We start from the raw sequence: 57671 nt of genomic DNA on the forward strand, positions 1-57671 counted from the left end.
GAACGGTGGTGAGTCTGGCAGTGGGTGATGATTTCTTTGTCGCGGGTCAGCCCGAGGTCTTCGAGGATCTGCGGCATGTCGCGGCGGATGCGCAGCTGGCGCGCCTTGTCCATGCCGGCGGTCCATTCGAAGTTCACCGCGCCCGGGATGTGTCCACCCTTGGCCGCGAGGACTTTCTCCCCGGAGTATTCCAGCGGGCCACGGGCGTCCCAGATGCCCAGGTCGGCAGCGCCGAGGCGGCTTTGCAGGTACTCGCGGGTGGCGGTGGGTTCTTCATGCAACGTCAGGCTGACCGGCCCGCCGGCGCTGGCCGGTACCTCGGTGGACACTGGGTGTTTTTCTTCCAGCCACGCCAGCAGGCCGCCATCGAGGTAGTGGTATTTCTTGTGGCCGATGACGTCGAGCATCCAGATGAATCGCCCGGCCCAGCCACCGCCTTCGTCGTCATACACCACGTAGGTGGCATCAGGGGTGTGGCCCAGTTCGCCGAACAGCTTTTCCAGATCGGCCTTGCCCGGCAGCAGGCCCGGCGCTGGTGGCTGGCCCAGTTGAGTGCGTTTTGGATCAACGAAACGTGCGCCGGGGATATGCCCTTCGGCGTAACGCGCAGCGCTGGTGAGGTCCACCAGGATCAGGTGTTCGGCATCGAGGCGACCGAGCAGGTCACTGGCCTCGATGACCAGCGGCAAGCCAGAGAAGTCAGGCATGTGAGGTCTCCTGGGCATAAAAATTGGGCGCTAAGGGAGGGCGATTGTAGCGCAAGCGTCAGGCACTGCGGTTGGTAAAGCTGTGCAGGGCCTTTTCGATGCATTGGGCGGTTTTGCCGAAGGCCTGCACGGTGGTTTCCGAGAACGGCCCGCCGCCCTGGTCGGCCACCATCAGCATCACCACCCGGCCATTGCAGCTCAGGGAGCGCAGCAGCAGGTGTTCGCCTTTGAACAGGCGGCGCAGTTCCGGCGGCAGCAGTGCCGAGAACTGGGCGTGGTTGTCGGGGTTGAGGCGCACCTGGGCGGACTTGGCCAGCAGGCGTTGCAGCAGGGTGCTTTGCGCCACGTCGAGGCTCATGTGGTCGGCGTCCTTCGGCAGGCCGTCGACTTGATGCACACGTAGCGTGCTCAAGGTTTTGTCCGCCATCAGCAGCATCACCCGTTGCATGCCGCAGGCCACGAGGGCTTCCTTGGCGCAGGTGGTCAGGTGCATGGCGTTGGCAAAGCGGCTCGGCTCTACGAGCAATTCGGTGCAGCGCTTGCGCCAGATCGCCAGGGACTCGGCGGTGGGTGGCGGTGCCGGCAGCAAGCCGTGGTGAACGCGCTGCACATCCCATGGCCAGATCAACGACAGCGCCGGGTGCCACAGGTCGCGCATCAGGGTGCTGCGGGCGCTGATCGCCGCGTGTTGGTGGGACTGTTGCTGCACTTCGGCCAACGGTTGCTGCAGGTAAAGCGCAGTGAGGTATTGCCAGCGCTGGGTGTGCGGGCAGGTCCAGGACTCCTGCGCCGCCAGCGCCAGGCCGTTGGCCAACAGCACAGTGTTGGCCGGCTGGTTCAGCCAGCGGCGCAGGTTCGGGTCGGCATCCAGCAACTGCTGTTGGCGCAACGGCTCGTCTTCACGGGCAATGCTCAGCGCCTTGACCAGCAAGCGTTGTTCCGTCAGCAGTAACGTATAACCCTGGGATACCCAGATCGGCAGGCGCCAGGTGTTGGTCAACCCGAGGCACAGGTCCAGCAGGCGTACGCCGAACAGCTCCTGTTCGACTGTGCGTGCCGATTCGCCCTTGTGAATCACCCGCAGCTCCCATTCTTCCAGCAGCTTGGGATAGGCAATCGCCATCGGCCACAGCGGCGAAAGGAACAGCAGGCTGCCCCAGTGAATGTCTTGCCACAACCGCGCCAGGCGGCTGGCGAACAGGCCGCTGGCTTGTTGCGAAGCGTGCTGGCTGATCATCTGCAGCTGGCGCAGGGCCACGGGGATTTCATTCAGCGGCACGGAAGGCAGGCGCCGCAGCAGCTCCTCGGTGCGCTTGAGGCCGAGGCGATTGATCGCCACTTCGAGATTTTCTGCCGGCTCCGCGAGGCTGCCGTGGGCCTGGTTGTTGGCCTCGCGCATCACGCTCAGCACCAGCGCCGGGCTGTTCTGCATCAGCTCTGCAATATCCCGCAACGAACTGCGGTTGTCGCCGATGGCCTTGCAAACCCGGTCGTGGCTCGCCTGTGGAACAGGCAACAGCACATCGTCCAGGCGCTTTACCCAAGCGGCGAGGGTGGCGGGTTTTTGAGTTGGGACTGTCGTTTCATTTGCCATGATTGGGGCGCGATCATCACTTGCGGTCAACACGCCCGGGACGGGCCGAACTGGTTTTTCGCCATAACGGGCTATAGTCTGGCGCAGATTTGCCGATAAGTAGAACAAGAGTTTTCAACTCTTGCGAATATGACCCTGAACCCGACGGCGCAAGTACTCATCCCCTATGGCTAAAATTATCGGCATCATCGTCGTCATCGCGAGCGTGCTCGGCGGATACGTCCTTTCCCACGGCAAGATTGCGGCGCTGATCCAGCCTTTCGAAGTGCTGATTATCGGCGGTGCGGCGTTCGGCGCATTCCTGCAGGCCAACCCCGGCTACATGACGATGCACGTGATCAAGAAGTCGCTGGGCATGTTCAGCTCGCGCTTCTCCCACACCTTCTACCTGGAAGTGCTGGGGCTGATCTACGAGATCCTCAACAAGAGCCGCCGCGAAGGCATGATGGCCATCGAAGGCGACATCGAGGACGCCGCGGCGAGCCCGATTTTCGCCAAGTACCCGGCCGTGCTCAAAGACGAGCGCATGACCGCCTACATCTGTGATTACCTGCGCATCATGTCGTCCGGCAACATGGCGCCCCATGAGCTGGAAGGCCTGTTCGACATGGAACTGTTCAGCCTCAAGGAAGAGCTGGAGCACCCATCCCACGCCGTGACCGGCATCGCCGACGGCATGCCCGGTTTCGGTATTGTTGCCGCGGTGCTCGGGATCGTGGTGACCATGGCCTCCCTGGGTGAAGGCGACCAGAAAGCCATCGGCATGCACGTAGGTGCGGCACTGGTAGGTACCTTCTTCGGTATTCTCGCGGCCTACGGTTTCTTCGGCCCGCTGGCCACGTCCCTGGCCCACGATGCCAAGGAAGAAGTGAATCTGTACGAAGCCATCAAGGCCTGCCTGGTGGCTTCGGCTTCCGGCATGCCGCCATCGCTGGCAGTGGAGTTCGGGCGCAAGGTTCTGTATCCGAAGCACCGTCCAAGCTTCGCTGAGCTGGAACAAGCGGTTCGCGGTCGCTAAGCCATGGAAAACAACCAGCCGATCATCATCAAGCGCGTCAAGCGCTTCGCTGCGGGGCACCATGGCGGCGCCTGGAAAATCGCCTTCGCCGACTTTGCGACGGCGATGATGGCGTTCTTCCTGGTGCTGTGGCTGATGTCCACCGCCACGCCGGAACAGAAGATCGCCATCGCCGGTTACTTCAAGGACCCCATCGGTTTCTCCGAGAGCGGCACGCCTTTTGTGATCGACCTCGGTGGTTCGCCGCAACTGGCGCCCGAGCGCACCATCAACCCGGAAATCAAGACCGACTCGCCCCAGGAAAAGATCCCGATCGAGCGCGACACCGTCGAGAGCATGGCCGAACAGGTCGAGCAGGAACGCCTGGAATTGCTGCTGCAGGAACTGCAAACCAAGGTTGAGGAAAACCCGCAACTGCTGAAGTTCAAGGACCAGATTTCCTTCGAGATCACCCCGGATGGCTTGCGCATCCAGATCACGGACGCCGCCAACCGGCCGATGTTCGATTCCGGCAGTGCACGCTTGAAGCCGTACTTTGAAGACATCCTGCTGGCCATGGCCGACACCATCAAGGCGGTGCCGAACAAGATCAGCATCAGCGGCCACACCGACGCCAAGCCGTATGCAGGCCAGGGCGACTTCGGCAACTGGGAGCTCTCGGCCAACCGGGCCAATGCCGCGCGTCGTGCACTGGTGGCCGGCAGCTATCCGGACCCGCAAGTGGCACGGGTGGTGGGGTTTGCTTCCTCGCAGCTGTTTGATCCCAAGGATCCGTTCAATCCGATCAACCGACGCATCGATATCGTCGTGCTGACCAAAAAGGCCCAGCGTGCGATTGAAGGTGACCCGCCTGCGACGCCACCGGTACCGACCCAGGGTGAAGGCGCGCCGGGCGAGGTGCCGGCAGACCCGAACGCACTGCCGCCCGAGCAGGAGCCGCTGCCAGCCCATGAGCTGCGGCAGAAGCTGAACCTGTTTGACGATGGCGGTGTGAAGGATCCGACTCAGCCAGCCACTGGCTCGTAAGCAGGTACAAAAAGGCCGCGATGATCGCGGCCTTTTTGTATCTGCTACATCCTGTAGGAGCGAGCTTGCTCGCGATGGACGTTAACGATGACGCGTGCTCTCTGAATGCACGCGGCGCCCTCAAGCTTTTCGCGAGCAAGCTCGCTCCTACATGTTAATAGCTGGTCTCGGGCAAGCTGGCGATGATCGAGCGATAGCTGTTCATTCGCTGCTGCTGCACGCGGCCGTCTTCCAGTGCCTTGAGCAGGGCGCAACCCGGCTCGCGGTCATGTTTGCAGTCACGGAAACGGCAGGTGCCGATCAAGTCGTTGAACTCGATAAAGCCCGCTTCAACATCGGCACGGCTCACATGGCCCAGGCCGAATTCACGGATGCCGGGGGAGTCGATCAACTCGCCGCCGCCCGGAAAGTGGAACAATCGCGCGGTGGTGGTGGTGTGGGTGCCCTGGCCGGACAGCTCCGACAGCGGGCCAACACGGGTTTCGACTTCCGGCAACAGGCTGTTGACCAGGGACGACTTGCCCACGCCCGACTGGCCGACGAACACGCTGATGCGCCCGTCCAGTTCAGTCTGTAACTGTTCCATGCCATTGCCGTGATGCGCCGAGACTTCCAGCACCGGGTAGCCGAGGGTGCGGTACACCGCCAGCAACGCGTTGAGCGCCGGGGCGTTCTGTTGGTCGATCAGGTCGAATTTGTTCAGCAGCAACAGCGGGCGAATGCCGGCGTGTTCGGCCGCTACCAGGTAGCGGTCGATCAGGTTGGCATGGGGTTCGGGCAGTGGCGCGAAGACAATGACGATCATGTCGACGTTGGCCGCTACCGGCTTGAGCTGGCCACGGCTGTCGGGGCGACGCAGTTCGGTGGTGCGCGGCAACTGGGCGACGATCACGCCGATGCCCTGGTTGCCGGCACGCCATACCACCTTGTCGCCGGTCACCAGCGCAGGCAGGTTGGCGCGCAGGTGGCAACGGAACACCTGGCCGGCGTGATCGCCTTCGGTGGCCTCGACTTCGACCTGCACACCGAAGTGCGCGATCACCAGGCCCGTTTGCTCGGGGCCCAGGTCGCCGCCCTCAAGCGCTTCCACGGCGGAGGATTCACGTTTGGCGGCGCGGGCAGCGCGTTCGCCCTGAATCTTTTCGATGCGCCAGTTTTGGCGACGGTTGAGCTGGCGTTTGGCCATTGGTGTTCCGTGTCGATAATGCAAAGGTTAGGTGAAACGGTCGCGAGTCTAGCACGCCCTGCCTGCTAAACTGCGCAGCTACGCCAAGGTGCCAAGGAACCACGACATGCAAAACCCACAGAACCTGATTTGGATCGATCTGGAAATGACCGGTCTGAACCCTGACACCGACGTCATCATCGAGATGGCGACCATTGTCACCGACAGCAACCTCAACACCTTGGCCGAAGGTCCGGTGATCGCCATTCACCACAGCGACGCGGTGCTGGCCACCATGGACGAGTGGAACACCCGCACCCACGGCAACTCGGGCCTGACCCAGCGTGTGCGCGACAGCCGCGTGAGCATGGCTGAGGCTGAAGCCGAAACCATCGCCTTCCTGGAAAAGTGGGTACCCAAGGGCAAGTCGCCAATCTGCGGCAACAGCATTTGCCAGGACCGCCGCTTTCTCTATACCCACATGAAGGCGCTGGAAAGCTACTTCCACTACCGCAACCTGGACGTGTCGACCTTGAAGGAGCTGGCCGCGCGCTGGGCGCCGGAAGTCAAAGACAGCTTCCACAAGGGCAGCACCCACCTGGCACTGGACGATATCCGCGAGTCGATTGCCGAGCTGCAGCATTACCGCAAGCATTTCATCAAGTTCTGACTTGAGTCGTGGTGAGGCGTTTTTGTGGCGAGGGAGCTTGCTCCCGCTGGGCTGCGAAGCGGCCCTGAAAAATGGGACTGCTGCGCAGTCCAACGGGAGCAAGCTCTCTCGCCACATCAGCAAGAGCTTTAAGCTCTTCAGCGCTCGCCCCCTTTTGGTGCCATCACCAAATGATTAGACTGCGCGCCTCTTTGCAAGGATCGCCATCATGCTGCTGATGCTCTACCTCATCGCCATCACCGCCGAAGCCATGACGGGTGCCTTGTCCGCCGGGCGGCGCGGGATGGACTGGTTCGGTGTGGTGCTGATCGCCTGCGTGACGGCGCTGGGCGGCGGTTCGGTGCGTGACGTGTTGCTCGGCCACTACCCGCTGACCTGGGTCAAACACCCGGAGTACCTGGTGCTGACCTCCGTCGCGGCCCTGGTGACCATCTTCATCGCTCCATTGATGCGCCACCTGCGCTCGCTGTTCCTCGCGCTGGACGCCGTGGGCCTGGTGGCCTTCACCCTGATCGGCAGCATGACCGCCCTGGAAATGGGCCACGGCATGCTGGTGGCGTCAGTCAGCGGTGTGATCACCGGGGTATTCGGCGGCATCCTGCGGGATATCTTCTGCAACGACATTCCGTTGATCTTCCGCCGCGAGCTGTACGCCAGCGTGTCGTTCCTGGCCGCCTGGTTCTACATGCTGTGCATCTACCTTGAGCTGCCAAGTGAGCAATCGATCCTGCTGACGCTGTTCAGCGGCTTTCTATTGCGCCTGCTGGCGATCCGTTTTCACTGGGAAATGCCCAAGTTCGTCTACAACGACGACGTGCACTGACGTTCGGCGTGCTGGTTCAGCGCCCATTCCACATGTTCGCGCACCAGTTCCGAGGGGTATTCCCGACGCGCCTTCAGCGCTTCCAGCACCGGAATGCTTGATGGCGCATTGCCCAGGCCCACCGCCAGGTTGCGCAGCCAGCGCTCATAGCCGGCGCGGCGCAGGGGAGAACCTTCGGTGCTGCTGAGGAATTTGTCCTCGTCCCACATAAACAACTCGGCGAGCTCTGCGTTATCCAGGTTGTGCCGTGGCTTGAAATCGCCTTCGTCGGTAGGCCGCGCGAAACGATTCCACGGGCAAACGATCTGACAGTCATCGCAGCCGAATACCCGATTGCCGATCAGTGGGCGCAGTTCTTCGGGGATCGCGCTTTTCAGCTCGATGGTCAGGTAGGAAATGCAGCGCCGGGCGTCCAGCACGTAGGGCCCGACGAAGGCGTTGGTAGGGCAGATATCCAGGCAGGCGGTGCAGCGGCCACAATGTTCGGTGGCGTGGGGTGGGTCGACCGGCAACGGCAGGTCGACAAACAGCTCGCTCAGGAAGAAGTAACTGCCCGCCTTGCGATTGAGTACCAGGGTGTTCTTGCCGATCCAGCCGAGCCCGGCCTGCTCGGCGATGGCTTTTTCCAGCACGGGGGCGCTGTCGACAAAGGCGCGGAAGCCGAACGGGCCGATTTGCGCCTGGATGCGGTCGGCCAGTTGCTGCACGCGCTTGCGGATCAGCTTGTGGTAGTCGCGGCCCAGGGCGTAGCGGGAGATGTAGGCTTTTTCGGGTTTGGCCAGCAGTTGGGCCATTTGGGTGTCGCCCGGCAAGTAGTCCATGCGCAGTGAGACCACGCGCAAGGTGCCGGGTACCAGCTCCTCCGGGTGTGAGCGCTTGCTGCCGTGGGCGCCCATGTAGTCCATTTCGCCGTGGTAGCCGGCGTCGAGCCAGCGTTGCAGGTGCTGTTCATGCTCGGCGAGGTCGAGGCCGCTGATGCCCACTTGTTGAAAGCCCAGCTCGCGGCCCCAGTCTTTGATCGATTGGGCGAGGGCGGGCAGGTCGTAGGTAATAGCAGGCATGAACAAGAGAAACCGCAGGTTAGATGCGTATAATTCTGCCAGACATCGGAGCTTGAAGACGCATGCCGCAGACAAAACACGAAATACCCGACGTTCAGCACCTGTTGCCCGGCCAATTGCCGCAACTCGCTGCGCGTTCCCCGGACGCCCATAAAGGCCAGTTCGGCCATGTATTGCTGATCGGCGGCGACCGCGGTTTTGGCGGCGCCGCCTTGCTCAGTGCTGAAAGTGCCCTGCGCAGTGGTGCCGGCATGGTTTCCCTGGCGACCCGTAGCGAACACGTCGGTGCGGCGCTGGCGCGGTTGCCGGAAGTGATGACGGTGGGCGTGCACTCGGCCAATCAATTGATGGGCCTGCTGGAAAAGATTTCCGTGATCGTCATCGGCCCGGGCCTGGGCGAGGTCTCCTGGGGCAAAAGCCTGCTGTCGGTAGCGGCCAATGCCAGGCAGCCGCAAGTCTGGGACGCCGATGCCTTGAACCTGCTGGCGGCGGGCAGCGTCAGCTTGCCGGCCAATTGCGTGATCACTCCGCATCCTGGCGAAGCGGCCCGCTTGATGGGTATTTCGACAGCCGAGGTTCAGGCCGACCGCCTTAACGTGGCGCGCGCCTTGAGTCAGAAATTCAATGCGGTGGCGATCCTCAAGGGCGCCGGCAGCTTGATCGCCAGCCCGGACGGTCGGGTTGCCCGCTGCGATCAGGGCCATCCTGCAATGGCAACCGCTGGCCTTGGCGATGTGTTGGCCGGCCTGGTCGGTGCTTTGCTGGCGCAAGGCATGCCGGCATTTGATGCCGCCTGCCTGGCGGTCTGGCTGCATGCCACTGCCGGAGATCGCCAGGGTACCTACGGTCGCGGGCTGGCCGCCAGTGACCTGATTCCTGCCATTCGTCAGTTGCTGGAGGAGCAATCGCCGTGTCTGAAGTAGTTCTTTTCCTGCCTGATGAAGACGCTATGGTCGCCTTGGGCAACCGTATTGCCCGGGTCACTCAAGGCTCAGGGCTGATCTTTCTGGAAGGCGATCTCGGCGCCGGAAAAACCACATTGTCCCGGGGCATCATTCGCGGGTTGGGGCACGCGGGTGCTGTGAAAAGCCCTACGTTCACCTTGGTAGAACCCTACGAAATCGGTGACGTACGAGCGTTCCACTTCGACCTGTATCGCCTGGTGGACCCGGAAGAACTGGAATACATGGGCATTCGTGATTACTTCGATGAGGACGCCTTGTGCCTGATCGAGTGGCCAGATAAAGGCACAGGCTTTTTGCCAAAGCCGGACCTGACCATTACCATTACCCCGCATAAGCAAGGACGTCAGCTGAAGTTGTTGTCCCAGAGCGCGCGCGGCGAGTCGTGGTGCGCCGCCTTGGCATTGGAATTCAAATAATTGATGGGGTTAGGTATGCGCTTTCGCGCGTTGGTTACTGTCGTAGGGGTGTTGCTTGCGGCAATGACTTTCAATGCACTGGCGGCCTCACAGGTGAAAAGTGTTCGCCTGTGGCGGGCACCGGATAACACGCGACTGGTATTCGACCTGTCTGGCCCGGTTCAGCACAGCGTCTTCACCCTCACGGCGCCCGATCGCCTGGTGATTGATATCAACGGTGCGACCCTGGCCGCGCCGTTGAAAGTCGCCATGGCCAATACCCCGATTACCGCGATGCGCTCGGCCCAACGTACGCCGACCGACCTGCGGGTGGTCATCGACCTGAAAAAGGCCGTGACCCCGAAAAGCTTCGTACTGGCGCCCAACGCGCAGTATGGCAACCGGCTGGTGGTCGACCTGTTCGACAACGCCGCCGATGCCGCGCCGCCGCCTGCGCCAACTCCAAGCGTCGCGACGATACCTGCGGTGCCGGTCAACCAGTCGCAACCCCAGGTCAAATTGCCGCCGCTGCCACCGGCTCCGGCGGGCAAACGTGACATTATCGTGGTCATCGATGCCGGTCACGGCGGCGAAGACCCGGGTGCCTCGGGCTCGCGCGGCCAGCATGAAAAAGACGTAGTACTGGCCATCGCCCGCGAACTGCAGCGCCAGATCAATGGCATGAAAGGCTACCGCGCCGAGCTGACCCGGACCGGCGACTACTTTATTCCGCTGCGTGGCCGTACCGAAATCGCCCGCAAGAAGGGCGCCGACCTGTTCGTCTCGATCCACGCCGACGCCGCACCTTCGGCCGCGGCGTTTGGTGCCTCGGTGTTTGCCCTGTCTGATCGCGGCGCTACGTCCGAGACCGCCCGCTGGCTGGCGGACAGTGAAAACCGTTCCGACTTGATCGGCGGGGCTGGCAACGTATCCCTCGACGACAAGGACAAGATGCTCGCTGGCGTATTGCTCGATCTGTCGATGACTGCCTCGCTGACCTCCAGCCTGAACGTGGGGCAGAAAGTCCTGAGCAACATTGGTCGCGTCACCTCGCTGCACAAACAGCGCGTGGAACAGGCCGGGTTCATGGTGCTCAAGTCGCCGGATATTCCGTCGATCCTGGTGGAAACCGGGTTTATCTCCAACTCAAACGAAGCCTCGAAACTGGCCTCGGCCAGCCACCAGCAGGCGTTGGCGCGCTCCATCAGCGCCGGTGTTCGCCAGTTCTTCCAGCAGAACCCGCCGCCGGGCACTTATATAGCCTGGCTGCGTGACTCCGGGAAAATCGCCCAGGGCCCGCGTGACCATCGCGTGCAGCCGGGCGACACCCTGGCGATGCTGGCGGTGCGCTTCCAGGTGTCAGCGGCAACCTTGCGCAGTGCCAACAACCTCAAGACCGATGAATTGAAGGTAGGCCAGGTGTTGACCATCCCGGGCACTGAACTGGCGGCGCAATAATGAGCGAAACAGTCTTGAGCAATACCTCGCGCATCGAGCTGCTAAGCCCGCGTCTCGCCAACCAGATCGCGGCGGGTGAGGTGGTCGAGCGGCCAGCGTCGGTGATCAAGGAGTTGCTGGAAAACAGTATCGACTCCGGCGCCAGGCGCATTGATGTCGATGTTGAGCAAGGCGGCGTCAAGCTGCTGCGAGTGCGCGACGACGGCAGCGGGATTTCCTCCGATGACCTGCCGCTGGCCCTGGCCCGTCACGCCACCAGCAAGATTCGTGACCTGGAAGACCTGGAGCGGGTGATGAGCCTCGGGTTTCGTGGTGAGGCCCTGGCCTCCATCAGCTCCGTGGCTCGCCTGACCCTGACTTCCCGCACCCGCGACGCCGACCAGGCCTGGCAGGTTGAAACCGAAGGCCGCGACATGGCGCCCCGGGTCCAGCCGGCGGCACATCCGGTGGGCACCTCGGTGGAAGTACGCGACCTGTTCTTCAATACCCCGGCCCGGCGTAAATTCCTCAAGGCCGAAAAAACCGAATTCGATCACCTGCAGGAAGTCATCAAGCGCCTGGCCCTGGCGCGGTTTGATGTGGCTTTCCACCTGCGCCACAACGGCAAGACCATCCTCAGCCTGCACGAGGCCCATGATGATGCGGCCCGTGCGCGGCGTGTCTCGGCCATCTGCGGCGCGGGGTTCCTGGAGCAGGCGCTGCCGATCGAGATCGAGCGCAATGGCCTGCGGCTGTGGGGCTGGGTGGGTTTGCCGACTTTCTCCCGTAGCCAGGCGGACATGCAGTATTTCTTCGTGAATGGCCGGGCGGTGCGCGACAAGCTGGTGGCCCACGCGGTGCGCCAGGCGTATCGCGACGTGCTGTTCAACGGGCGGCATCCGACGTTTGTGCTGTTTTTCGAGGTCGACCCGTCGGTGGTCGACGTCAACGTGCACCCGACCAAGCACGAAGTGCGCTTCCGTGACGGTCGCATGGTCCACGACTTTCTTTACGGCACCCTGCACCGCGCCTTGGGCGATGTGCGGCCGGATGATCACCTGGCGGCGCCGATTGTCACGGCTGTTGTCCGTCCTTCAGGGCCGGAAGCCGGCGAGTTCGGGCCCCAGGGCGAAATGAGCCTGGCGGCCAACCTGCTGCAATCGCCGCAAGCCCAGCCGAGCTATACCGCACCAGGCTCAGGCGCCGGCGCCGGTTATCAATACCAGTACACCCCGCGTCCGCAATCGGCGGTGCCGGTGGCCGAGGCCCAGGCGGCCTATCGCGAGTTTTTCGCGCCGCTGCCCGGCGCCGAGCCAGGTGCTGCCGCGTTGCCGGAAGGCCAGGGCGACGTGCCGCCGTTGGGTTACGCGCTGGCACAGCTCAAGGGTATCTATATTCTTGCGGAAAACGCCCATGGCCTGGTGCTGGTGGACATGCACGCCGCCCACGAGCGGATCATGTACGAGCGCCTGAAGATCGCCATGGCCAGCGAAGGCCTGAGCGGCCAGCCGCTGCTGGTGCCGGAATCCCTGGCGGTCAGCCAGCGGGAAGCGGATTGCGCCGAAGAGCACATCAGCGTGTTCCAGAAGCTGGGCTTTGAGCTGCAACGCCTGGGGCCGGAAACCCTGGCTATCCGCCAGATTCCGGCTTTGCTCAAGCAGGCAGAGGCCAACCGGCTGGTGGCCGACGTACTGGCAGACCTGATGGAATACGGCACCAGTGACCGGATCCAGGCCCACATCAATGAACTGCTCGGCACCATGGCCTGTCACGGCGCCATCCGCGCCAACCGCCGGCTGGCCTTGCCGGAAATGAACGGCCTGCTGCGGGACATGGAAAACACCGAGCGCAGCGGCCAGTGCAACCATGGCCGCCCGACCTGGACCCAGATGGGCCTGGACGACCTGGACAAACTGTTCTTGCGCGGCCGTTGATGAGTGCCTTGCCCCCCGCAATCTTCCTGATGGGCCCGACGGCCGCCGGCAAGACCGACCTGGCCATCGAGCTGACCAAGGTCTTGCCGTGCGAGTTGATCAGTGTCGACTCTGCACTGGTTTACCGGGACATGGACATCGGCACTGCCAAACCTTCAAAAGAGCTGCTGGCCCAGTATCCGCACCGGTTGATCGACATTATTGATCCCAGCGAGAGCTATTCGGCGGCGGATTTTCGCATCGATGCGCTGGCCGCCATGGCCGATATCACCGCGCGGGGCAAGATTCCGCTGTTGGTTGGCGGCACGATGCTCTACTACAAGGCCTTGCAGGAAGGTCTGGCTGATATGCCGCCAGCTGATCCACAGGTGCGCGCCGAACTTGAAGAAGAGGCTGCGCGCCTTGGCTGGCAGGCCTTGCACGATCAGTTGGCCATTGTGGATCCGGTTTCCGCCGCGCGAATTCATCCCAATGACCCCCAGCGCCTGACGCGAGCGTTGGAAGTCTGGCGGGTCAGTGGCCAGACCATGACTGAACACAGGCTGAAACAAACTGCGCAAAGTGCTGAAGCAGGCGCCTCGGGACACTCACAATTGCCCTATACTGTGGCGAATCTGGCCATCGCTCCGACGGATCGCCAGGTGCTGCATGAACGAATTGCACAAAGATTCACAATTATGTTGGAACAGGGGTTTGTGGAGGAGGTCGTAGCACTGCGTTCAAGAGGTGACCTGCATCCAGGGCTGCCTTCGATACGTGCTGTAGGCTACCGCCAAGTCTGGGATCATCTGGATGGCAAGCTGACGTCAGCCGAAATGCAGGAGCGCGGCATCATTGCCACGCGCCAATTGGCGAAGCGTCAGTTCACCTGGTTGCGCAGTTGGAGCGATTTGCACTGGCTGGACAGCCTGGACAGCGACAATCTGTCACGCGCCTTGAAATACTTGGGAACGGTCTCCATATTGAGCTGAGTCCTTGCAATTGCCGTCTATCCTTGGGGGTGTGACGGCCATGAGCTATCTATTTTCCGATTTTTATTATTGATCCTTAAAGGAGTGCGGCACATGTCAAAAGGGCATTCGCTACAAGACCCTTACTTGAATACTTTACGTAAAGAGAAAGTTGGGGTTTCCATCTATCTGGTCAACGGTATCAAGCTGCAAGGTACGATCGAGTCGTTCGACCAGTTCGTGATCCTGCTGAAAAACACCGTAAGCCAAATGGTTTACAAGCACGCTATCTCGACCGTAGTGCCGGTTCGTCCAATTCGTCTGCCTAGCGCAACCGAAGAACAGGGTGACGCCGAGCCTGCACCAGGTAACGCCTGATAGGAGTCTCCTTTGTTCTTTGAGCGCCACGGTGGTGGTGAGCGAGTAATCCTCGTTCACTTGGATGGACAGGACCCTGAGGCGCGCGAAGATCCGCAGGAGTTTCAGGAGTTGGCAAATTCGGCCGGCGCCGAGACCGTCGCGTTTTTTAACGTGCCGCGTCATCGGCCAACCGCCAAATTCCTGATCGGCAGCGGCAAGGTCGAGGAACTGCGCGACCTGGTCCACGCCGAAAAGGCCGATCTGGTGATTTTCAATCACATCCTCACGCCCAGTCAGGAACGTAACCTCGAACGAGTTTTCGAGTGTCGCGTGATCGACCGCACGGGTCTGATTCTCGATATTTTCGCTCAACGCGCCCGTACCCATGAAGGCAAGCTCCAGGTAGAACTGGCCCAGCTTGACCACATGAGCACCCGGCTGGTGCGTGGCTGGACTCACCTTGAGCGCCAGGGTGGCGGCATCGGCATGCGCGGCCCGGGTGAAACCCAGCTGGAAACCGACCGGCGTCTGCTGCGGGTCCGCCTGCGACAGATCAAGGGCCGCCTGGAGAAGGTGCGCAGCCAGCGCGAACAATCGCGACGTGGCCGTATGCGTGCGGATATCCCGACCGTTTCCCTGGTGGGCTATACCAACGCCGGCAAATCCACACTCTTCAACAACGTGACGAAATCGGACGTGTACGCGGCCGACCAACTGTTCGCGACCCTCGACCCGACCTTGCGCCGTCTGGAACTGGACGACCTGGGGCCGATTGTCCTGGCCGATACCGTGGGTTTCATTCGTCACTTGCCCCACAAGCTGGTCGAGGCATTTCGGTCTACGCTCGAAGAGTCGAGCAATTCCGACCTGCTGTTGCACGTGATCGATGCGGCCGAACCGGATCGCATGTTGCAGATTGAACAGGTCATGGTGGTGCTGGGCGAGATTGGTGCCCAGGACTTGCCGATCCTCGAGGTCTATAACAAACTCGATTTGCTTGAAGGCGTTGAGCCACAAATCCAGCGCGACGAAAACGGCAAGCCCCAGCGGGTCTGGCTGTCGGCGCGTGATGGCAGTGGCCTGGAATTGCTTGAACAAGCCATTGCCGAGCTGTTGGGCAGCGATTTGTTCGTCGGCACCTTGCGCTTGCCGCAGCGTTTTGCTCGACTGCGTGCACAGTTTTTCGAGCTGGGCGCGGTACAGAAAGAAGAACACGACGAAGAAGGTGTCAGCTTGCTGGCCGTTCGATTGCCGCGCTCGGAGCTGAATCGGCTGGTCAGCCGTGAAGGCGTTGTGCCGACAGAGTTCATCGAACAACACACTTTGCAATAAAAGCCTGAGAAAGCGGTTGTGCCGCTGTGACAGGCATTCTGTAGCATTGGTCGGCGCGCCGTGGGTGCGTCTTTGCTTTATCAGATGGAGAGCGCTATGGCTTGGAATGAGCCGGGTGGCAACTCGAATAATCAGGATCCTTGGGGTGGTAAACGCCGCAATAATGGCGACCGCAAGGGGCCACCAGATCTCGACGAGGCCTTCCGAAAGCTGCAGGAAAGCCTGAATGGGTTGTTCGGTGGTGGAAAAAAACGTGGTGGTGACGAAGGCGGTCGTACGAGCAAGGGCGGTGGTTACGGCCTGCTCGGCATCGGCCTCGTCGTGCTGGCGGCCGTCTGGCTGTACAGCGCCGTCTATGTGGTGGACGAGCAGGAGCAAGCCGTGGTGCTGCGCTTCGGCAAGTACTACGAGACTGTCGGCCCTGGCCTGAACATCTACTTCCCGCCGATCGACAAGAAGTACATGGAAAACGTCACGCGTGAGCGTGCCTACACCAAGCAGGGCCAGATGCTGACCGAAGACGAGAACATCGTCGAAGTGCCGCTGACCGTGCAGTACAAGATCAGCAACCTGCAGGACTTCGTGCTGAACGTCGACCAGCCGGAGATCAGCCTGCAACATGCGACCGAAAGCGCCCTGCGCCACGTGGTGGGTTCCACCGCAATGGACCAGGTGCTGACTGAAGGCCGTGAATTGATGGCCAGCGAAATCAAGGAGCGCCTACAACGGTTCCTCGACACGTACCGCACCGGTATCACCGTGACCCAGGTCAACGTACAGAGCGCAGCGGCACCGCGTGAAGTGCAGGAAGCCTTCGATGACGTGATCCGTGCCCGTGAAGACGAGCAGCGTTCGCGCAACCAGGCTGAAACCTACGCCAACGGCGTGGTGCCGGAAGCCCGTGGCCAGGCCCAGCGCATCCTTGAGGATGCCAACGGTTACCGCGACGAAGTGGTCTCCCGCGCCAAGGGTGAGGCAGATCGTTTCACCAAGCTGGTGGCCGAGTACCGCAAGGCACCGGAAGTCACCCGTGAGCGTCTGTACCTGGACACCATGCAGGAAGTCTTCAGCAACACCAGCAAGGTTCTCGTGACCGGCAGCAAGGGCGGGCAGAACAATCTGCTGTACCTGCCGCTGGACAAGATGATCGAAGGTGGTCGTAGCAGCACCAGCGCACCGGCTACCGGTTCCAATGCTGCTGCCAACGAAGCGAGCGCCCGTGCGGCCGCTGACCTGCTGCAACAGCAAACACGTACCAGGGAGAGTCGTTGATGAGCAATAAATCGCTGACCGCCCTGATTGTGGGCGTCGTCGTGGTCATCGCTGCCTGGAACTGCTTCTATATCGTGTCTCAGACCGAGCGCGCGGTGTTGCTGCAATTCGGTCGCGTGGTCCAGGCGGATGTCCAGCCGGGCCTGCATGTGAAAGTCCCCTACGTCAACCAGGTGCGCAAGTTCGACGGCCGCCTGATGACCCTGGATGCACCGACACAACGCTTCCTGACCCTGGAAAAGAAAGCTGTGATGGTTGACGCCTACGCCAAGTGGCGCGTCAAGGATGCCGAGCGCTTCTACACCGCGACCTCCGGCCTCAAGCAGATTGCCGACGAGCGTTTGTCACGCCGTCTGGAATCGGGCCTGCGTGACCAGTTTGGTAAGCGCACCCTGCACGAGGTGGTATCCGGTGAACGTGACGCGCTGATGGCGGACATCACGCGTTCGTTGAATGCGATGGCGGAAAAAGAGCTGGGCATCGAGGTGATCGATGTTCGGGTCAAGGCCATCGACCTTCCGAAGGAAGTGAACCGCAGCGTGTTCGAGCGTATGAGCACCGAGCGTGAGCGCGAGGCTCGTGAGCACCGCGCCAAGGGTAACGAACTGGCAGAAGGGATCCGCGCGGATGCCGACCGTCAGCGTCGCGTACTGTTGGCTGAAGCCTATCGCGAGTCTGAAGAGGCCCGTGGTGATGGTGATGCTCAAGCCGCTTCGATCTACGCCAAGGCCTATGGCCAGGACCAGGAGTTCTACGCGTTCTACCGTAGCCTGCGCGCCTACCGTGAAAGCTTTGCGAACAAAACCGACGTCATGGTGCTGGACCCAAGTAGCGATTTCTTTCGCTATCTGGAAAAGTCCAAGTAACCCGCATGTAGTCTGAGAATCGCTCCGTCGGGCGGCTAAAATGCCGGGCGGGGTGATCCTTTCAGAAAACGGGTGTATGATGCGGCAGCCGGGAAATTCCCGGCTTTTTTGCGTCTGCATGTTTGATTGTGGTTTTGCTCCGCAGGCGCCACAGGTTTTTCGAGGAAAGTGCCCGACGAGGCCGATTGTTGGTCGTTCGTCCCGTCGCTCTTGCGCGTGGTTTATGCAGGGGCCGGGTATTTTCTGCTTCACTCAAGGCTCGCCCGAGGGCTGGCCGCCCGGATCATAGGGGAATGGCGTAATGGCAACGGTAGACCGCTGGCTGCTGCCAGATGGCATCGAAGAAGTACTGCCACCAGAAGCTGCGCGCATTGAAATCGCGCGCCGCCAGGTGTTGGATCTGTTCCAGAGCTGGGGTTACGAGTTTGTCGTGACTCCGCATATCGAGTACCTGGAATCCCTGCTGACCGGCGCGGGCCAGGACCTGGATCTGCGCACCTTCAAGGTCATCGACCCGCAATCGGGCCGGCAAATGGGCTTTCGTGCCGACATCACGCCGCAAGTCGCGCGCATTGATGCGCACACCCTGCGTCGCGAAGGGCCAAGCCGCCTGTGCTACGCCGGCAGCGTGCTGCATGCGCAACCGCGTGCGTTGTCGTCGTCCCGCAGCCCGATCCAGTTGGGCGCCGAGTTGTACGGTGATGCCAGCCCGAGCAGCGACGTGGAAGTCATCAGCCTGATGCTGGCCATGTTGCAGCTGGCCGATGTGCCGGATGTGCACATGGACCTCGGGCATGTCGGCATCTACCGCGGCCTGGCCCGTGCGGCCGGTCTGTCGGGTGAAGTGGAACAACAGTTGTTCGATGCCCTGCAACGCAAGGCCATCGATGAAGTGATTGCCCTGACGGCGGGCGTGCCTGCCGACCTGGCCGGCATGCTGCGTGCGCTGGTGGATCTGTGTGGCGGCCGTGAAGTACTGACCGCCGCCCGTGATCGCCTGGCGAATGCGCCGGCTGATGTATTGGCGGCCCTGGACGATGTGCTGGCGATTGCCGAGCAGTTGTCTGCGCGCTTCCCGCAGTTGCCGCTGTACTTTGATTTGGGTGAGTTGCGCGGCTACCACTACCACACCGGTGTGGTGTTTGCGGTGTTTGTCCCGGGTGTTGGCCAGGCCATCGCCCAGGGCGGTCGTTACGACGATATCGGCGCCGACTTCGGTCGCGCTCGTCCGGCGACCGGTTTTTCCACCGATTTGAAAACCCTGGTGACCCTGGGGCGTGCTGAGGTCGAACTGCCGTCTGGCGGTATCTGGATGCCCGACAGTACGGACGCAGCACTCTGGCAGCAGGTTTGCCAGTTGCGCAGTGAGGGTCAGCGTGTGGTCCAGGCCTTGCCTGGGCAGCCATTGGCCGCCGCCCGTGAAGCGGACTGCGACCGGCAATTGATTCAGCAGAACGGGCTTTGGCAAGTATCGCCACTGGCTTCTTGAGTTTTCCTGCCGGCCACTGCCGGCACCAAGTTTGCGCGAATGAGGACAAGTGTTATGGGTAAGAATGTCGTAGTCCTGGGCACCCAATGGGGTGATGAGGGCAAAGGCAAGATCGTTGATCTGCTGACCGAACATGCTGCCGCCGTAGTGCGCTACCAAGGTGGCCACAACGCTGGCCACACCCTGGTCATCGATGGCGAAAAAACCGTCTTGCACCTGATCCCGTCGGGTGTACTGCGCGAAGGCGTGCAGTGCCTGATCGGCAACGGCGTGGTGGTTGCACCTGACGCCCTGTTGCGCGAGATCACCAAGCTGGAAGAGAAAGGCGTGCCAGTGCGCGAGCGCCTGCGTATCAGCCCTTCCTGCCCGCTGATCCTGTCCTTCCACGTTGCGCTGGACCAGGCCCGTGAAAAGGCCCGTGGCGAGCTGAAGATCGGCACGACCGGTCGCGGCATCGGCCCGGCCTACGAAGACAAGGTTGCACGTCGTGGCCTGCGTGTGGGCGACCTGCTCAACATGCCGCGCTTTGAAGACAAGCTGCGTGAACTGGTGGATTACCACAACTTCATGCTGGTGGGTTACTACAAAGAGCCGGCCATCGAGTTTGAAAAGACCCTGGCCGAGTGCAAGGAATACGCCGAGCTGCTCAAGCCGCTGATGCTGGACGTGACTGCCGAGCTGCACGACCTGCGTCGCGCCGGCAAAGACATCATGTTCGAAGGCGCCCAGGGCTCGTTGCTGGACATCGACCACGGCACCTACCCGTACGTCACCAGTTCCAACACCACCGCTGGCGGCGTTGCGACGGGTTCGGGCGTTGGCCCGATGTTCCTGGACTACATCCTCGGCATCACCAAGGCATACACCACGCGTGTAGGTTCGGGTCCATTCCCGACTGAACTGTTCGACGACGTCGGCGCGCACCTGGCCAAACAAGGCCACGAGTTCGGCGCGACGACCGGCCGTGCCCGCCGTTGTGGCTGGTTCGACGCCGTTATCCTGCGTCGCGCTATCGATGTGAACAGCATCTCGGGCATCTGCCTGACCAAGCTGGACGTACTCGACGGCCTGGAAACCATCAACATCTGCATCGGCTACAAGGATGCGGAAGGCAAGGACGTTGCCCCGACTGACGCGGACAGCTACGTAGGCCTGCAGCCTGTGTACGAAGAAGTGCCAGGCTGGACCGAATCGACCGTGGGCGCCAAGACCCTGGAAGAACTGCCAGCCAACGCCCGCGCTTACATCAAGCGCGTCGAAGAGCTGATCGGTGCGCCGATCGACATTATTTCGACGGGCCCGGACCGCAACGAGACCATCGTTCTGCGTCACCCGTTCGCTTAATAAGCTGTTGATGTAAAAAGCAAAGGGCTCCTTCGGGAGCCCTTTGTCGTTTCCGCCTGGTAAACGGCACGACCCTTGCTATGGTTCTTTCTTTCGCGGTGCTATCAAATTAATGGCACCCGTGGTGGAGGGATTCCCAGTGTCTGCCGTTCTCTCATTGTTACAAAGCCGGCTGTTGCGGCCGGTGTTCGTTACCCTAGGTATCGCTCTTTTGGTGCAAGTACTGGTGGCCGTCGCCCTGACGCGAAGCACCGTCACTGCATTGGAAGCTGATTTGGGCAATCGCCTGGGCGTCGACAGCCAGAAACTGTCCGGCGAGTTGGCGCAAGCCGGCAAGGAAGTGACATCCAGCCTGGACAGTCTGTCTTCCAGCACGCGCCAGCGTCTGACGGCGGGGCTTTCCACGCGCCTGCAGGAAGAGCAGAAGCAACTGCGTGCGACCCTGGAAAAAGACCTGCAGGACTCTGCCAATGACATGGCGCAACTGCTCGCCTCGGTGGCGCCGCGCGCCATGTGGGACAGCGACGTGCCGACGCTGTCTGAGTTTGCCCGCAGGGCCCAGCGCAATCCCAACGTGTTGTTTGTGGTGTATGACGACGCGGCTGGTGAGCACCTGACCCGTTACCTCAATCGTGAAAACCCGATCAACCAGGCGCTGCTGGAAAAGGGCAAGGGCGAACGTGCCCTGGATAAAGTGCTGGATGCGGCGAAGAATGATCCCTCGGTGTTCTACGTCGAAGCGTCCATCAGCCCCAATGGCGTAGAGATCGGCAAGGTCCGCATGGGGGTTTCGACTGCCTCGGTCGAGGCTGACCTGGCCGCGCTGGACAAGCGTTTTGCTGCACTGATTGCCAGCGGTGACCAGTTGGTGGGCGACAGCCTCAAGGGTGCCGCGGCTGACAGCGCGGCGGCCATGGGCGCGCGTTTGCAGTCGGCGCAAGCCACCGCCACCCAGATGACCGCCAATACCACCAGCGCCGTGCAAGAGGCGGCGGGCACCTTGCGCTGGCGCATCGGCATGGGCCTGGCGGTGGTAGGTTTTGGTGTATTGCTATTGATTGCTGTAGTGCTCGGCCGTCGGGTGGTCAATCGCCTGAAGCTGCTGATTGCAGCGATGGACGACCTGGCGGCAGGCGAGGGCGACCTGACCAAGCGTGTGCAGATCAACAGCCGGGACGAAATCGGCGACATGGCCTCGGCGGTCAATCGCTTTGTGGATAAGTTGCAGCCGATCGTGCGTGAAGCCGGTGATGTGGCCCAGCGTACCGGTGTGGAAATCGGCGCGATGACCCTGCGCAATGCGGGTGCCGATGCGGCCGCCGGCTTGCAGCGTGATGAGGTTGCCGAAAGCCTGCGGGCGCTGTCGCAAATGGCGGATGAGGCCCAGGCGGAAAGCCATGCGATGCAGGCGGCCTTGCAGCAGGTGGTGGATATTCGCCAGGCGACTGATGAAAATTCCCGCACTTCAGCCGAAGTCGGCAGCTTGATCGAGGCGTTGGCGGGGCAGGTGCAGGCCGGTTCCAAGGTGATCGAGCGGCTGGCGCAGCAGAGCGAGCAGATCGAGGTGGTGTTGACGGTGATCCACGGGATTGCCGAGCAAACCAACCTGCTGGCGCTCAACGCGGCTATTGAGGCGGCGCGAGCCGGCGAGACCGGGCGCGGCTTTGCGGTGGTGGCGGACGAGGTTCGCGCCCTGGCCAGTAAAACCCAGAGTTCTACCGGCGACATCCAGGCCCACATCGTGGCCTTGCAGCAAGGCGCCCGTGAGGCCGTGGAAACCATCGGCAAGGCCGGGCGCCAGGCCAGCGAGGGTTTGCTGGTATTACGCGACAGCGTGCGCCTGCAGCAGTCGGTGCAGGCCTCGGTGGAGCAGGTGCATGCAGCGATTGGCCTGGCGACGCGGGCGGCTGAGCATCAGGCGCAGGGTGCGCATGCGGTGCGTGGGCGAGTCGAGATCATTCATGCCCAGGCTGAGCGAGCGGCGCAGGCGGTGGTAGAGACTACAGCCAGTGGCAAAGTGCTGGATGGGTTGGCTGCGCAGTTGAAGGCGAGCTTGGGGCAGTTCCGGGCTTGATGTCGCCTGGTGCGGCCCTTTCGCGAGCAAGCCCGCTCCCACATTCGACCGAGTTCCACTTCTGGAATGCGAGCAAATGTGGGAGCGGGCTTGCTCGCGAAAGCTATTTCAGCGGCTCAGGTACATCCGCGTCGTAAGCAAATACACCGGCAGTCCCGACACCAAAATCAACAATGCCGCATAGGGCGCCGCTGCCGCGAATTCCACATTCGAGGTGTGCGCCCACACGGCAGTTGCCAAGGTGTTCAGCCCGGTAGGGCTAAGCAGCAACGTCGCCGTCAATTCCTTCATTGCATCCAGGAATACCAGCGCAAACGCCGCCCCCAATGCCGGGAAAATAATCGGCAGCGTCACCCGGCAAAACGCACTGAACGACGACGCACCCAGCGTTCTCGCCGCCTCTTCCAGCTGTGGTGCTGCCTTGTTCAGCGCCGTGCGGATCGGCGCCTGGGCCAGGGGCAAAAACAGCAGCGCATAAGCGATCAGCAACAGCGCCGACGTCTGATACAGCGCCGGCACGTAATGCAGGGCGAAATACACCAGTGTCAGCGCAATCACCAGGCCGGGCAGGGCGTGCAGCAGGTACGGCAGGCGTTCCGCCCACAGTGCGAGCTGGCCCTTGTAGCGCACCACCAGCAAGCCCACCGGCACGGCAAACAACAGGCAAAGCGCGGCGCCACCCAGGGACAGCGCCAACGAAGAAAGCAGCGCCTCGCTGATCTCGGCTATCGGAAATGCCGCCGAACTGCCCACTGCCAGCCAATAACCGAGCATGCCCAGTGGAATGCCGCTGCCGATGATCGCCAGGAGCAGGCAATACAGCTGCCCCAGCGCCGCCCATTTGCCGAGTCGAACCTGTTCGGCATGCCGCGCCGCGCCCTGGCCGGTACGCACGTGCCGGCCCTTGCCGCGCACCCGCAGCTCCAGCCAGAGCAGCGTCAGGCACATCACCAGCAGCACCGCCGAAAGCATCGCCGCATTGGCGTTGCTGAACTCCAGCTCGAATTGCTGGTAGATCGCGGTGGTAAACGTCTGCAAGCCGATGATCGACAGCGCGCCGAACTCCACCAGCATATGCAGGGCAATCAACAGTGCCCCGGCCAGCAGTGACGGCCACAGTAAAGGCAAGGTGATGCGAAAGAACACGCCCCAGCGATTCAGGCCAAGGGTGCGGGCCGATTCTTCCAGGGATGGATCAAGATTGCGCAGGGTTGCCGCCACCGGCAGAAACACCAGTGGGTATTTGGACAGGGTCATCACCAGGATCGCTCCGCCCAACCCTTCAAAGTTGGCGCTTAACGAAACCCAGGTAAAGCTGCTGACAAACGCCGGCACCGCGAACGGCAGGCACAGGATCACTCCCCAGATCCGCCGCCCCGGCAGGTTGCTGCGTTCCAGCAGCCAGGCCAGGGACAAGCCGATCACGCCGCAGGCCACGGTGACGCCGACCATCAGCGCCAGGGTGTTGCGCAGCAACCCGAATACATAGGGCCGCCACAGCAAATGCACCGCCTCGGCCCATCCTGCCTGCCAGGCCTTGAGGCCGACATATGCCAGCGGCAACAGGCTCAGGCCTACCAGCAGCAGGACTGGTAGCAGCAACCAGATCGAAGGGCGTTTGCGTCTCGGCGTAAAACCCCCGCGCAAGGCGGGGGCGGGGAGCGATGGGTTCATCAGTTCAAGCCAACGTCACGTTCCAGTTCCAGGGCTTCTTCGGCGTTGCCCAGGTCGGCAGGGGTGACTTTCGGCGGTTGCAGCTCGCTGAAAGGCTTGAGGCCACGGTTGGATTCCATGCCCTTGCGCAACGGGTATTCGGCGGAAGTGTTGGTGATCACCCGCTGGCCTTCTTCGCTGGCCATGAATGCCAGCAATTGCTGGGCTTCCTTTGGATGCTTGCTGGATTTCAGTGCAGCCGCGGCAGACACGGTGATCAGGCCACCGGCATCGCCGTTGGTGAAGTAGTGCAGCTGCGAATCCAGGTTGGTTTTTTCTTTCTTCAGGGCGAACCAGTAGTAGTTGTTCACCAAGACAGTGGCGACTTCGCCATTTTCCACGGCCTTGAGCGCAACCATGTTGTTGCTGTAGACCTTGCCGAAAGCGCGCAGGCCGGTCAGCCACTCTTCAGCCGCTTCGCGACCGTGCAGCTTGATGATCGCTACGGCTTGTTCCTGGAAGGCGCCGCTGGTGGGCACGAAACCGACCTTGCCTTGCCACTCGGGCCCGGCGAAATCCAGTACCGACTTGGGCAGGTCTTTCTCGGCGATCAGTTTCGGGTTGAAGGCCACGACGCGGGTGCGTGCGGTCACGCCCATCCAGGCGCCGTTGGCGGCCACGTATTCCTTCGGCAGGACGTCGAGGGTGCTGGCGTCGATGGTTGCCAGCAGGCCTTGCTCGCCGAGTTTATTCAGCGGCGGCGATTCTTCGGTGTAGATCACGTCGGCAGGGGAGCGGTCACCTTCTTCGACGACCTGGCTGGCCAGCTGGTTGCTGCTGCCCTTGCGCACATTGACGTGGATGCCGGTCTTGGCTTCGAAGGCCTTGGCAAGTTCATCGCCGACCTCCTTGTGTTGGCCGTTGTACAAGGTCAGTGCAACCTTGTCGGCAGAATAGGCAGCGGGCGAGAGCAGGGTCAGGCCGAGCAGAGTGATGGTCAGGCCACGCAGAAGGGATGTCTTGAGACGGGTATCGCGGATCATCATCCGGGGTTTTCCTCACTTGAGTGCAACAAATCCTTACAAGGATAAACGATAAAACTTCTCAAGTGCGGACGAGGGGGGAAATCACCGGTCAGGTTTTCAAACCCCGGAAACGAAAAAACCCGCTTTCGCGGGTTTGATCTGAATTTGGTGCCCAGGAGAAGACTCGAACTTCCACGACCTTGCGATCACCAGCACCTGAAGCTGGCGTGTCTACCAATTTCACCACCTGGGCATTATCAACGCTTGCGCTGTTGATGGAGCGAACTATACGGAGGGCTTTTTGATCTGTAAACCCCTGATTCAAAAATATAAATCAAGATTCTTGTTAAAAATCAAAGGCCTGAAACGCAAAAACCCGCTTTCGCGGGTTTTTGGAGACTCAAGGCATAACCTTGAGTTTGAAATTGGTGCCCAGGAGAAGACTCGAACTTCCACGACCTTGCGATCACCAGCACCTGAAGCTGGCGTGTCTACCAATTTCACCACCTGGGCAGCATCAACAACGTTGCCGTCGTCGATGGCGCGCACTATACGGAGGCTATTTTGAGCTGTAAAGCCCTGCCATGAAAAAAGTCTGGAATATTTCGCCGACGGTCGCGCAAGGTGCATTCCAAGGGCTACAAAGTGCTTTTACGGGCTTGTTGACACCTGAAATTTCCCGTTTCAATACGCGTATGCCAAACTAACCCGCATATAGACAAGGTGAAAACTCTCTAATGGCCGATTGGCAGTCCCTCGATCCCGAGGCCGCTCGTGAAGCGGAAAAATATGAAAACCCCATTCCTAGCCGCGAACTGATCCTGGCGCACCTCGCCGATCGGGGTTCGCCTGCTAGCCGCGAGCAGCTGGTTGAAGAGTTCGGTCTGACCACCGAAGACCAACTCGAGGCCCTGCGTCGTCGCCTGCGCGCCATGGAGCGCGATGCCCAGTTGATCTACACCCGCCGCGGCACCTACGCGCCGGTGGACAAGCTCGACCTGATCCTCGGCCGCATCGCCGGCCACCGTGACGGTTTCGGCTTCCTGATCCCGGACGATGGCAGCGACGACCTGTTCATGAGCCCGGCGCAAATGCGCCTGGTGTTTGATGGCGACCGTGCCCTGGCCCGCGTTTCCGGCCTCGACCGTCGCGGTCGCCGTGAAGGCGTGATCGTCGAAGTGGTGTCCCGTGCCCACGAGTCCATCGTCGGCCGTTACTTCGAAGAAGGCGGCATCGGCTTCGTGGTGCCGGATAACCCCAAGGTCCAGCAGGAAGTGCTGATCACCCCGGGGCGCAATGGCGCCGCCAAAGTGGGCCAGTTCGTCGAGGTGAAAATCACCCACTGGCCCACTGCGCGCTTCCAGCCACAGGGCGATATCGTTGAAGTGGTCGGCAACTACATGGCGCCGGGCATGGAGATCGATGTTGCGCTGCGCACCTACGATATCCCTCACGTCTGGCCTGAGGCTGTGCTCAAAGAAGCCGCCAAGCTCAAGCCGGAAGTCGAAGAAAAAGACAAAGAGAAGCGCATCGACCTGCGTCATCTACCGTTCGTCACCATTGACGGCGAAGATGCTCGCGACTTCGACGATGCGGTCTACTGCGAAGCCAAGCCTGGCAAACTGCGCCTGTTCTCCGGCGGCTGGAAGTTGTTCGTCGCGATTGCCGACGTGTCCAGCTACGTGAAGATCGGTTCGGCCCTGGACAACGAAGCCCAGGTGCGCGGCAACTCGGTGTACTTCCCCGAGCGCGTCATCCCGATGCTGCCTGAGCAGCTGTCCAACGGCCTGTGCTCCCTGAACCCGAAAGTCGACCGTTTGGCCATGGTGTGCGAGATGACCATCTCGAAAACCGGCGAAATGACCGACTACCAGTTCTACGAAGCGGTGATTCACTCCCAGGCGCGCCTGACCTACAACAAGGTCAGCACCATCCTGGAACAGCCGAAAACCAGCGAAGCCAAGGCCCTGCGCGGTGAGTACGGGCATGTCGTGCCGCACCTCAAGCAGCTCTACGCGCTGTACAAGGTGCTGTTGGGCGCTCGTCACGTGCGTGGCGCGATCGACTTTGAAACTCAGGAAACCCGGATTGTCTTCGGTTCCGAGCGCAAGATCGCCGCAATCACCCCGACCACCCGTAACGATGCTCACAAGCTGATCGAGGAATGCATGCTGGCGGCCAACGTGGCCACCGCAGAATTCCTCAAAAAGCACGAGATTCCTGCGTTGTACCGGGTGCACGACGGCCCGCCGCCGGAGCGTCTGGAGAAGCTGCGTGCGTTCCTCGGTGAGCTCGGCCTGTCCCTGCACAAAGGCAAGGACGGCCCGACGCCGAAGGACTACCAGGCTCTGCTCGCGAGCATCAAGGACCGTCCGGATTACCACGTGATCCAGACCGTCATGCTGCGCTCCCTGAGTCAGGCGGTGTACAGCGCCGATAATCAGGGCCACTTCGGCCTGAATTACGAAGCGTACACCCACTTCACCTCGCCGATTCGTCGTTACCCGGACTTGCTCACGCACCGGGCGATCCGCAGCGTGATCCATTCCAAGCAGAACACCCCGCACGTCAAGCGTGCTGGTGCCATGACCATTCCGAAGGCACGGATCTATCCGTACGACGAAGCGGCCCTGGAACAGTTGGGCGAGCAGTGCTCCATGAGCGAGCGCCGTGCCGACGAAGCCACCCGCGACGTAGTGAACTGGCTCAAGTGCGAGTTCATGAAAGACCGCGTGGGCGAGTCGTTCCCGGGTGTGATCACTGCCGTGACCGGTTTTGGTTTGTTCGTCGAGCTGACCGACATCTACGTCGAGGGCCTGGTGCACGTCACCGCCTTGCCGGGTGACTACTACCACTTCGACCCTGTGCATCACCGCCTGGCGGGCGAGCGCACCGGTCGCAGCTTCCGTCTGGGCGATACCGTGGAAGTGCAGGTCATGCGCGTCGACCTCGACGAGCGCAAGATCGATTTCGGTATGCCTGACAAGCCGGCTGAACCGACTGGCCGTAAAAAACGTGGCAGCGAAACTGCAGCCCCGGCCAGCAAAGGCAAAGGCGCTCCTGCGAAAGCAGCGGTCGCCGAGCCCGCGCCAGCCAAGCCTGCGCGTCGTTCGTCTGCCAAGGACAAGGCCCCCGAAGCCTACCGCCCTAGCGATGCCGCGGCGAAAAACGCGGAGCTGCGCAAGAGCCGCGAGTTGAAGCAGCAGTTGCTCAACGAAGCCAAAAGCGGTGGTAAAGCGGCGTCTGGGGGAAAGTCCCGCGAGGCGGAAAAGCCGTCGAGCAAGCCGAGTAAACACCGTAAAGGCCCGCCAAAAGCGGGTTCGGCCCCCGCGAAAAGCGGCGGGTCGCGCAAACCTAAGGCCAAGTCATGAGTCTGGAAAAAATCTACGGCGTGCACGCCGTAGAAGCATTGCTGCGTCACCACCCGAAACGCGTCAAGCAGGTGTGGTTGGCAGAAGGCCGCAGTGAGCCGCGTGTTCAAGCGCTGGTCGAACTGGCCAATCAGAACAAAGTTGCCATCGGCCAGGCCGAGCGGCGCGAGATGGACGTCTGGGTCGAAGGCGTTCACCAGGGCGTGGTAGCCGACGTCAGTCCAAGCCAGGTCTGGGGCGAAGCGATGCTCGACGAGCTGCTCGACCGCACCGAAGGCGCACCGCTGTTGCTGGTGCTCGACGGCGTGACCGATCCGCACAACCTCGGCGCCTGCCTGCGTTCGGCGGATGCCGCCGGTGCGTTGGCGGTGATCGTGCCTAAAGACAAGTCGGCAACCTTGACGCCTGTCGTGCGTAAAGTCGCCTGCGGTGCTGCGGAAGTGATTCCGTTGGTGGCCGTGACCAACCTGGCGCGCACCCTCGAGAAACTCCAGCAGCGCGGCCTGTGGGTCGTGGGTACGGCGGGAGAGGCCGAGGTCAGCATTTATGACCAGGACCTCACCGGCCCGACCATCCTGATCATGGGTGCCGAAGGCAAGGGCATGCGCCGCCTGACCCGCGAGCATTGCGATTACCTGGTGCACCTGCCGATGGCCGGTAGCGTCAGCAGCCTCAACGTTTCAGTCGCAACGGGTGTCTGCCTGTTCGAAGCCCAGCGCCAGCGCGGCGCCAAGGCTAAAGCCAAGAAATAACCAAGTCTGGCGCAGGTCAAAATGTGGGAGGGGGCTTGCTCCCGAATACGGTGTATCAGTCAGTGCATTTGGTGACTGGCACATCGCTTTCGGGAGCAAGCCCCCTCCCACATTTGTTTTTGTGGTGTATGGGGGCTGTTCAAATAATCACCAATCACCTTGCACCCTTTCTCCCCCTTCTCTACAATTGCGCCCCTTGCCTTCATGGCAGGCACGCATGTGCCTCCCTTCGGCAAGATCCATAAGTGTCATTCACTCCTTGTCTGACCGTTTTTGAGCGGCAGGCTACAACCCGTAAGGAGCATTCATGCGTCATTACGAAATCATCTTTTTGGTCCACCCGGATCAAAGCGAGCAAGTCGGCGGCATGGTAGAGCGTTACACCAAGCTGATCGAAGAAGACGGCGGCAAAATCCACCGTCTGGAAGATTGGGGCCGTCGTCAACTGGCCTACGCAATCAACAATGTTCACAAGGCTCACTACGTGATGCTGAACGTTGAGTGCACTGGCAAGGCCCTGGCCGAGCTGGAAGACAACTTCCGCTACAACGATGCAGTGATCCGTAACCTGGTCATCCGTCGCGAAGAAGCCGTTACCGGCCAATCCGAGATGCTCAAGGCTGAAGAAAACCGCAGTGAGCGCCGTGAGCGTCGCGACCGTCCTGAGCACGAAGGCGCTGAAAGCGCTGATAGTGATGACAGCGACAACAGCGATAACGCTGACGAGTAATCCACGGACCTTTTAAGGAGCCTATCAAATGGCACGTTTCTTCCGTCGTCGTAAATTCTGCCGCTTCACCGCTGAAGACGTGAAGGAGATCGATTACAAAGATCTCAACACTCTGAAAGCCTACGTATCCGAGACCGGCAAAATTGTTCCAAGCCGCATCACCGGTACCAAAGCTCGTTATCAGCGTCAGCTGGCCACCGCTATCAAGCGCGCCCGCTTCCTGGCCCTGCTGGCCTACACCGACAGCCACGGCCGCTGAGACCGGGCAGTCGACAAGTAGTAAGGGATTGAATGCATGCGCGCCTTAGCTGAGTTCATCATGCGCGGTCGTGTGCAGGCCACTCTGGTAGTGGCTGGATGTGCAGCATTGCCGTTGTTGTATTGGTTGGGTGCTGCCGCGGGTTGCCTTGTGCTTCTGCGGCGCGGTTTGAAGGACGCCCTTGGCGTTCTTGCCCTGGGAATACTGCCGGCCTTGGTCTGGTGGTTGAAATTCGATGATCCACGGGTACTTCTGGTACTGCTCGGTTCATCGACCCTTGCGTTGGTTTTGCGCGCAAGTGAGTCCTGGGTCCGTACGCTGCTGGTCAGCGTGGCATTGGGGTTGGTGTATTCACTGGCGCTTGGCGCGGCTTTCCGCCCGCAAATCGAGGCGCTGGCGCAGGAGATCATCAAGATCCTGCCGCTGGCCCTCGGGGATCTCTACCAGCAGTTATCGGTAGAGGAGCGAGCGCGCTTTGCGTCAGTGGTTGCACCGATGCTTACCGGCCTGATAGCGGCACTGTTGCAGATTGTCAGCTTGCTGAGCCTGATTCTTGGGCGTTACTGGCAGGCGTTGTTGTATAACCCGGGTGGTTTTGGTCGCGAGTTTCGCAGTATCAGAATCCCCGCTGGACCGGCGATGTTGCTGCTGGCGTTCATGGTGGTCGGGCCGACTTTTGGCCTGGCGCTGTTGGTGCCGTTGTGCAGCGTACCGCTGGTATTCGCCGGCCTGTCCCTGATTCATGGGCTGGTGGCGCAAAAGCGACTGGGCAGATTCTGGCTGGTGGGGTTGTACGTGACGCTGTTGCTGTTCATGCAGCTGATCTATCCGTTACTCGTGGTCTTGGCCATTGTCGACGGCCTGATTGATTTTCGCGGTCGTCTGGCGCCGAAAGACGCCGATAACGCGAACGGTGAAGGTTAAAAGTTAGAGGATTTTCACATGCAACTGATCCTTCTGGAAAAAGTCGCCAACCTGGGCAACCTGGGCGACAAAGTGAACGTTAAGGCCGGCTACGGTCGTAACTACCTGCTGCCATACGGCAAAGCCACCGCTGCAACCGCTGCCAACCTGGCTGCGTTTGAAGAGCGTCGTGCCGAGCTGGAAAAAGCAGCAGCAGACAAAAAAGCTTCGGCCGAAACTCGCGCTGCCCAACTGGCTGAGCTGGAAGTGACTATCACTGCCACCGCCGGTGACGAAGGCAAGCTGTTCGGTTCGATCGGCACCCACGACATCGCTGATGCACTGACCGCCTCCGGCGTTGAAGTGCAGAAGAGCGAAGTTCGTCTGCCGAACGGCACCATCCGCAACGTTGGCGAATTCGATGTAGCCGTGCACCTGCACGCTGAAGTCGAAGCAACCGTACGCGTTGTTGTGGTAGCAGCTTAAGCAACACCTAACTGACTGGCACCTCGCGTGCCAGGCAGTTAACATCGGGCACGATCCTGTTCACAGGTCGTGCCTTTTGTTTTTCTGTAGCTCCTGATTCTCCAACTATTCCAAGTGGCCATGAACGATATCTCCGCTCCTGAGCAATATGACCTGCAAACCGCTGCCCTGAAGGTGCCGCCGCATTCCATCGAGGCCGAACAGGCCGTGCTCGGTGGCTTGATGCTGGACAACAACGCCTGGGAACGCGTGCTGGATCAAGTCTCGGACGGCGATTTCTACCGTCATGACCACCGCCTGATCTTCCGCGCCATTGCCAAGCTGGCCGACCAGAACTCACCGATCGACGTGGTGACCCTGGCCGAGCAATTGGACAAGGAAGGCCAAACGTCCCAAGTGGGCGGCCTTGGTTACTTGGGCGAGCTGGCGAAAAACACGCCATCGGTTGCCAACATCAAGGCCTATGCGCAGATCGTCCGTGCGCGGGCCACGTTGCGCCAGTTGATCGGCATCGCCACCGAGATCGCCGACAGCGCGTTCAACCCGGAAGGCCGCACTGCCGAAGAGATTCTCGACGAAGCCGAACGGCAGATCTTCCAGATCGCCGAGGCCCGGCCTAAAACCGGCGGCCCGGTCAGCGTCAACGACTTGCTGACCAAGGCCATCGACCGTATCGACACCTTGTTCAACACCGACAACGCCATCACCGGCCTGTCCACCGGCTACACCGACCTCGACGGCATGACCAGCGGCCTGCAGCCAGCCGACTTGATCATCGTCGCCGGCCGTCCGTCCATGGGTAAAACCACCTTCGCCATGAACCTGGTGGAAAACGCCGTGTTGCGCAGCGACAAGGCCGTACTGGTTTACTCCCTGGAGATGCCAGGCGAATCGCTGATCATGCGTATGTTGTCGTCCCTGGGCCGCATCGACCAGACCAAGGTGCGTGCCGGTCGCCTGGAAGACGACGATTGGCCGCGCCTGACCTCGGCGGTCAACCTGCTCAACGATCGCAAGCTGTTTATCGATGACACCGCGGGCATCAGCCCGTCGGAAATGCGCGCGCGTACCCGACGCCTGGTGCGTGAGCACGGCGATATTGCCCTGATCATGATCGACTACCTGCAGTTGATGCAGATCCCGGGCTCCAGCGGTGACAGCCGGACCAACGAGATTTCCGAGATTTCCCGCTCGTTGAAAGCCCTGGCCAAGGAATTCAACTGCCCGGTGGTTGCCCTGTCGCAGCTCAACCGATCTCTTGAGCAGCGTCCGAACAAACGCCCGATCAACTCCGACTTGCGGGAATCCGGAGCGATCGAGCAGGATGCTGACGTGATCATGTTCGTATACCGGGACGAGGTGTATCACCCGGAGACCGAGCATAAAGGCATCGCTGAAATCATTATCGGTAAACAGCGTAACGGGCCAATCGGCACCACGCGCCTGGCCTTCATCGGTAAATACACCCGCTTCGAGAACCTGGCGCCGGGCAGCTATAACTTCGAAGACGAGTAAAAGCGCTGCCCGCCAATTCCGACTGCAAAGGTCGGAATTGGTCAAATTTTGTGCTATATTCCGCGCCCGCGATTTTTCATCTCAACACCGGTCACCGTCATGCAAACAGCCAAGCCGTTATTTGACTATCCCAAGTACTGGGCCGAATGTTTCGGTCCTGCGCCATTCCTGCCGATGAGCAGGGAGGAGATGGATCAGCTTGGCTGGGATTCATGCGACATCATCATCGTCACCGGTGACGCGTACGTGGACCATCCGTCGTTCGGCATGGCAATCATCGGCCGGCTGCTGGAGTCCCAGGGCTTTCGCGTCGGGATCATTGCCCAGCCCAACTGGCAGTCCAAAGACGACTTCATGAAGCTCGGCGAGCCGAACCTGTTCTTCGGCGTCGCGGCCGGCAACATGGACTCGATGATCAACCGCTACACCGCCGACAAGAAAATCCGCTCCGATGACGCCTACACCCCAGGCGGCATGGCCGGCAAACGTCCGGACCGCGCGAGCCTGGTCTACAGCCAGCGCTGCAAGGAAGCCTACAAGCACGTGCCGATCGTGCTCGGCGGCATCGAAGCCTCCCTGCGCCGCATCGCCCACTACGACTACTGGCAGGACCGTGTACGCAACTCGATCCTGATCGACGCCTGTGCCGATATCCTGCTGTACGGCAACGCCGAGCGGGCCATCGTCGAAGTCGCCCAGCGCCTGTCGTGGGGCCACAAGATCGAAGACATCACCGACGTGCGCGGCACTGCGTTCATTCGCCGTGACACGCCTGAAGGCTGGTACGAGGTGGACTCCACCCGTATCGACCGTCCGGGCAAGATCGACAAGATCATCAACCCGTACGTGAATACCCAGGACACCCAGGCCTGCGCCATCGAGCAGGAAAAGGGCCCGGTGGAAGATCCGGAAGAGGCCAAGGTGGTACAGATCCTGGCCAGCCCACGCATGACCCGTGACAAGACCGTGATCCGTCTGCCGTCCGTGGAAAAAGTCCGTGGCGACTCGGTGCTGTATGCCCACGCCAACCGCGTGCTCCACCTGGAAACCAACCCGGGCAACGCCCGCGCGCTGGTACAGAAGCACGGCGAAGTGGATGTGTGGTTCAACCCGCCGCCCATTCCCATGACTACCGAAGAAATGGACTACGTGTTCGGCATGCCTTACGCCCGTGTTCCACACCCGGCGTACGGCAAGGAAAAGATCCCGGCCTACGACATGATCCGCTTCTCGGTGAACATCATGCGTGGCTGCTTCGGCGGCTGCACCTTCTGCTCGATCACCGAGCACGAAGGCCGGATCATCCAGAACCGTTCCGAAGAGTCGATCATTCGCGAAATCGAAGAGATCCGCGACAAGGTGCCAGGCTTCACCGGCGTCATTTCCGACCTCGGCGGCCCGACCGCGAACATGTACCGCATTGCCTGCAAGAGCCCGGAAATCGAATCCGCGTGCCGCAAGCCATCCTGCGTGTTCCCGGGCATCTGCCCGAACCTGAACACCGACCACTCGTCGTTGATCCAGCTGTACCGCAGCGCCCGTGCGTTGCCGGGTGTGAAGAAGATCCTGATCGCTTCCGGCCTGCGCTACGACCTCGCGGTCGAGTCGCCGGAGTACGTGAAGGAGCTGGTGACCCACCACGTCGGTGGTTACCTGAAGATCGCCCCGGAACACACCGAGGAAGGTCCGCTCAACCAGATGATGAAACCGGGCATCGGCAGCTATGACAAGTTCAAGCGCATGTTCGAGAAGTACACCAAGGAAGCGGGCAAGGAGCAGTACCTGATTCCTTACTTCATCGCCGCCCACCCGGGCACCACCGATGAAGACATGATGAACCTGGCCCTGTGGCTCAAGGGCAACGGCTTCCGCGCCGACCAGGTGCAGGCGTTCTACCCGTCGCCAATGGCCACCGCCACGGCGATGTACCACTCGGGCAAGAACCCGCTGCGCAAGGTCACCTACAAGAGCGACGCGGTGACCATCGTCAAGAGCGAAGAACAGCGCCGCCTGCACAAGGCCTTCCTGCGCTACCACGACCCGAAGGGCTGGCCGATGCTGCGTGAAGCATTGACTCGCATGGGCCGTGCAGACCTGATCGGGCCGGGCAAGGAGCAACTGATCCCGTTGCACCAACCGTCCACCGACAGCTACCAGAGCGCCCGTCGCAAAAACTCGACGCCGGCTGGCAGCCACAAGGTTGCGAAGGAAACCACCACCAGGATCCTCACCCAGCATACCGGCTTGCCGCCCCGTGGCAGTGACGGCAGCAACCCGTGGGACAAGCGCGAGCAAGCCAAGGCCGCGGCCATGGCGCGCAACAAGCAGGCCGCCAAGGAGCGCACCGACGCCGCCAAGGGCAAAGGCAAGAAGCCAGCCCGCAAGCCGGTCGTGCCGCGTTGATCGCAGCCTGAAACGCAAAAACGCCAGCCTCGTGCTGGCGTTTTGCTTTCTAGCGGGTGGGTAGCCTGTTTGTTAAGGTGGCGCCCATTCGAGCGCCATCGCAGGCAAGCCAGCTCCCACATGTGACCGGGTTTCAGCATGAGAATGCGGTCGAATGTGGGAGCGGGCTTGCTCGCGAAAGCGCCAGTTCAGACACCACCCATTTCAAGGAAGAACACCCCCATGAGCAGCCCCCTGCTTGGCATCGGCATGGACTCCAACCGCTCCCAGTTCATGGCCCGCCAGCGCATCGAAAGCCAGATCAACCTGCCACGCCTGTTTGCCGCCATCGACGCCGACCCCGGCATCGTGGGGGCGGGTGTGGTGTATATCGATGCCGACTTCAACATCGTGACCCTGCGCGAATTCCAACCCATCTGCAGCATTGCGCCCAAACGCGTGATCCTGCGGGAAGCGCAGCGGTACATAGCGCCGGCGCAGTTCGCCCAGCAGGTGCAAGACAATCCCCGTGAATCGCGGCTGGTGGGTGAAGCGATCAACACCACGCTGTCGTGTGCCGGTGCAGTCATCGGCTGGGTAGTGGTGCTCAGCGGCTCTGTCGCGATACCGTTTTCGGCGGGTGCCAGTACGGTGGTCGCAGCCCTCGGCTACACCGCTGCGGCAGCCAGTACCGTTCAGTGTTTTGCCGGTGGCTACCGGACCGTCAACGAAATAAGAAATCCGTCGCGCAACGACGAGCTCGACGGCGAGGAATGGTATCAATACACGATGATCGCGTTGGACGCCGCATCGTTGGTCGGAGTCGGTGCATCGTCACTCACCACCCTCAAGTTGGTCCGGCTGAATAAGGCGACCACCGGCAAAAGTGTTCGGGAGGTACTGAAAGGCTTGAATCGACAAGAGCGCGCCAAACTGACCAAGGAGTTGCTGAGCATTAACGACCCTCGCTTGAGCTCGAAGATGCTCAAGTTGCGACAGTTGTCAGGTGAGCTGCCCAAGCGCTTCACGCCCACACAGGTCAAGCACGCAACGGTCACGCAAATACAGGATGCGTTGGGCGCCTCGATTGGCTTCACGGGCAGTGCGCTCTCCGGGAATGTCCGAACCATTGCCGTAGGTCTATACGAGGAGATTGAGCAATGAACCAAGCACCGAGCATTCGTGCCTTTCTATCCCGGTACTTTCCGGTTTTCATGGGGGCGATATTTGCAGCGGTATTTTCCCTGGTCTTCGCGGTGCCTTTGTTTTTTGACAGCTATTTCCGGGACCTTCCCCTGGCGGATAACGCCAAGTACTCCTTTCTCGGCGGAGTCGCTCTGACGTTGGTCATCGTGCACTGCAACTTCATGATTGCGCGCGGGCACCCGCAATGGGTCTGGCCACTGGTGGTGTTACTGGGGCTTTGTTTCGCGTGTGTGCTGCCCACTATCGTGTATCAGCCGCATGCGTTCATTTATGGCGTGAGCGTGCTTTTACCCTTACTTGCACTGCTATTGCTTAACAGCAAGCGCCACCGCGAAATGCGCCAGAAACTGGTCGAAGTGCGCCACCTGCGTGAAGCCGTGATCGCCAGGCACAAAGCCCGTTGACTGGGTAGATTCACCACCCACCCTCACACTCCCGCCACAAATATGTGCAACCCTCGCACCACGACGGCAGCCATCGCGCCGTTTTGGTGCTGTACTGCACCGGGTCCCACGATAAAGCGCAATGACCACTGCTCTGGCATAAGTCTTGCGCGCTTTGTTTCCATGCCCTGGCTCGCAGGAGGCCGCCGTGTCGATTCATGTCGCGTTGCACCACGTTACGCATTACCGCTACGACCGCGCGGTCGAACTCGGCCCACAGATTGTTCGTCTGCGTCCGGCGGCCCATAGCCGCACGCGGATTCTTTCCTACGCGCTGAAGGTGCTGCCGGAACAGCACTTCATCAATTGGCAGCAAGATCCCCAGGGCAATTACCTGGCGCGTCTGGTGTTCCCGGAAAAAACTGACGAGCTGCGCATCGAAGTCGACCTGGTCGCGGAGATGGCGGTATTCAATCCGTTCGATTTCTTTCTGGAACCCTACGCCGAAAAAATCCCTTTCAGCTACGCCGCCGATGAGCAGCGCGAGCTGGCGCCGTACCTCGAAACATTGCCGCTGACCCCGAGATTCGCCGCGTATCTGGCGGGTATCGACCGCACGCCGTTGCCGGCGGTGGATTTCCTGGTGGGCCTGAATCAGCGCCTGGCCGCCGATATCGGCTACCTGATCCGCATGGAACCGGGCGTACAGACCCCGGAGTTCACCCTGGAAAATGCCTCCGGTTCCTGCCGGGATTCGGCGTGGTTGCTGGTGCAACTGCTGCGCAACCTTGGGTTGGCGGCACGATTTGTGTCGGGCTATCTGATCCAGCTGACCGCCGACGTCAAAGCCCTCGACGGCCCGTCCGGCACCGAGGTGGATTTCACCGACCTGCACGCCTGGTGCGAAGTGTATTTGCCCGGCGCCGGCTGGATCGGCCTCGATGCCACCTCCGGTTTGTTCGCCGGTGAAGGTCATATCCCGTTGGCCTGTAGTCCTGATCCTTCTTCCGCGGCGCCCATCAGCGGCCTGGTGGAACCCTGCGAGTGCGAATTTACCCACGAGATGTCCGTGGAACGGATTTGGGAAGCGCCCAGGGTTACCAAGCCCTACACCGAAGAGCAGTGGCTGGCGATCCAGGCCCTGGGCCGGCAGATCGACGGTGACCTGCACAAGGACGACGTACGCCTGACCATGGGCGGCGAACCCACCTTCGTCTCCATCGACGACCCCGACGGGGCGGAATGGAACACCGCCGCCCTGGGCCCGGACAAACGCCGGCTGTCCGCCGAGCTGTTCCAGCGCATGCGCAAGCACTACGCACCCAAGGGCCTGGTGCATTTCGGCCAGGGCAAGTGGTACCCCGGCGAGCAACTGCCGCGCTGGTCTCTCAACTGCTACTGGCGCCGCGACGGCGTGCCGATCTGGCACAACAGCGCGCTGATCGCCGATGAGCAGCAAAGCTACGGTGCCGATGGCGTGATGGCCGGGCGTTTTCTGGCCAGCGTTGCCGAGCGCCTGAAACTGCCCGCGCAGTTTGTATTCCCGGCCTACGAAGACAATTTCTATTACCTGTGGCGCGAAGGCGCCTTGCCGCAAAACGTCAGCGCCGAAGATCCGCGCCTGGAGGACAAGCTTGAGCGCGAGCGCCTGCGCAAGGTCTTCAGCCAGGGCCTGGATAAAGTCATCGGCCAGGTGCTGCCGCTGGCGCGCACGGCGGCCAATGACCGCTGGCAGAGCGGGCGCTGGTACCTGCGGGACAACCATTGCCGCCTGGTGCCGGGCGATTCACCGTTGGGTTATCGCCTGCCACTGGCCTCGCAACCGTGGGTAACGGCGGCGGACTATCCGTTCGTGCACCCCACCGATCCCAATCAGGACCTGGCAGACCTGCCGACCACCTCACAACTGCAAAGCCATGGCGAGGCAGCTGCCAGCCAAGACCGTATCCCGAAGATCGACGAGTCTGCCGACTGGCTGACCCGCACCGCCCTGTGCGCCGAGGCACGGGACGGCCGCTTGTACCTGTTCATGCCGCCGCTGGAACGGGTCGAGGATTACCTGGAACTGGTGGCCGCCATCGAAGCCACCGCCGAAGAACTGCATTGCCCGGTGTTGCTGGAAGGTTATGAGCCGCCGAGCGACCCACGCCTGAGCAACTTCCGGGTGACGCCGGATCCGGGTGTGATCGAGGTCAACGTGCAGCCGTCCGCCACCTGGGACGAGTTGGTGGAACGCACCGAGTTTCTCTACGAAGAAGCCCGGCAAACCCGCCTCACCACAGAAAAATTCATGATCGACGGGCGCCACACCGGCACCGGCGGCGGTAACCACTTTGTGCTCGGTGGCGCTACGCCCAAGGATTCGCCGTTCCTGCGGCGTCCCGATCTGCTGCGCAGCCTGATCAGCTATTGGCATAACCACCCGTCGCTGTCCTACCTGTTTTCCGGCCTGTTCATCGGCCCGACTTCCCAGGCACCACGGGTCGACGAAGCGCGCAACGATGCGTTGTATGAGCTGGAAATCGCCTTCGCGCAGATGCCCGAAGCGGGCGAAGAATGCCCGCCATGGTTGGTGGACCGCCTGCTGCGCAACCTGCTGATCGACGTCACTGGCAATACCCACCGTGCCGAGTTCTGCATCGACAAGCTCTACTCGCCGGACGGTGCCACCGGCCGCCTGGGCCTGCTGGAATTGCGTGCCTTTGAAATGCCGCCCCACGCCCGCATGAGCCTGACCCAACAATTGCTGCTGCGGGCACTGGTCGCGCGGTTCTGGCGTGAACCCTATGCGCCGCCGAAGCTGGCGCGCTGGGGCACAGAGCTGCATGACCGCTTCCTGCTGCCGCACTTTATCGAGCAGGATTTTGCCGACGTGATCGTCGAGCTGAACGCTGCCGGTTATCCGCTGCGGGCCGAATGGTTTGCCGCGCACCTGGAGTTCCGTTTTCCCAAGGTCGGTGACTACGCCGTCAGCGGTATCGAACTGGAATTGCGCCAGGCCCTGGAGCCCTGGCATGTGCTGGGCGAGGAGGGCGCGGTGGGCGGTACGGTGCGTTACGTGGATTCGTCCCTGGAGCGCCTGCAGGTCAAGTTGAGTGGCCTGCCGCCCCAGCGTTACCTGCTGACCTGCAATGGCATCCCGGTGCCGCTGCAACCCACCGGGCGCGTCGGCGAGTTTGTGGCTGGCGTGCGTTATCGCGCCTGGCAACCGGCCAACTGCCTGCAGCCAACGATCCCGGTGCATGCGCCACTGGTGTTCGATCTTTTGGATACGTGGATGCAGCGCTCGCTGGGCGGTTGCCAGTACCATGTCGCCCATCCGGGCGGGCGCAATTACGACAGCCTGCCGGTGAATGCCAATGAAGCTGAAAGCCGGCGGATGGCGCGGTTTTTCCGCTTGGGACACAGCCCCGGGAAATTGCCGGTGCCGAGTGTGGTGATCAATGATGAATTGCCGATGACCCTGGATTTGCGGCGCTTCCCCAATAAGAATGACTAAATGCGATTCAAAATGTGGGAGCGGGCTTGCTCGCGAATACGGTGTATCAGAAACACATTAAGTGACTGACACTCCGCTTTCGCGAGCAAGCCCGCTCCCACACAAGCCCGCTCCCACAGTTGGATCGCGTGGTTTGTGAGTTAATTCGACTTCCCTTGCCTCTGCCGAGCGTTCCATGCCCGACTTGCTCGACCGTTACCCGCTGACCGCGGGCACTTATCACGAACTGCTGGACGACAGCGGCGCGGTTCGCGCCCATTGGCAGCGGTTGCTCGATCACCTGCAACGCAGCACCCCGGCGCAACTGGCCCAGCGCCAGGCCTTGCTGACCCGGCAGATCCAGGAAAACGGCGTGACCTACAACGTCTACGCCGACCCCAAGGGCGCGGATCGCCCCTGGGAACTGGACCTGTTGCCCCACGTGCTGGCGGCCGATGAATGGAAGCAACTTGCCGCCGGCATCGCCCAGCGCGCACGCCTGCTGAATGCGGTACTGGCCGACCTCTACGGCCCGCAACGCTTGATCGCCGAAGGCTTGCTGCCGGCAGAACTGGTGTTCGGCCATAACAATTTCCTGTGGCCGTGCCAGGGCATCCAGCCGCCCGACGGCGCGTTCCTGCACCTGTACGCCGTGGACCTGGCGCGTACGCCGGATGGCCGCTGGTGGGTCACCGCCGACCGGACCCAGGCCCCGTCCGGCGCCGGTTATGCTTTGGAAAACCGCACCATCGTGTCCCGCGCCTTCCCGGACCTGTACCGCGACTTGCAGGTGCAGCACCTCACCGGGTTCTTCCGCACCCTGCAGGAAACCCTGGCCCGCCAGGCGCCGAGCGACGACCAGCCACCGCTGATCGTGCTGCTGACCCCGGGCCGTTTCAACGAAAGCTATTTCGAGCATCTGTACCTCGCCCGCCAGCTTGGCTACCCGCTGGTGGAAGGCGGCGACCTGACCGTGCGCGACGCCACGGTGTACCTCAAGACCCTCAGCGGCCTGCGCCGGGTGCACGCGATCATGCGCCGCCTGGACGACGACTTCTGCGACCCGCTGGAACTGCGCACCGACTCGGCCCTCGGCGTGCCCGGCCTGCTGGATGCCGTGCGCCAGGGCAATGTGCTGGTGGCCAACGCCCTGGGCAGTGGCGTGCTGGAGTCCCCCGGCCTGCTGGGCTTTCTGCCGAAGATCAATCAATTCCTGTTTGGCGAAGAGCTGATCCTGCCGTCCATCGCGACCTGGTGGTGCGGTGAGCCGCCGGTGCTGGCCGAAGCCCTGGAGAAACTGCCGGAGCTGCTGATCAAGCCGGCGTTTCCGTCGCAAAGCTTTACCCCGGTATTTGGCCGCGACTTGAACGACGAACAACGCGAGGCCCTGGCTGAGCGCATGCGCGCGCGGCCTTACGCCTATGTCGCCCAGGAACTTGCGCAGTTGTCCCAGGCGCCGGTCTGGCACACCGTTGACGATCACCTTCAGCACCGCGCCATCGGCATGCGTGTGTACGCCGTAGCCAGCGCCGACGGTTATCGGGTACTGCCCGGTGGCCTGACCCGTGTGGCCGCCGATGCCGATGCCGAAGTGGTGTCGATGCAGCGCGGCGGTGCGAGCAAGGACACCTGGGTGCTCGGCGAACGTGCCCATGGCACCGAGCAATGGCGCGCCCAACGGGCCATCGGCGCCCATGACCTGGTGCGGCGTGATCCGTACCTGCCGTCGCGGGTGGTGGAAAACCTGTTCTGGTTTGGCCGTTATTGCGAGCGCTGTGATGACAGTGCGCGCTGGTTGCGGATCGTCCTCGCCCGCTATGTCGACGGAGACGACCCGCTGGCGCTGCAGGCGGCGGTTGAACTGGGTGAGAACCTGCGACTGTTGCCGGAGGAGGGCGAGTTGCCTGAGCGGCTTCAGGCGGCGTTGCTCGGTGATGACTGGCCCTCGAGCCTGCGGGCCAACTTGCAGCGCTTGCAGTGGGCGGCGTCCCAGGTGCGCGGCAAGCTGTCCCGGGAAAACTGGCAGGCGCTGGTGGAGTTGCAGCGCGAAGCCCTGGAACTGGAAAGCGAAGAGCCGGACTTCGGCGAACTGCTGGATTTCCTCAACCGCCTGGTGATGTCCCTGGCCGCGCTGTCGGGCTTTGCCCTTGACGACATGACCCGCGACGAGGGCTGGCGCTTCCTGATGATGGGCCGGCGCATCGAGCGCCTGCAGTTTCTCAGCAGCAGCCTGGCGGCGTTCCTGCGCGGCGTGGCGGTGTTCGATCAGGCCGGGCTGGAGTGGTTGCTGGAACTGGGCAACAGCAGCATCACCTATCGTTCGCGCTACCTCGCGGTACCGCAGCTGATTCCGGTGCTGGACCTGTTGCTGCTGGATGAGCAAAACCCCCACGCAGTGCTGTTCCAGCTGAAACTGGTGAGCCGCACCTTGCGTCGCTTGAATGACGATTTCAGCGTGCCCCGGGAAACCGGGCTGGCGCCGTTGGTGGAGCGCCTGGCGCGCTTTGACCTGGGCTGCCTGGAGAACCCGCTGTTCGGCGAGTCCAGTGTGCGTGCCGCGCTGGATGGCCTGGCCGACCTGCTGCAAGCGGTGGCCGATGAAAGTGGGCAAGTCTCCGACCGCCTGGCCTTGCGCCATTTTGCCCATGTGGACGATGTCAGCCAGCAAACGGTGTCTGTGTGATGAGTGCCCGCTACCAGATTTTCCACGATACCCATTATCACTACGACAGCCCGGTGTCCCTGGCCCAGCAGCTCGCGCACCTGTGGCCGCGGCCTTGCGCCTGGCAGCGCTGCAGCTCGCAGCAACTGGAGATCAGCCCCGAGCCGACCGCGCGCCGGGATGAGCTGGACGTGTTTGGTAACCCGATCACCCGGCTGGCGTTCGAGCGGCCCCACGATGAGCTGTTGGTCAACGCCGGGCTGACGGTGGAAGTGCTGGCGCGGCCGCTGCTGGATTTCAGCCTGTCGCCGGCCTGGGACCAGACCCGCAACGGCCTGACCTACAGCAGCCAGCCGCTGTCGGCTGAAGTGATCGAGGCCTGCCGCTATCGGTTCGAATCGCCCTATGTGCATCTGAAGAAAAGCTTCGTCGAGTTCTCCGAAGACTGTTTCCCGGCAGGTCGCCCGTTGCTGCTGGGTGTGCAGGCGCTGATGCAGAAGATCTTCAGCGAATTTACTTTCGATGCCGAAGCCACCCAGGTCGCCACGCCGTTGGTGGAAGTGCTGGAGCGCCGGCGCGGCGTGTGCCAGGACTTCGCCCACCTGATGCTCGCGTGCCTGCGTTCCCGGGGCCTGGCGGCGCGGTATATCAGCGGTTACCTGCTGACCCAGCCACCGCCCGGCCAACCACGGTTGATCGGCGCGGATGCGTCCCACGCGTGGGTGTCGGTGTTTTGCCCGGTGTCGGGTTGGGTGGATTTTGACCCGACCAACAATGTGCAGCCGGCACTGGAACACATCACCCTGGCCTGGGGCCGGGACTTTTCCGATGTTTCGCCGTTGCGGGGGGTGATTCTGGGGGGAGGGAGCCATGACCCGGAAGTGCGGGTGACGGTGATGCCGCTGGAGTAATGCACATATCTCAAATCGGGACGCGGAGCGCCCCAGGATGCATTCCCACGCGGAGCGTGGGAACGATCACCTATTCAGCGTCTTTCGGTGCTTCGGTTTCGTCTGTAGCCACTGTACCTTCAGCATCCGGGTTCAGTGCACCGGCTTCTTCGTCGGCTGCAATTTTCTTGCGCTGCAGCTTTTCCTCTTTCTTCTGCTCTTTGGCCAAGTCTCTCTGACGTTTGGCGAAGGAGTAATTAGGTTTTGCCATGGGCGATCCTCTGGGGTCGAAGGTGAGGTTGAGCGGCGCGTATTCTGCCTTTAATCGCGTCCCAAGGGTTAATCGGGTTTTTGGTCCACCCATTTGGGCAGGACCAGCGGTTGCCAGGCATCCAGTACGTCAAGCAGCTCAGCCGGCGATTCGCTCATTTGCAGCATGGCACGATGCGGTGCCCGGACGAAGCCTTCGCCGACGATATGATCAAGAAAATCGGTCAACTTGCGGTAAAAACCGTTCACTTCGAGCAAACCCAGCGGTTTGCCGTGGTAGCCGAGCTGGCCCCAGGTCCAGACTTCGAACAGTTCTTCCAGGGTGCCCAGGCCGCCCGGCAGCGCAATAAAGGCGTCGCTCAGTTCGGCCATGCGTGCCTTGCGGGCGTGCATGCCGTCGACCACTTCCAGGCGGGTCAGGCCTTTGTGGCCGATTTCGAGGTTTTTCAGGCTTTCGGGAATAATTCCGATCACCTCGCCGCCGGCTTCCAGCGCCGCATCGGCGACGATACCCATCAGGCCCACGGCGCCGCCGCCGTACACCAGGGTCAGCTTGCGCTCGGCCAGCGCGCGCCCGAGGGCCACGGCTGCTTCACGGTAGGCCGGGTTGGTGCCGCTGCTGGCACCGCAAAACACACAGACAGACTTCAAGGACATACCTGACTCCACTCATTTGTGGCTAAAGAGTAAAGGCTGGCTTGCGTCTCTCAAAGGATTAAACCTCGCGTTGAGGTGTTTCGCAGGTGCCGCTGGCACCACAGGCATAGGCGGCAAGCAGGCTGCGGAACAGGCTATTGAGGTGCATGGCTGGGACTCCGGAAGGGTGATGGACCGATCATAGGCCGGCACCCGCACTTTGGCCGGTAGATTGTGTCGATGAGTCTGATAGCCTAAAGTTGTATACAATCTGTTGATACAGATCATATGAAGTCCTGCCTGACTCAGGCACCCTTGTCGCAATATGCGTTTTTTAAACCCTGCCCTGGAGATTCACATGTTTGCCAAACTCGTTGCTGTTTCCCTGCTGACTCTGGCTAGCGGCCAGTTGCTTGCTGCAGAGTGCAAGGTCACTGTCGACTCCACTGACCAGATGTCCTTCAACACCAAGGCCATCGAAATCGACAAGAGCTGCAAGACGTTCACCGTTGAGTTGACCCACTCCGGCAGCTTGCCGAAAAACGTCATGGGCCATAACTGGGTGCTGAGTTCCGCCGCCGACATGCCTGGCATCGCCAGCGACGGCATGGCCGCCGGTATCGACAAGAACTACCTGAAAGACGGCGACACCCGCATCATCGCCCACACCAAGATCATCGGTGCCGGCGAGAAAGACTCCGTGACCTTCGATGTGTCGAAGCTGGCGGCAGGCACTGACTACGCGTTCTTCTGCTCGTTCCCAGGCCACATCTCGATGATGAAAGGCACTGTGACCCTGAAGTAAGCAATCTTCAGGCAAAAAAAAGCGCCCTTCGGGGCGCTTTTTTTGCCTGTAGGCAGGCTGCTCTTGTGGCGAGGGAGCTTGCTCCCGCTGGGCTGCGGAGCAGCCCCAATAAGCTCACCGCGTAGCATCAGAAAAAGCAGTAAGCAGGTTTCAGGGGCCGCTTCGCGCCCCAGCGGGAGCAAGCTCCCTCGCCACAGCAAGCTCTTTCACCACAGCAAGCTCTGTTTCACCACAGCAAGCTCCTTCACCACAACAAGCCCTTTTGCCAGAATGAGCCGCTACGTCAGATCAGGGTGCAAACGGCATCACCCGCTTGTGCTCGGTCTTGCGATAGGTGTCGCAGATGATCTTGAAGGCCTCCTCGCGCACCGGCTCGCCGTGCAGGAACGCGTCGATCTCGGCATAGGTCACGCCATGGGACGCTTCGTCCGGCTTGCCCGGCGACAGGTCTTCCAGGTCGGCCGTCGGGATCTTCTCTACCAGCGATTCCGGAGCACCAAAGTGCCGGGCAATCGCGCGCACCTGGTTCTTCACCAGCCCGCTCAGCGGTGCCAGGTCGCAGGCGCCGTCACCGAACTTGGTGAAAAAGCCCATCACGGCTTCCGCCGCATGGTCGGTACCGATCACCAAACCACCGGCCGCGCCGGCGATGGTGTACTGCGCCACCATGCGCATGCGCGCCTTGGTGTTGCCCAGCACGAAGTCCCGGGAGACCGCGGCCTTGCCTTCAAACGCCGCCACTTCATTGGCCAGGGATTTCACCGCCGGGCCGATGTTCACTGTGTGGCGCTCGTCGGGCTCGATAAAGTCCACGGACGCCTGGGCGTCGTGTTCGTCGAACTGGGTTTCGTAGGGCAGGCGCACCGCGATAAAGCGGTACGCATCGTCACCCTTGGCAGCCCGCAACTCTTGCATTGCACGCTGGGCCAGCAGGCCGGCGGTCAGGGAGTCGACGCCGCCGCTGATGCCCAGCACCAACGTCTTGAGGCCTGAATTGAGCAGGCAATCCTGGATAAAGGTAACGCGCCGGGCGACCTCCGCCTCAAGGGCGGCCTGGTCCTTGAACGGCGGTTGGACCTTGAGCTGTTCAGCAATCTCGCGCTGTACGGCTTGCATGATTCACTCCTTGCTGGGTAGGGCAGGTACTTTGAAAACGTGGCGCAAATAGGCGACAAAGTTCGGATCGGTGCAGTGGGTCTTGCCCGCTTCATCGGAAATCTTCGCGACGGGCTGGCCATTACAGGCAGTCATTTTAAGCACGATGCTCATCGGTTCCACACCTGGAATATCACAGGTCAGGTTGGTGCCGATGCCGAAGCTCACATTGATCCGACCACGCAGCGCGCGGAAAATCTCCAGCGCCTTGGGCAGCGACAGGCTGTCGGAGAACACCAGGGTCTTGCTCATCGGCTCGATCCCCAGCTTGTGGTAGTGGGCGATCGCCTTTTCGGCCCATTGCACCGGGTCACCGGAGTCGTGGCGCAGGCCGTCGAAGAGCTTGGCGAAATACAGGTCGAAATCGCTGAGAAACGCATCGGTGGTGATGCAATCGGTCAGGGCGATGCCCAGCAGGCCACGGTACTCGCGCACCCAGCAGTCGAGGGCGGCGATCTGGCTGTCGATCAGGCGCGGGCCGAGTTGCTGGTGGGCCATGATCCATTCGTGGGCCATGGTGCCCAGCGGCTTCATGTTCAGCTCGCGGGCCAGGTGCACGTTGCTGGTGCCGACAAAACGCCCGGGGAAGTCGTGCTTGAGCACGTTCACCACTTCTTCCTGCACGCGGTAGGAGAAGCGTCGACGCGTGCCGAAATCCGCGACCTGCAGTTCGGACAGTTCTTCGACGCTGGCGTTGGCCGTCAGCCAGTCGAACTTGCGATACAGCTGCTCGCGGGCCTGTTCGAGGATCACGCTCTGGTAGCGATAGCGGTTACGCACTTCGCTGACGATGGCCAGCATCGGCACTTCAAACAGGATCACGTGCAGCCATGGCCCGCGCAGGCGGATAAACAGCTCGCCGTTTTCGATACCGGTGTGCACGTAGCGCAGGTTGAAGCGAAACAGCCCGAGGAAGCGCAGGAAATCCGGCTTCATGAAGCTGATGCGTTCCAGGAAGCCCAGTTGGTCGGGGCTCAGGCTCAGCTCGGCGAGGCGCTCGATCTGGTAGCGGATCTCCGCCAGGTACGGGCGCAGGTCTTCACTGTTGCGGCAACGAAACTCCCATTCAACTTCCACGTTCGGGTAGTTGTGCAGCACCGCCTGCATCATGGTCAGCTTGTAGAAGTCGGTGTCGAGCAGGTTCTGCACGATGCGATCGGCAAACACACTCTCGCTCATAACGGGAATCTCCAGACGGGTCGGCGATGGGCGCCGACCTTTACGCACAATTAAGGAATGGCGCTAGTGGCGCATAGACCTGTGCTGTTTTGCCAGTGTTTTTTCAGCTGGGCATGGTTGTTTGGCCCCTGGCGCCTTCGCGAGCAAGCCCGCTCCCACATTTGGAACGCATTTCAAATGTGGGAGCGGGCTTGCTCGCGAAGGCGGTATTGCAGGCGACGCGCCTCAATCAGACTCAACCTGCTCCATCATCCACTTCACAAAATCCCGCACCTTGGGCACTTCAGCCGAGTGCTCGGGGTAGGCCAGGTAATAGGCATCCTGGCTCGGCATCGCATGCTGCCAGGGGATCACCAGCTTGCCTTCGGCGAGCTCTTCTTCCACCAGAAACCTGGGCAGCAGCGCCACACCGCAGCCAACCTGTGCGGCGCGAATGCACATATAAAAGGTCTCGAAGCGCGGCCCATGGTAGCTGTGCTCGGTGTGATGACCCTGGGCGGCGAACCAGTCATGCCAGCCTTGCGGGCGCGAGGCGTTTTGCAGCAACACCAGTTCGCTCAGTTGCGTGGGGTCGGTAAATGCTTGGGCGGGCAGGCTGTCGGGTGAGCACACGGGCACCAGTTCTTCGCTGAACAGCTTGAGGCTCTCGGTGCCGGGCCGTGAGCCCTGGCCAAAGTAGAAGGCCAGGTCGGCCTTGCCTTGCAGCAGCTCGTCGGGCTCCTGTTCGTTGCACAGGTCCAGGTGAATCTGCGGATGGCGCAGTCGCCAGCCCTTGAGGCGCGGCACCAGCCAGCGGGCGCCGAAGGTGTAGGGCGTGGACACCCGCAGCACTTCAGTCTCGCCGCCGTAGGAGCGCAGGTAATGGGTGGACATCTCCACCTGGGTGAGGATCTTGCGCACTTCCACCAGGTACAGATCGCCCGCCGGGGTCATCTGCAAGCGGCGGCGCACCCGGCGAAACAGCAGGTGCTGCAACAGTTCTTCCAGCTGCGCGACCTGTTTGCTGACAGCGCTCTGGGTGAGGTTCAGCTCTTCGGCGGCGCGGGTAAAACTCAGGTGGCGGGTGACCGCTTCGAAGCACTGCAGGGCGGTGATCGAGGGCAAATGTCTTTTATTCAGCACGGCACGCCTCTTTTTGTTCTTAGCATGAATAAACGGAATGATATCTCGCCTAATCGTCGTTTGTTGGCAAGTCTTGGGCCAGCTACAAATAAGGTCTGGATCGCCGCGACCGCTGGCGGCGCAAATTTCTGTTTGTAGATTGAAGGAGTGACCCATGGTTGCCGCATTGCTTGATCGTCTCGGGGTAAACCCGGCGCTGTACCAGTCGGGTAAACAACCCGTGCATTCGCCCATTGATGGCAGCCGGATTGCCAGTGTGCACTGGGAAGGCGCCGCCGAGGTGGAGCAGCAGGTCAGTCGCGCCGAGCATGCATTCGAGGCCTGGCGCAAGGTGCCGGCCCCGCGTCGTGGTGAGCTGGTGCGCCAGTTCGGCGACGTGTTGCGCGAGTACAAGGCCGACCTCGGCGAGCTGGTGTCGTGGGAAGCCGGCAAGATCACCCAGGAAGGTTTGGGTGAAGTGCAGGAAATGATCGACATCTGCGACTTCGCCGTCGGCCTGTCGCGCCAGTTGTACGGCTTGACCATCGCCTCCGAGCGTCCGGGCCACCACATGCGTGAAACCTGGCACCCGCTGGGCGTGGTTGGCGTGATCAGCGCCTTCAACTTCCCGGTCGCCGTATGGGCGTGGAACACCGCGCTGGCGCTGGTGTGCGGCAACGCAGTGATCTGGAAACCGTCGGAAAAAACCCCGCTTACCGCCCTGGCCTGCCAGGCACTGTTCGAGCGCGTACTGAAGAACTTCAGCGATGCGCCGCCGTACCTCAGCCAGGTGATCATCGGTGGCCGCGATGCCGGCGCCGCACTGGTGGATGACCCGCGTGTTGCGCTGATCAGCGCCACCGGCAGCACCCGCATGGGCCGCGAAGTAGCGCCGAAAGTCGCTGCACGTTTTGCCCGCAGCATTCTCGAACTGGGCGGCAACAACGCGATGATCCTCGGCCCAAGCGCCGACCTGGACATGGCCGTGCGCGCGATTCTGTTCAGCGCCGTCGGTACCGCCGGCCAGCGCTGCACCAGCCTGCGTCGGCTGATCGCCCATGAGTCGGTAAAAGAGGAAATCGTCACCCGCCTCAAGGCTGCGTATTCCAAAGTGCGCATCGGCCATCCGCTGGAAGGCAACCTGATCGGCCCGCTCATCGACAAGCACAGCTTCGAAAACATGCAGGACGCCCTGGAGCAGGCCTTGAGCGAAGGCGGCCGGGTGTTTGGCGGCAAGCGCCAGTTGGAAGACACGTTCCCCAACGCTTACTACGTGTCGCCGGCCATCGTGGAAATGCCGGAGCAGAGTGATGTGGTGTGCACCGAGACGTTCGCGCCGATTCTGTATGTGGTCGGCTATACCGATTTCGCTGAAGCGCTGCGCCTGAACAATGCGGTGCCACAAGGCCTGTCTTCGTGCATCTTTACCACTGACGTGCGCGAGGCCGAGCAGTTCATGTCGGCGGTAGGCAGTGACTGCGGGATCGCCAACGTCAACATCGGCCCGAGCGGCGCGGAGATTGGTGGCGCGTTTGGCGGTGAGAAAGAGACCGGTGGCGGGCGTGAGTCGGGCTCGGATGCATGGCGCGGGTACATGCGTCGCCAGACCAATACCGTGAACTACTCGCTGGAACTGCCGCTGGCCCAGGGCATTACCTTCGACTGATACCTCAAGTCGGAGTGAGGTCAATGTGGGAGCGGGCTTGCTCGCGAAAGCGGTGTGTCAGTCAACGAATGCTTATCTGATCCACCGCTTTCGCGAGCAAGCCCGCTCCCACATTTGACCGTATTTACAATTCGGAAAAGTGGTTTGTTAGGTCTCATCGGAGTCTGGCAATGGCATTACGCGAAGCATGTTTGTGGGAACAACTCACTCCTGGCCGGCCGGATCGTGCCGCGCTCAAGGGCGAGGTAAAAGTGGATGTGTGCGTGATCGGCGCCGGCATCACCGGTTTGTCGGCAGCCATTCACTTGCTGGAACAAGGAAAAAGTGTCGCCGTACTCGAGGCCCATCGCACCGGCCACGGTGGTTCGGGGCGCAACGTAGGGCTGGTCAATGCAGGGATGTGGATTCCCCCGGACGAGATCGAAGCCGGTTTTGGTACCGCGGTGGGCAGCCAGCTCAACCGCATGCTCGGCGCGGCACCGTCCCTGGTGTTCAGCCTGATCGACAAATACAACATCGACTGCCAACTGCGTCGCGAGGGCACCTTGCACATGGCGCACAACGCCCGTGGCGAGGCGGATTTGCGCAGTCGTGAAGAACAGTGGAAGCGTCGCGGTGCACCGGTGGAGCTGTTGACCGGCGCTGCATGCGAACAAGCCACCGGTACCAAAAAGATTGCTGCCGCCTTGCTCGACCGGCGGGCCGGCACCTTGAACCCGATGGCCTACACCAGTGGTTTGGCCAATGCCGCCGTCGGGCTCGGCGGACAGTTGTTCGATCACTCCCCAGTCACCCAACTGGAACGCCAGGGCCAGCACTGGTCTGTGCAGACTGCCCAAGGCTCGGTGCAGGCCGAACAGGTGGTGATCGCTTCGAACGCCTACACCGAAGGCGAGTGGACCGAACTGCGCCGCAACTTCTTCCCCGGTTATTACTATCAGGTGGCGTCGGCCCCTCTGACCGACGACGCCGCCCAACAAATCCTGCCCGGCGGGCAAGGCTCCTGGGACACTCGCCAGGTACTCAGCAGCATCCGCCGCGACGCCGAAGGCCGCCTGCTGCTCGGCAGCCTGGGCAACGGCAACCAGAAACCTGCGTGGTTCCTCAAGGCCTGGGCCGATAGGGTGCAACAGCACTACTTCCCGTACCTCAAACCGGTGCAGTGGGAGTGCACCTGGACCGGCTGCATCGCGTTCACCCCGGACCACTTGATGCGCCTGTTCGAGCCGGCGCCCGGGCTGGTGGCGGTCACCGGTTACAACGGGCGCGGGGTGACGACCGGCAGTGTCGTGGGCAAAGCCTTCGCGGATTATCTGTGTCACCAGGATCCACAGGCACTGCCGATCCCCTTTGCGCCGATGCAGCCGTTGGCCGGTGTGGGCCTGCGCAGCTGTTTGTACGAGGCGGGATTCTCGCTGTATCACGCGGGCCAATGCCTGCGGATCGTGATCTGATCAACGAAATACCCCTCAGAAGCCTGCATTTTCTTAGCCGGCTACTAATCTGTATTGGTGCGAGTCGTAGCAGTAACGCACTGTAAATGTGCACTTCCGTTACGCACGCTGTTACATGTTTAAGGGTGGCCGTTTAGTGGCCGGGTTGCAGTGCTAGATTGGTCGGGTTGCACTTTATAGGTCCAATGGTTGCACCTGGTTGAGATAGACGGTTGCACGTCCAATCAAAAGGCGCCCAAAAACCTGCAATAACAATGACACCGTGTCTTTTTGAATAATAAAAACGTAATGGCACGACGCTTGCTCTGGGCTTTCTCCGAAAGTTTTTGAAGTGAAGCTGCAGTGCCAATTCAACAAAAACCTCGGAGCACCACTCATGTCCCAGACGTTTTACAAGAAAGGTTTTCTAGCCCTCGCCGTTGCTGCGGCGCTGGGTGTTTCTGCGTTTGCTCAAGCTGATGTGAAGATTGGCGTAGCGGGGCCGATGACCGGCGCCAACGCGGCATTTGGTGAGCAGTACATGAAAGGTGCCCAGGCGGCAGCCGATGTCATCAACAAGGCCGGCGGCATCAACGGCGAGCAGATCAAGCTGGTGGCCGGCGATGACGCCTGCGAACCCAAGCAGGCTGTGGCCGTGGCCAACCGCCTGGTTGACCAGGACAAAGTGATTGGCGTGGTCGGGCACTTCTGCTCGTCGAACACTATCCCAGCCTCCGAGGTGTATGCCGATGCGGGCGTGATCATGATCACCCCGGGCTCCACCAACCCGCAGGTTACCGAGCGTGGCCTGTCGGCCGTGTTCCGCATGTGTGGTCGTGACGATCAGCAAGGCATCGTGGCCGGCGACTACATCGTCGACGTGCTCAAGGGCAAGAAAGTTGCCGTTATCAACGACAAGGACACCTACGGCAAAGGCCTGGCCGACGCCACTGCGGCGCAGTTGACCAAGCGCGGCGTGAAGCCGGTGCTGGAAGAAGGCCTGACCCGTGGCGAGAAAGATTTCAGCGCCTTGGTTACCAAGATCCGCTCCACCGGTGCTGACGTCGTGTACTTCGGCGGCCTGCACCCGGAAGCCGGCCCACTGGTTCGGCAGATTCGTGAAGCCGGCCTGAAAGACGTCAAGTTCATGTCCGATGACGGCGTGGTGACCGACGAACTGGTGGCCACCGCCGGTGGTGCACAGTACGTGGATGGCGTGTACATGACCTTCGGCGCCGACCCACGCCTGCTGCCAGACAGCAAGACCGTGGTGGAAGAGTTCCGCAAAAATGGCACCGAGCCTGAAGGCTACACCCTGTACGCCTACGCCTCGATCCAGGCCCTGGCCGCCGGTTTCAATGGCGCCAAGTCCGACAAGGGCGAAGACGCAGCCAAATGGCTGAAATCCCACCCGGTCAAAACCGTCATGGGCGAGAAGAACTGGGACGCCAAGGGCGACCTGAAAATCTCCGACTATGTGGTTTACCAGTGGGACAAGGACGGCAAGTATCACCAGCTGGAAAAGCAGAAGTAATAGTTAGCGCGATGGGTTAGACGCCACTTGACCCTGTGGGAACCGGGCTTTTGTGGGAGCTGGCTTGCCTGCGATAGCGTCACCTCGGGTTGACTGACATTCCGAGGTGTCGCTATCGCGGGCAAGCCCGGCGCCCATACACGCCAGCTCCCACACGGGGACTTGGTTGCCAGCCCCTTTTGTGTCTGTCTTTTCCTCCTAGAAGATCCGCACACCCACAGGTGTGCAGGCTCTCACTGCGTGAGATTGCGTTATGGATGGTATTTTCCTGCAGCAACTGGTCAATGGGCTGACCCTCGGGTCGGTCTATGGCTTGATCGCCATCGGCTACACAATGGTCTATGGCATCATTGGCATGATCAACTTCGCCCATGGCGAGGTTTATATGATTTCCGCTTACCTCGCGGCGATCAGTCTGGCACTGCTGGCTTACTTCGGCATCGAATCCTTCCCGCTGCTCATCCTTGGCACCCTGATCTTCACCGTCGTCGTCACCGGCGTCTACGGCTGGGTCATCGAGCGTGTCGCCTACAAACCGCTGCGCAACTCCACCCGACTGGCACCGCTGATCAGCGCCATCGGTATTTCGCTGATCCTGCAGAACTACGCGCAGATCGCCCAGGGCGCCAAGCAACAAGGCATCCCGACGCTGCTGGCCGGCGCCTGGAGAGTCGATATCGGCACCGGCTTCGTGCAATTGACCTACACCAAGGTGTTCATCCTGGTGGCCGCGTTCGTCGGCATGGGCCTGCTGACTTACATCATCAAGTACACCAAGCTCGGCCGCATGTGCCGCGCTACCCAGCAAGACCGCAAAATGGCGTCGATCCTCGGTATCAACACCGACCGGGTCATCTCCTACGTATTCGTGATTGGTGCCGCCATGGCCGCGCTGGCCGGTGTGCTGATCACCCTGAACTACGGCACGTTCGACTTCTATGCCGGCTTCATCATCGGCATCAAGGCATTTACCGCAGCGGTACTCGGCGGCATCGGCTCCCTGCCTGGGGCCATGCTGGGCGGGATCATCCTGGGTATTTCCGAGTCGCTGTTCTCGGGGTTGATCAACTCTGACTACAAAGACGTGTTCAGTTTCTCCCTGCTGGTGGTGATCCTTATTTTCCGTCCCCAGGGCCTGCTCGGTCGCCCACTCGTGGCGAAGGTATAACTATGTCTGCTGCCTACTCTATCGATATCAAGAAAAGTGTCGTCGATGCGGTACTCGCCGGGCTGATTTCGCTGATCGTGTTCGGTCCGATCGTCGGCGTGGTCCTCGACGGCTACAGCTTCAACCTGCAACCGGCGCGTGTCGGCATCCTGGTGGCCATCGTGATGGTCGGCCGGTTCGCCATGAGCCTGTTCCTGCAAACCCCAAGGGGCCTGCGGATTCTGCAAGGGTTTGAAAGCACCGGCTCCGGTGTGCATGTGCTCAAGCCGGACTACAAGTCGCGCCTGCGCTGGATCATCCCGGCGTTGATCGTGATTGCCATCGTGTTCCCGTTCTTTGCCAACAAATACCTGCTGACCGTGGTGATCCTCGGGTTGATCTACGTGTTGCTGGGCCTTGGCCTGAACATCGTGGTCGGCCTGGCCGGGCTGCTCGACCTGGGTTACGTGGCGTTCTACGCCATCGGCGCCTATGGCCTGGCGCTGGGTTACCAGTACCTCGGCCTGGGCTTCTGGTCGGTGCTGCCGCTGGCGGCGATTTGTGCGGCGCTGGCGGGGTGCATACTCGGGTTTCCGGTGCTGCGAATGCACGGCGATTACCTGGCGATCGTGACCCTGGGCTTCGGTGAAATCATCCGCCTGGTGCTGAATAACTGGCTGTCGTTTACCGGTGGCCCGAACGGCATGCCGGTGCCCTCGCCGACGTTTTTCGGCCTGGAGTTCGTGCGCAAGGCGAAGGATGGCGGGGTGCCGTTCCACGAGTTCTTCGGCATCGACTACAACCCCAACATCAAATTCCTGTTCATCTACATCGTGCTGTTCCTGGTGGTGCTGCTGGTGCTGTACATCAAGCACCGCCTGACCCGCATGCCGGTGGGCCGCGCGTGGGAAGCCTTGCGCGAAGACGAAATCGCCTGCCGTTCCATGGGCCTCAACCACGTGCTGGTGAAGCTCTCGGCGTTCACCATCGGCGCGTCCACTGCCGGTCTGGCCGGGGTGTTTTTCGCCAGCTATCAGGGCTTCGTCAACCCGTCGTCGTTCACCTTCTTCGAGTCGGCGCTGATCCTCGCCATCGTGGTATTGGGCGGCATGGGCTCGACCGTCGGCGTGGTGATTGCCGCGTTCGTGCTGACGGTGGCGCCGGAGCTGCTGCGCAGCTTCTCCGAGTACCGCGTGCTGCTCTTCGGCGTGTTGATGGTGGTGATGATGATCTGGCGACCACGAGGCCTGATTCGTATCAGCCGTACCGGTGTCGTCCCGCGTAAAGGAGTGGCGCCATGAGCAAGGAAGTCGTTCTTTCCGTGGAACACCTGATGATGCACTTTGGTGGCATCAAGGCCTTGAGCGACGTAAGTCTCAAGGTCAAGCGCAACTCGATCTTCGCCCTGATCGGTCCCAACGGTGCCGGCAAGACCACCGTGTTCAACTGCCTGACCGGTTTCTACAAAGCCTCCGGCGGCAAGATCGAACTCAATGTGCGCGGCAAGCAGACCAACGTGATCCAACTGCTGGGCGAGCGCTTCAAGGCCACCGACTTTGTCTCGCCGAAAAGCTTCGTCAGCCGGGTGTTCTACAAGATGTTCGGCGGCACTCACCTGGTGAATCGGGCGGGTTTGGCGCGCACCTTCCAGAACATTCGCCTGTTCAAGGAAATGTCGGTGGTGGAGAACCTGCTGGTGGCCCAGCACATGTGGGTCAACCGCAACATGCTCGCGGGCATCCTCAATACCAAGGGCTACCGCAAGGCTGAAAGCGATGCCCTCGACCATGCGTTCTACTGGCTGGAAGTGGTGGACCTGGTGGACTGCGCCAACCGCCTGGCCGGCGAGCTGTCCTACGGCCAGCAGCGCCGCCTGGAAATCGCCCGTGCCATGTGCACCCGGCCGCAGATTATTTGCCTCGACGAACCGGCCGCCGGCCTCAACCCCCAGGAAACCGAAGCCCTCAGCGCGATGATTCGCCTGCTGCGGGACGAGCACGACCTGACGGTGGTGCTGATCGAACACGACATGGGCATGGTGATGAGTATTTCCGACCACATCGTGGTGCTGGACCACGGCAACGTGATTGCCGAGGGCGGGCCGGAAGCGATCCGCAATGATCCGAAGGTGATCGCGGCTTATCTGGGCGCTGACGAAGAGGAGCTGGTATGAGTGAGCCAATCCTCGAACTGAAAGACCTGGACGTGTTCTACGGCCCGATCCAGGCCCTGAAGAAAGTTTCGCTGCACATCAACGAAGGCGAAACCGTGAGCCTGATCGGCTCCAACGGCGCGGGTAAATCCACGCTGTTGATGTCGATCTTTGGCCAGCCACGGGCCGAGTCCGGGCAGATCATCTACCGCGGCGTCGACATTACCCACAAGTCGTCCCACTACATCGCCTCCAACGGCATTGCGCAGTCGCCGGAAGGGCGGCGGGTGTTCCCCGACATGACCGTCGAGGAAAACCTGCTGATGGGCACCATCCCGATTGGCGACAAGTTCGCCACCGAAGACATGCAGCGCATGTTCGAGCTATTCCCGCGTCTCAAGGAGCGGCGCAACCAG

At 61.4% G+C, this 57671-nt stretch carries 48 protein-coding genes, 2 tRNA genes and 1 pseudogene (2 of these 51 cut by a window edge); 38 read left to right on the top strand and 13 right to left on the bottom strand.

The window, feature by feature from the left end:
* Together HX817_RS01950 and HX817_RS01955 are read right to left on the bottom strand one after the other, a co-directional pair.
* Window positions 1–707, bottom strand: partial view of a rhodanese-like domain-containing protein gene (locus tag HX817_RS01950; protein ID WP_102367974.1) — the 5' portion only. The gene continues 109 nt to the left of window position 1, outside the view; only the first 707 of its 816 coding nucleotides appear in the window; its start codon is at window positions 705–707; its stop codon lies beyond the left edge, outside the window.
* A 58-nt stretch (window positions 708–765) separates the two neighbouring features.
* Window positions 766–2301: an HDOD domain-containing protein gene (locus HX817_RS01955; RefSeq protein WP_008439108.1), complete on the bottom strand. Its 1536-nt coding sequence runs from the start codon at window positions 2299–2301 to the stop codon at window positions 766–768.
* A 166-nt stretch (window positions 2302–2467) separates the two neighbouring features.
* On the opposite strand from HX817_RS01955, the gene motA reads away from it, so the two are divergent.
* From motA to HX817_RS31540, 3 genes and pseudogenes are all read left to right on the top strand, one after another.
* Window positions 2468–3319: a flagellar motor stator protein MotA gene (gene motA / locus HX817_RS01960; RefSeq protein ID WP_003217532.1), complete on the top strand. Its 852-nt coding sequence runs from the start codon at window positions 2468–2470 to the stop codon at window positions 3317–3319.
* Window positions 3320–3322: 3 nt separating this feature from the next.
* Window positions 3323–4345 (top strand): flagellar motor protein MotB, encoded by a 1023-nt coding sequence (motB, locus tag HX817_RS01965; protein WP_003217531.1) that lies wholly within the window; start codon window positions 3323–3325, stop codon window positions 4343–4345.
* A gap of 20 nt (window positions 4346–4365) precedes the next feature.
* Window positions 4366–4497, top strand: a pseudogene (locus HX817_RS31540) (outer membrane lipoprotein carrier protein LolA); the annotation flags it as partial.
* 2 nt (window positions 4498–4499) lie between these two features.
* Here HX817_RS31540 and rsgA read toward each other — a convergent pair.
* Window positions 4500–5531 carry a small ribosomal subunit biogenesis GTPase RsgA gene (rsgA, locus tag HX817_RS01970; protein ID WP_177028649.1) on the bottom strand — a complete coding sequence of 344 codons (1032 nt, stop codon included), beginning with the start codon at window positions 5529–5531 and terminating at the stop codon, window positions 4500–4502.
* Window positions 5532–5637: 106 nt separating this feature from the next.
* Between rsgA and orn the strand changes: the two genes are divergently transcribed.
* A complete protein-coding gene (orn, locus tag HX817_RS01975; protein ID WP_003217529.1) occupies window positions 5638–6180 on the top strand; it encodes an oligoribonuclease in 543 nt (180 codons plus the stop codon).
* Window positions 6181–6385: 205 nt separating this feature from the next.
* On the top strand, window positions 6386–7003 hold the full coding sequence (locus tag HX817_RS01980) for a trimeric intracellular cation channel family protein (RefSeq protein WP_172834585.1): 618 nt from the start codon (window positions 6386–6388) through the stop codon (window positions 7001–7003).
* Here the strand turns inward: HX817_RS01980 and queG are convergent.
* Window positions 6982–8064, bottom strand: a complete 1083-nt coding sequence (gene queG / locus HX817_RS01985) for a tRNA epoxyqueuosine(34) reductase QueG (RefSeq protein ID WP_003217527.1) — start codon at window positions 8062–8064, stop codon at window positions 6982–6984. The two genes, HX817_RS01980 and queG, sit on opposite strands and share 22 nt — an antisense overlap.
* Before the next feature lie 62 nt (window positions 8065–8126).
* Between queG and HX817_RS01990 the strand changes: the two genes are divergently transcribed.
* From HX817_RS01990 to HX817_RS02045, 12 genes are all read left to right on the top strand, one after another.
* Window positions 8127–8987, top strand: coding sequence for an NAD(P)H-hydrate dehydratase (locus HX817_RS01990; RefSeq protein ID WP_003217526.1), 861 nt, complete (start codon window positions 8127–8129; stop codon window positions 8985–8987).
* On the top strand, window positions 8975–9445 hold the full coding sequence (tsaE, locus tag HX817_RS01995) for a tRNA (adenosine(37)-N6)-threonylcarbamoyltransferase complex ATPase subunit type 1 TsaE (RefSeq protein ID WP_003217524.1): 471 nt from the start codon (window positions 8975–8977) through the stop codon (window positions 9443–9445). The genes HX817_RS01990 and tsaE overlap by 13 nt, the downstream gene beginning before the upstream one ends.
* A 3-nt stretch (window positions 9446–9448) precedes the next feature.
* On the top strand, window positions 9449–10882 hold the full coding sequence (locus HX817_RS02000; RefSeq protein WP_202948682.1) for an N-acetylmuramoyl-L-alanine amidase: 1434 nt from the start codon (window positions 9449–9451) through the stop codon (window positions 10880–10882).
* A 14-nt stretch (window positions 10883–10896) separates the two neighbouring features.
* Window positions 10897–12795: a DNA mismatch repair endonuclease MutL gene (gene mutL / locus HX817_RS02005; protein ID WP_177008354.1), complete on the top strand. Its 1899-nt coding sequence runs from the start codon at window positions 10897–10899 to the stop codon at window positions 12793–12795.
* Window positions 12795–13766 (top strand): tRNA (adenosine(37)-N6)-dimethylallyltransferase MiaA, encoded by a 972-nt coding sequence (gene miaA, locus HX817_RS02010; protein ID WP_003217518.1) that lies wholly within the window; start codon window positions 12795–12797, stop codon window positions 13764–13766. The genes mutL and miaA overlap by 1 nt, the downstream gene beginning before the upstream one ends.
* A 93-nt stretch (window positions 13767–13859) precedes the next feature.
* Window positions 13860–14123: an RNA chaperone Hfq gene (gene hfq / locus HX817_RS02015; RefSeq protein WP_003217515.1), complete on the top strand. Its 264-nt coding sequence runs from the start codon at window positions 13860–13862 to the stop codon at window positions 14121–14123.
* A 12-nt stretch (window positions 14124–14135) separates the two neighbouring features.
* On the top strand, window positions 14136–15437 hold the full coding sequence (gene hflX / locus HX817_RS02020; protein ID WP_003217514.1) for a ribosome rescue GTPase HflX: 1302 nt from the start codon (window positions 14136–14138) through the stop codon (window positions 15435–15437).
* A 96-nt stretch (window positions 15438–15533) separates the two neighbouring features.
* On the top strand, window positions 15534–16709 hold the full coding sequence (gene hflK / locus HX817_RS02025; RefSeq protein ID WP_087692480.1) for an FtsH protease activity modulator HflK: 1176 nt from the start codon (window positions 15534–15536) through the stop codon (window positions 16707–16709).
* Window positions 16709–17575, top strand: a complete 867-nt coding sequence (hflC, locus tag HX817_RS02030; protein WP_003217510.1) for a protease modulator HflC — start codon at window positions 16709–16711, stop codon at window positions 17573–17575. Before hflK ends, hflC begins: the two co-directional genes overlap by 1 nt.
* 301 nt (window positions 17576–17876) lie before the next feature.
* Window positions 17877–19064 carry an ATP phosphoribosyltransferase regulatory subunit gene (locus HX817_RS02035; RefSeq protein WP_003217507.1) on the top strand — a complete coding sequence of 396 codons (1188 nt, stop codon included), beginning with the start codon at window positions 17877–17879 and terminating at the stop codon, window positions 19062–19064.
* 54 nt (window positions 19065–19118) lie between these two features.
* Entirely contained in the window at window positions 19119–20408 is a 1290-nt protein-coding gene (locus HX817_RS02040; RefSeq protein ID WP_003217505.1) for an adenylosuccinate synthase, read from the top strand.
* Between the two features lie 139 nt (window positions 20409–20547).
* Entirely contained in the window at window positions 20548–22482 is a 1935-nt protein-coding gene (locus HX817_RS02045; protein ID WP_008439098.1) for a methyl-accepting chemotaxis protein, read from the top strand.
* 108 nt (window positions 22483–22590) lie between these two features.
* Here HX817_RS02045 and HX817_RS02050 read toward each other — a convergent pair whose 3' ends face one another.
* The 4 genes from HX817_RS02050 to HX817_RS02065 all read right to left on the bottom strand — a co-directional run bounded on the left by HX817_RS02050 (window position 22591) and on the right by HX817_RS02065 (window position 25673).
* Complete coding sequence (locus HX817_RS02050; RefSeq protein ID WP_003217500.1) at window positions 22591–24156, bottom strand: iron ABC transporter permease; 1566 nt, start codon at window positions 24154–24156, stop codon at window positions 22591–22593.
* Window positions 24156–25181, bottom strand: a complete 1026-nt coding sequence (locus HX817_RS02055) for an extracellular solute-binding protein (protein ID WP_008439094.1) — start codon at window positions 25179–25181, stop codon at window positions 24156–24158. Before HX817_RS02055 ends, HX817_RS02050 begins: the two co-directional genes overlap by 1 nt.
* A 145-nt stretch (window positions 25182–25326) precedes the next feature.
* Window positions 25327–25413, bottom strand: a tRNA-Leu gene (locus tag HX817_RS02060).
* Window positions 25414–25586: 173 nt separating this feature from the next.
* Window positions 25587–25673 (bottom strand) — tRNA-Leu (locus HX817_RS02065).
* 224 nt (window positions 25674–25897) lie between these two features.
* Between HX817_RS02065 and rnr the strand changes: the two genes are divergently transcribed.
* The 13 genes from rnr (at window position 25898) to HX817_RS02130 (ending at window position 44198) form a co-directional block, all read left to right on the top strand.
* Window positions 25898–28531 carry a ribonuclease R gene (gene rnr, locus HX817_RS02070; RefSeq protein WP_003217496.1) on the top strand — a complete coding sequence of 878 codons (2634 nt, stop codon included), beginning with the start codon at window positions 25898–25900 and terminating at the stop codon, window positions 28529–28531.
* The gene (rlmB, locus tag HX817_RS02075) at window positions 28528–29283 is read left to right on the top strand and encodes a 23S rRNA (guanosine(2251)-2'-O)-methyltransferase RlmB (protein ID WP_003217493.1); all 756 of its coding nucleotides are present in this window, start codon (window positions 28528–28530) and stop codon (window positions 29281–29283) included. Before rnr ends, rlmB begins: the two co-directional genes overlap by 4 nt.
* Window positions 29284–29590: 307 nt before the next feature.
* A complete protein-coding gene (rpsF, locus tag HX817_RS02080; protein WP_003217491.1) occupies window positions 29591–30013 on the top strand; it encodes a 30S ribosomal protein S6 in 423 nt (140 codons plus the stop codon).
* A 28-nt stretch (window positions 30014–30041) separates the two neighbouring features.
* Complete coding sequence (rpsR, locus tag HX817_RS02085) at window positions 30042–30272, top strand: 30S ribosomal protein S18 (RefSeq protein ID WP_002551829.1); 231 nt, start codon at window positions 30042–30044, stop codon at window positions 30270–30272.
* 36 nt (window positions 30273–30308) lie between these two features.
* Window positions 30309–31196, top strand: a complete 888-nt coding sequence (locus HX817_RS02090; RefSeq protein WP_003217488.1) for a hypothetical protein — start codon at window positions 30309–30311, stop codon at window positions 31194–31196.
* A gap of 18 nt (window positions 31197–31214) precedes the next feature.
* Complete coding sequence (rplI, locus tag HX817_RS02095; RefSeq protein WP_003171376.1) at window positions 31215–31661, top strand: 50S ribosomal protein L9; 447 nt, start codon at window positions 31215–31217, stop codon at window positions 31659–31661.
* 120 nt (window positions 31662–31781) lie between these two features.
* Window positions 31782–33176: a replicative DNA helicase gene (gene dnaB / locus HX817_RS02100; protein ID WP_003217484.1), complete on the top strand. Its 1395-nt coding sequence runs from the start codon at window positions 31782–31784 to the stop codon at window positions 33174–33176.
* Between the two features lie 99 nt (window positions 33177–33275).
* The gene (locus HX817_RS02105; RefSeq protein ID WP_008439091.1) at window positions 33276–35579 is read left to right on the top strand and encodes a YgiQ family radical SAM protein; all 2304 of its coding nucleotides are present in this window, start codon (window positions 33276–33278) and stop codon (window positions 35577–35579) included.
* Window positions 35580–35801: 222 nt separating this feature from the next.
* Window positions 35802–36722, top strand: coding sequence for an NAD synthetase (locus tag HX817_RS02110; RefSeq protein WP_134325641.1), 921 nt, complete (start codon window positions 35802–35804; stop codon window positions 36720–36722).
* Window positions 36719–37168 (top strand): hypothetical protein, encoded by a 450-nt coding sequence (locus HX817_RS02115; RefSeq protein WP_177039705.1) that lies wholly within the window; start codon window positions 36719–36721, stop codon window positions 37166–37168. Before HX817_RS02110 ends, HX817_RS02115 begins: the two co-directional genes overlap by 4 nt.
* Window positions 37169–37355: 187 nt before the next feature.
* Window positions 37356–40646, top strand: coding sequence for a DUF2126 domain-containing protein (locus HX817_RS02120; protein WP_003217475.1), 3291 nt, complete (start codon window positions 37356–37358; stop codon window positions 40644–40646).
* Window positions 40647–40821: 175 nt separating this feature from the next.
* Window positions 40822–43308 carry a circularly permuted type 2 ATP-grasp protein gene (locus HX817_RS02125; RefSeq protein ID WP_177039706.1) on the top strand — a complete coding sequence of 829 codons (2487 nt, stop codon included), beginning with the start codon at window positions 40822–40824 and terminating at the stop codon, window positions 43306–43308.
* Window positions 43308–44198, top strand: a complete 891-nt coding sequence (locus HX817_RS02130) for a transglutaminase family protein (RefSeq protein WP_177039707.1) — start codon at window positions 43308–43310, stop codon at window positions 44196–44198. The genes HX817_RS02125 and HX817_RS02130 overlap by 1 nt, the downstream gene beginning before the upstream one ends.
* A 70-nt stretch (window positions 44199–44268) precedes the next feature.
* Here the strand turns inward: HX817_RS02130 and HX817_RS02135 are convergent, their stop codons facing one another.
* Both HX817_RS02135 and HX817_RS02140 read right to left on the bottom strand, forming a co-directional pair.
* Window positions 44269–44448 (bottom strand): hypothetical protein, encoded by a 180-nt coding sequence (locus HX817_RS02135; protein WP_003217470.1) that lies wholly within the window; start codon window positions 44446–44448, stop codon window positions 44269–44271.
* A gap of 68 nt (window positions 44449–44516) precedes the next feature.
* On the bottom strand, window positions 44517–45104 hold the full coding sequence (locus HX817_RS02140) for a TIGR00730 family Rossman fold protein (protein ID WP_003217468.1): 588 nt from the start codon (window positions 45102–45104) through the stop codon (window positions 44517–44519).
* A 337-nt stretch (window positions 45105–45441) separates the two neighbouring features.
* Between HX817_RS02140 and azu the strand changes: the two genes are divergently transcribed.
* Complete coding sequence (gene azu, locus HX817_RS02145) at window positions 45442–45888, top strand: azurin (RefSeq protein ID WP_008439083.1); 447 nt, start codon at window positions 45442–45444, stop codon at window positions 45886–45888.
* Between the two features lie 288 nt (window positions 45889–46176).
* Here azu and nadE read toward each other — a convergent pair whose 3' ends face one another.
* The 3 genes from nadE to HX817_RS02160 all read right to left on the bottom strand — a co-directional run bounded on the left by nadE (window position 46177) and on the right by HX817_RS02160 (window position 49344).
* Window positions 46177–47004 carry an ammonia-dependent NAD(+) synthetase gene (nadE, locus tag HX817_RS02150; RefSeq protein ID WP_003217462.1) on the bottom strand — a complete coding sequence of 276 codons (828 nt, stop codon included), beginning with the start codon at window positions 47002–47004 and terminating at the stop codon, window positions 46177–46179.
* Between the two features lie 3 nt (window positions 47005–47007).
* Window positions 47008–48222, bottom strand: coding sequence for a nicotinate phosphoribosyltransferase (gene pncB, locus HX817_RS02155; RefSeq protein WP_003217456.1), 1215 nt, complete (start codon window positions 48220–48222; stop codon window positions 47008–47010).
* Window positions 48223–48447: 225 nt separating this feature from the next.
* Window positions 48448–49344 (bottom strand): LysR family transcriptional regulator, encoded by an 897-nt coding sequence (locus tag HX817_RS02160; RefSeq protein WP_003217454.1) that lies wholly within the window; start codon window positions 49342–49344, stop codon window positions 48448–48450.
* A gap of 154 nt (window positions 49345–49498) precedes the next feature.
* Between HX817_RS02160 and HX817_RS02165 the strand changes: the two genes are divergently transcribed.
* From HX817_RS02165 to HX817_RS02195, 7 genes are all read left to right on the top strand, one after another.
* Entirely contained in the window at window positions 49499–50989 is a 1491-nt protein-coding gene (locus HX817_RS02165) for an aldehyde dehydrogenase family protein (RefSeq protein ID WP_003217452.1), read from the top strand.
* A 170-nt stretch (window positions 50990–51159) separates the two neighbouring features.
* Window positions 51160–52443 carry an FAD-binding oxidoreductase gene (locus HX817_RS02170; RefSeq protein ID WP_087692468.1) on the top strand — a complete coding sequence of 428 codons (1284 nt, stop codon included), beginning with the start codon at window positions 51160–51162 and terminating at the stop codon, window positions 52441–52443.
* A 376-nt stretch (window positions 52444–52819) separates the two neighbouring features.
* The gene (locus HX817_RS02175) at window positions 52820–53956 is read left to right on the top strand and encodes a branched-chain amino acid ABC transporter substrate-binding protein (protein ID WP_003217449.1); all 1137 of its coding nucleotides are present in this window, start codon (window positions 52820–52822) and stop codon (window positions 53954–53956) included.
* A gap of 253 nt (window positions 53957–54209) precedes the next feature.
* Entirely contained in the window at window positions 54210–55124 is a 915-nt protein-coding gene (locus HX817_RS02180) for a branched-chain amino acid ABC transporter permease (protein WP_003217447.1), read from the top strand.
* A gap of 2 nt (window positions 55125–55126) precedes the next feature.
* Window positions 55127–56404: a high-affinity branched-chain amino acid ABC transporter permease LivM gene (gene livM, locus HX817_RS02185; RefSeq protein ID WP_003217445.1), complete on the top strand. Its 1278-nt coding sequence runs from the start codon at window positions 55127–55129 to the stop codon at window positions 56402–56404.
* Entirely contained in the window at window positions 56401–57276 is an 876-nt protein-coding gene (locus HX817_RS02190) for an ABC transporter ATP-binding protein (protein WP_003217442.1), read from the top strand. The genes livM and HX817_RS02190 overlap by 4 nt, the downstream gene beginning before the upstream one ends.
* A protein-coding gene (locus tag HX817_RS02195) for an ABC transporter ATP-binding protein (RefSeq protein WP_003217439.1) crosses the window boundary here: on the top strand, window positions 57273–57671 show its 5' portion. Its footprint extends 318 nt past the window's final position; 399 of the gene's 717 nt are visible here — the first part of the coding sequence; its start codon is at window positions 57273–57275; its stop codon lies beyond the right edge, outside the window. Before HX817_RS02190 ends, HX817_RS02195 begins: the two co-directional genes overlap by 4 nt.

The organism is Pseudomonas sp. C6002, from assembly GCF_013385805.1.
GTDB lineage: Bacteria > Pseudomonadota > Gammaproteobacteria > Pseudomonadales > Pseudomonadaceae > Aquipseudomonas.

Bases quoted from the DNA above. Each gene is read 5' to 3' on its own strand.
- livM (WP_003217445.1), top strand. From the start codon at position 55,127: ATGTCTGCTGCCTACTCTATCGATATCAAGAAAAGTGTCGTCGATGCG.
- nadE (WP_003217462.1), bottom strand. From the start codon at position 47,004: ATGCAAGCCGTACAGCGCGAGATTGCTGAACAGCTCAAGGTCCAACCG.
- orn (WP_003217529.1), top strand. From the start codon at position 5,638: ATGCAAAACCCACAGAACCTGATTTGGATCGATCTGGAAATGACCGGT.
- HX817_RS01955 (WP_008439108.1), bottom strand. From the start codon at position 2,301: ATGGCAAATGAAACGACAGTCCCAACTCAAAAACCCGCCACCCTCGCC.
- rplI (WP_003171376.1), top strand. From the start codon at position 31,215: ATGCAACTGATCCTTCTGGAAAAAGTCGCCAACCTGGGCAACCTGGGC.
- queG (WP_003217527.1), bottom strand. From the start codon at position 8,064: ATGCCTGCTATTACCTACGACCTGCCCGCCCTCGCCCAATCGATCAAA.
- HX817_RS02140 (WP_003217468.1), bottom strand. From the start codon at position 45,104: ATGTCCTTGAAGTCTGTCTGTGTGTTTTGCGGTGCCAGCAGCGGCACC.
- pncB (WP_003217456.1), bottom strand. From the start codon at position 48,222: ATGAGCGAGAGTGTGTTTGCCGATCGCATCGTGCAGAACCTGCTCGAC.
- rpsF (WP_003217491.1), top strand. From the start codon at position 29,591: ATGCGTCATTACGAAATCATCTTTTTGGTCCACCCGGATCAAAGCGAG.
- HX817_RS02055 (WP_008439094.1), bottom strand. From the start codon at position 25,181: ATGATGATCCGCGATACCCGTCTCAAGACATCCCTTCTGCGTGGCCTG.
- motA (WP_003217532.1), top strand. From the start codon at position 2,468: ATGGCTAAAATTATCGGCATCATCGTCGTCATCGCGAGCGTGCTCGGC.
- HX817_RS02180 (WP_003217447.1), top strand. From the start codon at position 54,210: ATGGATGGTATTTTCCTGCAGCAACTGGTCAATGGGCTGACCCTCGGG.
- rpsR (WP_002551829.1), top strand. From the start codon at position 30,042: ATGGCACGTTTCTTCCGTCGTCGTAAATTCTGCCGCTTCACCGCTGAA.
- HX817_RS02130 (WP_177039707.1), top strand. From the start codon at position 43,308: ATGAGTGCCCGCTACCAGATTTTCCACGATACCCATTATCACTACGAC.
- HX817_RS02125 (WP_177039706.1), top strand. From the start codon at position 40,822: ATGCCCGACTTGCTCGACCGTTACCCGCTGACCGCGGGCACTTATCAC.
- HX817_RS01990 (WP_003217526.1), top strand. From the start codon at position 8,127: ATGCCGCAGACAAAACACGAAATACCCGACGTTCAGCACCTGTTGCCC.
- miaA (WP_003217518.1), top strand. From the start codon at position 12,795: ATGAGTGCCTTGCCCCCCGCAATCTTCCTGATGGGCCCGACGGCCGCC.
- HX817_RS02050 (WP_003217500.1), bottom strand. From the start codon at position 24,156: ATGAACCCATCGCTCCCCGCCCCCGCCTTGCGCGGGGGTTTTACGCCG.
- HX817_RS02175 (WP_003217449.1), top strand. From the start codon at position 52,820: ATGTCCCAGACGTTTTACAAGAAAGGTTTTCTAGCCCTCGCCGTTGCT.
- HX817_RS02090 (WP_003217488.1), top strand. From the start codon at position 30,309: ATGCGCGCCTTAGCTGAGTTCATCATGCGCGGTCGTGTGCAGGCCACT.
- HX817_RS02110 (WP_134325641.1), top strand. From the start codon at position 35,802: ATGAGCAGCCCCCTGCTTGGCATCGGCATGGACTCCAACCGCTCCCAG.
- HX817_RS02190 (WP_003217442.1), top strand. From the start codon at position 56,401: ATGAGCAAGGAAGTCGTTCTTTCCGTGGAACACCTGATGATGCACTTT.
- HX817_RS02135 (WP_003217470.1), bottom strand. From the start codon at position 44,448: ATGGCAAAACCTAATTACTCCTTCGCCAAACGTCAGAGAGACTTGGCC.
- rsgA (WP_177028649.1), bottom strand. From the start codon at position 5,531: ATGGCCAAACGCCAGCTCAACCGTCGCCAAAACTGGCGCATCGAAAAG.
- HX817_RS02165 (WP_003217452.1), top strand. From the start codon at position 49,499: ATGGTTGCCGCATTGCTTGATCGTCTCGGGGTAAACCCGGCGCTGTAC.
- HX817_RS02105 (WP_008439091.1), top strand. From the start codon at position 33,276: ATGCAAACAGCCAAGCCGTTATTTGACTATCCCAAGTACTGGGCCGAA.
- HX817_RS02115 (WP_177039705.1), top strand. From the start codon at position 36,719: ATGAACCAAGCACCGAGCATTCGTGCCTTTCTATCCCGGTACTTTCCG.
- dnaB (WP_003217484.1), top strand. From the start codon at position 31,782: ATGAACGATATCTCCGCTCCTGAGCAATATGACCTGCAAACCGCTGCC.
- HX817_RS02170 (WP_087692468.1), top strand. From the start codon at position 51,160: ATGGCATTACGCGAAGCATGTTTGTGGGAACAACTCACTCCTGGCCGG.
- rnr (WP_003217496.1), top strand. From the start codon at position 25,898: ATGGCCGATTGGCAGTCCCTCGATCCCGAGGCCGCTCGTGAAGCGGAA.
- rlmB (WP_003217493.1), top strand. From the start codon at position 28,528: ATGAGTCTGGAAAAAATCTACGGCGTGCACGCCGTAGAAGCATTGCTG.
- HX817_RS02040 (WP_003217505.1), top strand. From the start codon at position 19,119: ATGGGTAAGAATGTCGTAGTCCTGGGCACCCAATGGGGTGATGAGGGC.
- HX817_RS02035 (WP_003217507.1), top strand. From the start codon at position 17,877: ATGGCAACGGTAGACCGCTGGCTGCTGCCAGATGGCATCGAAGAAGTA.
- motB (WP_003217531.1), top strand. From the start codon at position 3,323: ATGGAAAACAACCAGCCGATCATCATCAAGCGCGTCAAGCGCTTCGCT.
- hflK (WP_087692480.1), top strand. From the start codon at position 15,534: ATGGCTTGGAATGAGCCGGGTGGCAACTCGAATAATCAGGATCCTTGG.
- HX817_RS02000 (WP_202948682.1), top strand. From the start codon at position 9,449: ATGGGGTTAGGTATGCGCTTTCGCGCGTTGGTTACTGTCGTAGGGGTG.
- azu (WP_008439083.1), top strand. From the start codon at position 45,442: ATGTTTGCCAAACTCGTTGCTGTTTCCCTGCTGACTCTGGCTAGCGGC.
- hflC (WP_003217510.1), top strand. From the start codon at position 16,709: ATGAGCAATAAATCGCTGACCGCCCTGATTGTGGGCGTCGTCGTGGTC.
- hfq (WP_003217515.1), top strand. From the start codon at position 13,860: ATGTCAAAAGGGCATTCGCTACAAGACCCTTACTTGAATACTTTACGT.